Raw genomic sequence first — 56,839 nt, forward strand, 5'->3', positions numbered from 1 at the left:
ATTTCAGCCAGGGGGATGGTTCCATCAGGAGTATTGGGCACAGTGCGCATCACAACTCCACCCAGAGCAGAAGCCCCGCCAACTTCATACCAGAAGATGTGGGACTGGCTGCCGAGGATTATCTCCTCCCCGCGCTGGGTATGAGTGAGTACCGAAAGGAGGTTGCTCATTATTCCGCTCGTGGTATAAAGAGCCGCTTCTTTGCCGAGCATGTCTGCCCCAAGCTTTTCCAGGCGGTTAACGGTAGGGTCTTCTCCATCTACGTCATCCCCAAGTTCGGCTTCGTACATGGCTTGGCGCATTTCATCGGTAGGGAGGGTCTTGGTATCGCTTCTCAAATCTATCGTTTTCATAGACGGCTTTAACCCCCGGTAATTATTAGGTTGACGAACTTGGTTCTGGTGCTCTGAAGAACTCCAGGGTATTATTGGGGCATACTTCAATGCAGTCTCCGCAGAATGTGCACTTATCGGCAATAAACTCCGGTTCTGCCTTTTCCTTGTTCCAGGTGATTGCTTCATATTTACAAGCATTAAAACACTTGCGGCAGTGGATGCACCCGGTCTCACAGCGCTCCCTGCCTGCAATCTGCTTAAGTTCGCTATAGTTACAGCGAAAGGCGATTTTGGTTTTACCTGGGACTAGTTTAATAAGATCCTGCGGGCATTCTTTTATGCATAGGCTGCAGCCGGTGCATTTTACATAATCAATAACCGCTATGCCTCTGGTTTTATCAATCGATATTGCATCGTACTTGCAGGCTCGCATACAGTCACCCAGACCAAGGCACGCATACGGGCAGTGCTTGAATCCACCTGCCTGAAGAGCAGCTGCCTTGCAGGTTTGGGTGCCAGAATAATCAAAGATAACTTCGGAATTCCCCCCGCAGTGTATCATTGTCTTCTTGCTTAAGGAATCAGTATCTATGGTAACTCCCAGTGCGGTTTCCAGGGCTTTGATGGCTTCTTTATCTCCAGCGAGCATTGGGCAGGATACTTCTCCGGCTTTTTCGGGATTGTTAACCAGTTCACTGGCAAGGGCAAAACAGCCAGCGTAACCGCAGGCTCCGCAGTTCATTCCTGGCAAGAGGGAGTTGATTTCGTCGATTCTTCCTAATCCGGGGACTTTATGCGGCACCCGGATATATACAATGTAGATTGCTGCACCGCACAACAGGCCTATCAAGCCAATGAGAACAACAGTTAGAAATAACTGCATGCTATACCATCCCCGCAAAACCGGAAAATGCCAGGCCTAAAAGTGCAGCCACCATAAAAGCAACCGGAAGCCCTTTCATAGATTTGGGGACACGCGCATTATCCAGCCTTTCGCGGATGCCGGACATTATTACCAGCACCAGGGCAAAACCGATACCACCACCCAGCGCTGACAGCACGCTTTCGATGAAATTATAGCCTTCGCTGGTGTTTACCAGCGTTACACCAAGAACAGCACAATTGGTGGTAATAAGGGCCAGATATATACCAAATGCACTATACAGGGCATAGTTGGTACGCATGATAACCAACTCCAGGATCTGAACCAGGGTAGCGATAACCAGGATGTAAACCACCGTGCTTAAATACTCTGCGTGGAGGTTGACTAAGATGTAGTTATATATTGGCCAAATCACTGCCGAGGCTGCTACCATAACAAATGTTACTGCCAGCCCCATGCTTAATGCGTTGGATAATTTTTTAGATACTCCAAAGAACGGGCAAAGTCCTAAAAATTTTACCAGCACAAAGTTGTTGATGAGTGCCATGCTGAGGAATATTGTCAATGGATTAGTCATTCTTTATTAACCCCACTCTTCTGAACAAAGCCAACAGCAGGCCAATCACCAGAAATGCTCCCGCCGGTAACAGAAATAGCGAAATTGGTTGTTCGCTTAAAACCGGGAGGGAAAACAGAGTATTACCGAATATGGTTAGCTTGCCGGTTCCCAGGGTCTCTCGTAATGTAGCGATAATGCATATAGCCAATAAAAACCCTGAGCCCATTCCAAGCGCGTCAGCTACTGCCAGGCTCAACCGGTTTTTGGAGGCAAAGGCTTCTGCCCTGCCCAGGATAATGCAGTTAACTACTATCAGGGGCAAATATATACCGAGGGATTCATACAGCGCAGGCACATAAGCCTGGAAAATCAAACTAATTATAGTAACAAAGGTGGCGATAATTACAATAAAGGTTGGTATACGCACAATGCCAGCTACCCATGTACGCAGTATCGAAACCAGTATATTTGAGCAGAGTAGTACGAAAATTACTGCTGCACCCATCCCGATAGCATTATCAAGCGAATTGGTTACTGCCAGGGAAGGGCATAGACCCAAAGCCATTACGAATATTGGGTTGGATACCACCAGCCCCTTGCCGAATTCTTTTAACCAGCTAACCATATATACTCCGCATCTTAATCCAGCAGTGCTACCTTTTCCATTGCCATTTTGCTGACGGCTTCGATAACCGCTTTCGAGCTGATAGTTGCTCCGGTCAGCGTATCTATTTCTGAACTCACCAGGTCTATTGCCATTCCCTCAAACTGGCTTATGAATGGCGGTTCTGTAATTCGGGTACCAATACCCGGAGTTTCGGTATGGGATATTATCACAATTCCCTTGATTGTTTCTTTATTGGCCAGACCGACCATGATTTTTATTTCCCCGCTATACCCCGGGGTACTGGCGAAAAACGCATACCCCTCCAGATCTCCATTGTCATAAAGGGTATAAATGTCGTTCTCGAATTCGAAATCATCCATATCAGGAAATATTTTAGTAAGATGGGCAAGAAATTGCTCATGCTCCTGCCGTTTTATCTGCTCCTCGGTCAGATTATAGGTGAGGCCAAGCAGGCTGACAGAAACCATTACGATAAACGTAAGGAATATAACGGCATAATACTTTTTAAGATCGCTAAGCTGCATTCCTCTTGACCTTTTTCATCCCCATAGGTATCGGTTTCACATACCTGTCAATAAGTGGAGTAACGGCGTTCATGATTAAAATAGCATAGGTAAAACCATCAGCAGCGCTGCCAAGCTGGCGAACAAGTACTGTAAAAACACCTGCGCCGATGGCAAATATAAGCCTTCCCTTCCAGTACAGTGGTGTTGTTACCGGGTCGCAAGCAAAATAAAAGGCAGTTAGCATTACCCCGCCAGCCAGTAGGTGGAAGATTGGGTCCGCGCCAAAAGCCAGGCTGGTCAAGGCAACAGCGCCGAGGTAGCTAAGGGGAGTTCTAATATCAATCGTACCGATTAAAAGTAGCAGCAAGCCGCCAACAATTACAAAAATGGCACCACTGCCGATGAAGCCGGCTGTATTTCCAAATAACAAGCTCTGGTACAGTTCGCCCTTGGTGATTTCTGCACCTATTTCACCAACCAATGGATTTATCCCGGAAATCAGATCTCCCCCGAAACCAGTAGGTTCAATCCAGTGGCTCATCGGGCTTGAAAAACTTGCCAGCAGAAAGGCCTGAGCTCCTAGTGCAGGGTTAAATATATTTTGGCCAGTACCGCCGAAAGCTTCTTTTACAATGCATACAGCAAAGATGGCTCCAATAGCTGCCATCCACAATGGCAGCGCAGGGGGAAGAACCAGCGCCAGGAGCAGCCCGGTGATTACAGTACCGGCATCGAATTTGATAGCTTGCCCTCTCAGTTTTTGGCATATCATTCCGGCGATAATTGCGGTTATTACGGTAACCGCAATAACACCTAAGGCGTTGTACCCATACCGCATTATTCCGCCAACAGCTGGAATCAACAACGATACCAGAGTTATCTTCATCATTTTGCCGGTATCAAACATCCCTCGCATATGAGGGGCGGGTGATAACCGGCTTTTCTGGCTGACTTGTTCTGCCACTTTAGCTATTGCTTCCTCTCAATTTAATCTCGCGCTTGGCGATCTTGATGTATTGCATTAAGGGAATGCCTGAAGGGCAAGAGAATGCGCAATTGCCGCATTCAAAGCAGATATCGATTCCGTATTTACTGCATTCTTCGTATTTACTAATGCGCGCGTTGTAATAAAAATCAACTGGAGAAAGACTAACCGGGCAGACATCAATACATTTACCGCAACGGATGCATTCACTTTCATGCATTTCGGTCTCTGTGAGGGCTAATACAGCAAAAACAGGAGGCGTGATAGGTATCTCCAGGTTATGAGCAAGGCGCCCTGTCATTGGACCACCAAGAATTATCTTATTATTATTGCTTCGGATTCCTCCGCAGTAATTAATAATATCCGAAAGAGGGGTGCCGATCCGCACCTTAAGATTTGCCCGTTTTACCAGGTTGCCACTTGCGGTAATTGTTCTGTCGGCGGGAGGAAGCCCACTCGTCATTACATCGTTTACGCTTTTGACTGTAGCAATACTATGGATGCTGGCTCCGATATCCTGTGGCAGCCTGCCGGGTGGTACTTCCCGTTTCAGTATAGTTTTTACCAGTAATTCTTCAGCGCCTGAAGGATAAACTGATTTAAAGGGGCTGATTAGTATCTTTCCCCCCATCTCCATGTCTGCTGCTGCATTCTCAAGGCTGGCAATTGCGGCTGGATAACGATCATTTACAGCGATGATGGTTTGCTGGGGAGACAGTATTTTTTGAAAAACACGGGTGCCGGAAATAATGTCATGGGCGTTTTCAATCATCAACCGGTAATCGGAGGTAAGATACGGTTCGCACTCCATTCCATTGATTACCAGAGTGTTTACCTTGGCGTTTAAGGCGGAGAGCAACTTGATATAGAGCGGGAAACCGCCGCCGCCCAACCCATATATACCGGTTTTTTCAATTAACTTTAGCAGAGTACGGCCGGAGGCATTTTCCCGGGGGGATTTTTCTGGTTCTATCCATTTATCCTGTCCATCGGAGGTGATGGCCACTGCTGAAATTAAAGAACCATAGAAAGGATCAGCGTATTTGATGATTCCGGTTACCTCTCCTGATATGGTGGATACAATTGGCGGCATAACTGGGTTATCACTTGTGCCGATCCCTTCACCGGCAACAATTGCCTGTCCCTTGTTGACAGTAGGAGCATATTCATTGCCGTAACACAACAGGGGGATAATTACTTTTTCTGGAAGAGGTATCGTCTCAATTGGGCACGAGGCAGTGAACTTGTAACCGGGCAAATCGATACTGTTGAAGGGGATGTTATTTATTTTCACCCTGAACCTCGTATTTACTCAATCCATCAGAACGATGTATCTCCCGATCGTTATCGATTATCATGCATTCAACCCCTTCGAGGTTGTCGACGAATCTTATTCCTTCTACTGGCCCCATTACAAATACTGCAGTTGCCAGTGCATCTGCCAGTTCTGCCTGGCGGGTGATGATAGTAACCGAAATGCACTCACTGACTGAATAACCGGTACGTGGATTAAGGATATGGCTAACCTTTTTAGCAGGGTCAAAATACCTGGCGTAATTACCCGAGGTGGCAATAGACTCGCCCTCTAAAGCAAAGGAAACAATTGATTCATTGGTATTATCAGGATTTACCAAGGTTGCTTTCCAGGCGGTGCCATCGGGCTTGTCTCCCAGGGTAGCACTATCCCCGCCAGCGTTGACAACGGCATGTTTAATCCCCAGGTTTTCCAGGACTTTTAAAGCCTCACCAGCAGCAAACCCCTTGGCAATTCCTCCCAGGGTTATTTCCATCCCCTCAGACATGGTAATAGAATTTGCACCCGGTACAATTTTATTGTACCCGACGAGCTTCATTGCCTCGTTTACCCGTTCTTGTTGAACCTGGGGAGTTTCTGACCAGAGGCCGCCTTCCCAAAGTTCAAGAACTGGCTGAACGGTAATATCAAAAAAACCGTTGGTGAGCTCGCCGTATTCAATAGAGAGTTCAACCAGCTTCTTTAGATCCGCACTGGGGGAATCAATGAATCCTTGTTCATTAAGACGATAGGCTTCGGCAGTTTCGCTGTAAATCGAAGCTGCTTGTTCTATTTCCTGCATGCGCTCAAAAGCCGCTTCAATTGCCGCTGAGGCGGTATCTTCGTCTGTAGCGTAAAGGGTTATAGACACAAAGGTCCCCATCAGCATGCGTGTTTCATCGAAGCTCGTCAGGGTTGGGGCAGAACATGCTCCAGTGACCAGGGTAGAAGCCATAATAATCAGGGAGCATATTGCTCCCAAAATCTGCTTGCGGCAAGAAATCATTTAGCGCCTCAATATAACATTATAGACTATCACGAACTGGTTTAGCATGAGAAACGGGTCTACACACAGAAAATAAAAGGGTATTAAGCTTATCACAGAAACAGGTGGATGTTCCAGTTGCGCTGTATTTGTGCCTTTAATGTATAATGGATTCCAATATGGGTGAGTGGATGCAATCATTATTGCTGACCTTTGTTCCATTGTTTATCGTGATGGATGCTTTTGGTGTATTGCCGTTTATCATCATCATGAGCGAGGGATCTACTGCTATGGAACGGAGCAAGATGGTGAAGGTTGCAATAATAACTGCAGCAATAGTCGGTTTGGTTTTCTTGTTCATCGGGCGGCTGATTCTGAATGCTATGGGTATTTCAGTAGGGGCGTTTGCCATTGCCGGGGGTATTATCCTGCTGGTGCTGTCCGTTAACTATATGACCAAAGGGCACATGATGGATGCAAGCAAAGAAGAAATGGTAGCGGTTGTGCCAATAGGAACGCCGCTTCTGGCTGGCCCGGCTACTATCACTACACTATTACTGCTTGAATCTCAATTTCCTTTTTATATTGTGCTGATATCCCTCACCTTAAACCTGCTGCTTACGCTTGTAGTGTTTTCATTTAGTAATCAGATAGTTCGCTTTATGGGCCCGGGTGGGATCAAGGCAGTATCGCGCGTGTTTACGCTGTTGCTTTCAGCTATTGCGGTAAACATGATGTTACAGGGTCTTGAGATGCTTGAGCTGATTACGCTGCCCATCTAGTAGAAGGCTAAAATATATTCTGGGAGTAATATAGATGAGCGACGGTGCTTTAGATAAGTTAAGAGATGCAATTCAGGCAGAATTACGTTATGCCGGTTTTTCTGAAAAAGCACTACTGCATGCCACGCGCCCCGCTAATACCGGTGAGTTAGCAGGGCATAATGCTTTTGGTATATCGTTTGGGGAAAATGGCGAAACTTTGGCTATCTGGTTAAAAGTTAAAGACGAAGTGATAACCGGGGCCAGTTTTACATCCGATGGGGATGATGCCCTGACTGCTTGCGGCAGTATGATTACCGAATTGATAAAGGGCAAAACGCTGGAACAAGCGGGCTTGCTCACTTCTGGTGATCTGGTGCGTGCCCTGGGAGGCTTACCGCAAGGATGCTCAGTGGCAGCTGACCTTACTATTGAAGTTCTGGGTAATGCGCTGTTAGACGCTCCCGGGAGTTAAACGGATTTTTATTTCTTTGCCCTTTTTAAATGCCGGAGCAATTGAATCCCCAAAGCTGAGGTATTCCTGCCTGTGGCCAGATGAATACAGAAACGGCCGTATTTTATTTACATCCGGCTTACCTTCGGTCAGGCAATCTGCCGTAATATAAGTTTCTAAAATTTCTCCGATTACCAGTACATGACTGCCAAGATCGGGCATTTGTGAAAGTCGGCATTCAAGGCTGATCGGGCATTGTTCAATCATAGGTGCGTTTCCTGAATCTCCGTAAAAGACATTAAAACCGCAAGCGGCAACTTTATCATAGCGCTTACCGCTGGCTATTCCGCAGAAATCTGTTTCGGTTACCTGCTCTACTGAAGGAATGCAGACTGAGAATGAGCCGGTTTCTTTAATCCCTTTGAGGGTAAAACGCTTATGATTAATAGCAATCGAAATCATTGGTGGTTCCCCACAAGCGATTCCGCCCCACGCTGCGGTGAGAAAGTTGGGTTTGCCATTTACGTTGGATCCAACTAAAAAGGCTGGCATTGGGTAAGCCAGGGTAGTTGGCCCGAGGCGTACTTTTTCCATGAGATACCTCTCTTATATACCGGGATTTTTATCCCATAATATAGCGTTATAGTCAAACACCGGCCCATCGTGGCAGATCTTTTTCATGCCGGACGTAGTTTTTATTGAACAACCATAGCACGCTCCAAAGCCGCAGCCCATGCGGGCTTCTAGGGAGACTTGAAAAGGTTTGACTCTCAAGAGCTGCTTGTTATGGGCGGCAATCGGATGATACATAGCGTTTGGACCGCAAGCCATAATCTGGTCTGCCCATCCTATATAGTCATGTAATATTCCGGTTACCAGGCAGTGGGCACCGCAGGAACCATCTTCAGTGGCTATATAACACCTTACCTGCTCTGGCAAGTTATTGGCTGGATAGACACAAGAGGCTGTGCTTGCTCCCTGGAGCAGCGTCACCGATTTACCAGCTTCATGTGCTGCCTGCGCTACGAAGCGTAAAGGCGCAATGCCTAAACCACCAGCAATCAGCAGAATGTTCTGTACTCCAGAGGCAAACGAGAACCCATTACCAAGCGGGCCGAGTGCGTTTACTTCAATGCCTGGTTTTTGCTTGGAGAGCCAGGCTGTTCCCTTGCCGACTACAGCAAAAAGAACTGCGAAACTATCCTTGGTGTAATCTACCTGATGCACTGCAAGAGGCCGCCTCAAGGGGTAGCCATCGCAACTTAACATAACAAATTGGCCTGGTTTGGCTGTTTGGGATATTTGAGGGCAATTCAACCATGCCAGGAAGACTCCCTGATAGAGCTCTTCTATACTTTGTAACGACGCTGTCAATGGTTGTATTTTACTGTTCATTTCTCCTCAGTAATGGTTCTGTATTGAAGCATCGAAAGTGAATTGTACAGCTGATGCCCGTGTTTGATAGCTTCAACCGCAGCGCGGGCAGTATCTAGCGAAGTGAAGCAAGGGAGGCGCTGTTCGACAGTTGCCCGGCGGATATGAAAACCATCTCTTAGTGCCGTTCCTCCTCCGGTGATTGTGTTAATAACCCCGGCAACGATACCGTTGCGTATTATATCTATAATATTCGGGTGGCCTTCACCCAGCTTCTTGCTAATCATTTTTACCTTAAGCCCGTCTGCCTCTATCATGGCAGCAGTGCCTTCTGTTGCGTATAAGCGATAACCCTGCTTGTCCAGATCGCGGATTATTGGCAGTGCCTCTGGTTTATCGCGATCGGCGATGCTGAGAAGAATTGAGCCAGTCTCGGGTAACATCATGCCGGAGGCAATCAGTGCTTTGGCAAGAGCTGCATCAAAAGTGAGGTCAATACCCATAACTTCTCCGGTGCTTTTCATCTCCGGCCCAAGGTATGTATCCACACCGGCAAGCTTGGACATGGAAAATACCGGAGCTTTAATGGCGAAAAGTTTCTTTGGGGGAACCAATCCTCCACAGTAACCCTGTTGCCTAAGGCTTTTGCCCAGCATTACCTGTGTAGCCAGGTCGACCATTGGTATACTGGTTACTTTGGAAATGAACGGTATGGTCCGGCTGGCGCGAGGATTGACTTCCAGGATATAGATACCGTTTTCTCCCGTGCTTTTAGAACGGCATACAACAAATTGAATGTTCATCAGGCCTTTGATTTTAAGTGCCTTGCCCACTGTTGTAGAGTAATCTACTATAGAATCAATATCTGATTGGGAAAGATTGATGCTGGGGTATACTGCCATTGAATCTCCACTGTGGACTCCAGCCCTTTCGATATGTTCCATTATCCCAGGGATGAGTACATCTTCGCCATCACAGACTGCATCTATTTCTACCTCTTTGCCAAGCAGGTATTTATCTATCAGTACCGGATGGCCGGTTTGCAGGTCAACCGCCATTTTCATATAACGTACCAGTTCGCTCGCGTTATGGACAATCTCCATAGCGCGCCCACCAAGAACATAGCTGGGGCGTACCAGTACCGGATAGCCGATCAGCTCCGCCACTTTAAGGGCTTCTTCTATTGTATAGATTGCCGATCCGGGCGCCTGAGGTATTCCCAGGTTGGAAAGAAAACTCTCAAAGCGCTTGCGGTCTTCAGCAAGATCTATGGCTTCGTAATCAGATCCAAGCAGTTTAAGGCCGTTACGGGTTAACGGTTCTGCCAGGTTGATGGCAGTTTGACCGCCGAATTGTACAATCACACCCGGGGTAGATTCTTCGCTTGCAGTTGTAGTTTCATTATCAATAATATCTCTTACGCTTTCCTCATCCAGGGCTTCAAAGTAAAGCCGGTCGGATGTATCGAAATCGGTAGAAACAGTTTCCGGGTTGGAGTTTACCATTATGCTCTGGTAGCCAGCAGCCTGGAGAGCCCATGCTGAGTGTACACTGCAATAGTCAAATTCAATTCCCTGGCCGATGCGGATAGGTCCGCTGCCGATAACAATCGCCTTTTTTCTGTCTTCCGGGATAGCCTCGTTTTCCATTTCGTAGGTACTGTAAAAGTATGGGGTAGAAGCATCGAATTCACCGGCGCAGGTATCTACCATTTTAAATACCGGTCGTATATTCCATTCATGACGGAGTGCGCGTACTTGTTCCGGCAGCCTGTCCGCAAGGGTAGCGATTTGCTCATCGCTGAAGCCCATGCGTTTTGCTTCGGTTAATAATTCTGGTTTAAGCGGCTCCGATAGTAGCTTTTTTTCCATGTTGATGATATTGGATAGTTTTTCTAAAAACCAAACATCTATGCCAGTAACAGCGTGAATGCTATTTAAGCTGATATTTCTGCGAATAGCAGCCATCAAAGCCCATATACGCAGATCGTTGGGATACAACGGGTAGGCATCTATCCCTTTATCTTTATCCCATTCACTATCTTCCCACAACATGGTTTTCTTGCCGAATTCAAGGCAGCGCACAGCTTTTTGAAAAGCGGCTTCAAATGTTCGATCGATAGCCATCACTTCCCCGGTTGCCTTCATCTGGGTGCCAATGATGCGGTCGCCACTGGCGAATTTATCAAATGGCCATCGGGGGATTTTTACCACTATATAGTCAAGCGACGGTTCGAAAGAAGCCATGGTCTTACCGGTTACAGCGTTGGAAATCTCATCCAGGCGTTTTCCTACAGCTATTTTGGCTGCAACACGAGCAATTGGATAACCGGTAGCTTTACTTGCCAGTGCGGATGAGCGGCTCAGGCGTGGGTTGACTTCGATTACATAATACTGGTCGCTTTTTGGGTCGAGTGCCATCTGAATGTTACAGCCGCCCTCAACGCCCAGCGCGCGAACGATTTTTAAACTGGCGGTGCGGAGCATCTGGTGTTCTTTGTTGGTAAGTGTCTGGGAAGGAGCCACCACGATGCTATCTCCGGTGTGCACTCCCATAGGATCGACGTTTTCCATATTGCAAATGGCAATGCAGTTGTTGGCTCCGTCCCGCATTACCTCATATTCAATTTCCTTCCAGCCTTTTACTGAAGCTTCCACCAGCACCTGGTGAATAGGGCTAGCCGCCAGGCCTGACATGGCAACCTTCTCAAGTTCTTCCCAGTTTTGGGCAAAACCGCCTCCGGTACCTCCAAGGGTATATGCTGGGCGGATGACTACCGGAAAACCGATTTCTTCTACAGTGCGCCTTACCTGTTCAATACCGGTAACTATGGCAGAGGGCGGTACCGGTTCCCCGATTTCCGTCAGCATTTTTTTAAATAGTTCGCGATCTTCACCTTTGCGGATGGCACTTATAGGAGTGCCCAGCACCTTGACGTTATACTTTTCCAGAATGCCCTGGTCGGCAAGCTCCATGGCAAGGTTAAGCCCGGTTTGACCGCCAAGAGTGGGGAGCAGCCCATCCGGCCGCTCCTTTTCTATTATTCTGGCAATCATTTCTACAGTCAGCGGTTCTATATAGACAATATCGGCGATATCTTCATCTGTCATGATAGTAGCCGGATTGGAGTTAATCAGCACCGAAGTAATACCTTCTTCGCGCATTGCTTTGCACGCCTGCGTTCCCGCGTAATCAAACTCCGCTGCCTGGCCGATGACGATCGGGCCAGATCCAAGTATCAGCACCTTTCTTGGTTTTTCAGGCATTTAGTTTTGTTTCCTTTGCTAATTTATATAACATAATTATTAATGTTGATCATTTTGTATTGAGCTTGTCTAATACGAAACGTCTAGTTCGCTCCCTTTATGCCGATCATATTTACAAACTTTTTAAAGAGGTACATACTGTCGAGCGGGCCGGGGGAAGCTTCAGAGTGGTACTGGATGGAAAAGATGGGCAGTGTTTTATGCTTGAGCCCTTCCACCGTTCCATCGTTTACATTTATAAAACTAACCTCAAGCCCTTCTTTCAAGGTGTCCGGGTCTACCGCGAAGCCATGATTTTGAGCAGTAATATGCACATGGCCATTTTCGAGCTCTAACACCGGCTGGTTTCCTCCACGGTGGCCGAATTTCATCTTGTAAGTTTTTGCGCCAAAGGCTCTGGCAATCAGCTGGTTTCCAAGGCAAATCCCCATCATAGGTATTTTATCTGCCAGTTCCCTGACGGTATCTACAATGTTATCTACCAATTCGGGGTTACCCGGCCCGGGGGAAAGAATTATACCGTCCGGTTTCAAGCTCAGGATCTGGCGAGGGCTCAGGCTGGGAGGAACCACACTTACATTGGTACCCAGGCCAGACATTATTCGTAATATCGAATATTTCATACCGCAGTCCAGCACCAGGATACGAAGTGCTGATTCGTCAACTGGATTTCCCGGCCAGGAATAGGGTAGCCGGGTACTGACTCGGGAGATAAAATCTTGCTGTTCGTACCGTGGAGAAGATTTAAGTTTTTCAAACGCATGATCTGCATCCAGGCTGGATGTGATGATGCCCATCATTACCCCGTTTGAGCGCAACTTGCGTGTGATTGCCCTGGTATCGAGCCCGAACACCCCAGGTACATCATATGATAAAAGATATTCGTCCAATGTGTTGGTGCAGCGGTAATGACTTGGCTGAATGCAGCATTCGCGTACCACCAGACCACTAAGTTGAACCCGGTTAGATTCAACATCTTCCTGGTTGGTTCCGTAGTTTCCGATAAGTGGATAAGTCGGAATCACTATCTGCCCTGCATAGGATGGATCTGTGAGTATTTCCTGGTAACCAGTCATACTGGTACTGAAGACAACCTCGCCGATGGCATCTTGCGTTGATCCGAACCCGGTTCCTTCGTAAGATGAGCCGTCTTCAAGAACCAACAGTGTTTTATTATTCATTATGATTTCCCCAGTTGTTATAGCGTTTGACTGTTTTTAGTTCCATTAAATATTATCTGCCCGGAAACAATTGTAAAGGCGACTTTTCCTTTGAGTTCCATTCTGTTGTAAGGAGTGTTCTTGCCCTTGGATAGAAAAGCATTTGAGTCCACTACCCATCTTTGGCCAGGATCGATTATGGTGATATCTGCAATCGAGCCATTATCAAGAGAGCCAAGTTTCAGGCCTGCACCTACCAGTATTGCAGCGGGAGCAATAGTCATTTTAGAAACAACTTCTGCCATTGTGAGCCTGCCGTCATGGACAAGTTTCATAACTACTCCCAGCGCAGTTTCAAATCCGCTTATCCCCGCTGGAGCCAGGCTAAATTCCTGGTTTTTATCACTTGAAGTGTGGGGAGCATGGTCGGTGGCGATGATATCGATTGTGCTATCTTTGAGACCTTCGATTAGTGCTTCGATATCTTCTTGGGTCCGCAGGGGTGGATTCACCCGGGCGTTGGTATCGTAATTCATTACTGCCTCTTCGGTGAGGCTGAGGTGGTGAGGCGTTGCTTCGGCAGTGACCCGCACGCCGCGCCGTTTTGCCTCCCTCACTATTTCTACCCCGCCAGCGGTTGATATATGTGCAATGTGTACCCACGCTCCGGTATATTCAGCCAGTCTTACATCACGGGCAATCATAACTTCCTCGCTGATTGCCGGGCTACTCGGGATACCGAGGAGTGTGGATATTTTTCCTTCGTTCATTTGCCCATTTGCTACCAGTGCCGGATCTTCGCAGTGGTTTATGATGGGCAGCCCTAACGGTTTTGAATATTCAAGTGCCCTGAGCATTATCCAGGAGTCAGCTATTGGCGAACCGTCATCGCTGAAACCAACTGCGCCAGCTTCGGCTAGCTCTATCATAGGAGCAAGGGTTTTGCCAGCTCGGTCAACAGTGACACAAGCTATTGGTAGTACTCGCACCCGTGAATCTCTGGCTGCTGTCTCTCTAATGTAACTTAATGTTGACGTACTATCTGCTGAGGGTTGTGTATTTGGCATACAGCAAATTGTGGTAAACCCTCCGGCAGCGGCAGCCAGCGAGCCGGTTTTAATGGTTTCTTTATCCTCAAATCCCGGTTCTCTCAAGTGGCAATGAAAATCGATAAAACCGGGGGCAACTATCATTCCCTTGGCTTCAATAACCTCAGCATTTTGGTTAAATGATGATGCTGCGCCGGGACCACTCTGGATTATCTTGCCATCTTCTACAACAAGGTCTCCTTTGACTTCAAGTGACCTGGCCGGGTCGATTATTAGACCATCTTTGATAATCAGTCTAGATTTCATCTTTTTTACCACCGATAACCAGATATAGCAGTGCCATTCTGACGGCGATTCCGTTGGTAACCTGCTGATCTATAACCGAGGCAGGGCAACGAATCAATTCTGGTTCAATTTCAATATTCTCATTAACCGGCCCAGGATGCATAAGCATTGCATCTGGTTTGGCAAGCGCAAACCTTTGCCGGTTCAATTGATAATAGCGTATATATTCACGCACATCCGGCATCAAGCCGGCATTTTGCCTTTCCTTTTGCAGCCGGAGCACCATTACCACATCAGCTCCTTCCAGGGCTTTTTGAATATCGGTTTCTATTTCAACCCCCTGATAAGGGTGATATCTGTAATTCATCCCCGGGGGTAATAGAGTTAATGGGGCGCACAGAGTAACTTTTGCTCCAACTCCACTGAATCCCCAGATGTTGGATCTGGCTACCCGACTATGACGGCTGTCTCCAAGTATTACTACCTTAAGGTCTTTCAGATGTTTCTTTTGTTCGAATACCGTATACATATCCAGTAGTGCCTGGGTAGGATGAGCGTGCCAGCCATCACCAGCATTTATTATCGATGCCTGGGCATGTTTTGCTGCCAGGTAAGGAGCTCCTGCCATTGAATGACGTATTACAATTCCGTTGACGCCCATTGCCTGGAGTGTGTGAAGGGTATCAATCAGGCTCTCCCCCTTGACGATACTGCTGGAGGCTGATGCCAGATTAATTACATCGGCGCTCAAATTCTTGGCAGCCAATTCAAATGATCCCCTGGTGCGGGTACTGGGTTCGTAAAACAGCGTAGCAATAGTCTTTCCTCTGAGTGCGGGAACTTTTTTAATTGGCCGGGAGAGGATTTCCTTCATCGCACTGGCGGTCTTGAGTACAAGGTCATACTCGGCTACAGTAAAGCTGTCTATATCGAGCAGGTGTTTTCTTGTCCAGTTAAGGTTTTGTGGCTCATCTTCGAGCAATTCGGTTTGTTCTTTTGCCATTACTATTCCTCTTGGGTTTCTCCCAGGTTGAAAATAGAGACTTCATCTGTATCATCTGTTTCAGAAAGTTTGACTCTGACATCTTCATTCCGAGAGCTAGGGATGTTTTTCCCTACGTAATCTGCGCGTATCGGCAACTCCCGATGCCCGCGGTCTATCATAACTGCCAGCTTTATCGAGCTTGGCCTGCCCATATCAATCAGCGCGTCCATGGCTGCCCGTGCGCTGCGGCCGGTGTAGAGCACGTCATCAACCAGGATGACAATTTTTTCATCAATACTTACCGGTATCGAAGTGCTCTCAACCACAGGTTGGAGGTTTCTGTGGGCAAGGTCATCGCGATACAGGCTGAAGTCAAGCACTCCAACGGGGATAGTGGTTCCTTCGTATTTTTTTATATTTTCTGCCAGCCTATGGGCAATGGGTACGCCCCGAGTGCGCATTCCAACCATAACAATATTACTTAAATCCCGGTTGTGTTCTATTATTTCATGGGCCATGCGCCCCAAGGTTCGCCGGATGTCTTCTGCCGTCAGTACTGTTTTATTTGTCATAAAAAAACCTCTCGCCGGCTGGCAAGAGGTTAAACACCGCTATGTACAGGTATCTGCTTAACTTCCTTACCAGCCTCACTGGACTGGTTTAAAGGGCACCTTATTACAGGTGAATATTTTTTTATTTCGGTGAAGTATAGCACTTGTTATTGCTCCGATACAAGTTTTTTTCCCGTTATATGAAGAATTGATTGCATTTTTATACTGTATGACCTGAAGGCTTGTAGAATGTTATAATTATGCCATGACGAAAACCGACCTCCTCTCAAATCTCAACCCCCCTCAGCAAAAAGCAGTTGAAACAGTAGAAGGCCCAGTTTTGATACTTGCTGGGCCAGGCTCCGGTAAAACCAGAGTCATTACACACCGCATTGCCTACCTGGTAAGGGTACTTGGAGTGCGTCCCTATCACATTATGGCAGTGACTTTTACCAATAAAGCTGCCAGGGAGATGTCCTCCCGGTTAGAAGTTCTTGCCGGTAGCGCAGTAAAAGATATGACTTTGGGCACTTTCCACGCTATTTGTGTAAAGATTCTCCGACGTGAAGGGCGTGAATTGGGCATTGATCCGAACTTTACAATTTACGATGGAGACGATCAATTAAAATTGGTGAAAGAATCCATTCAGCAAGCTGGTTTTGATCCGAAAAACTATACACCCGGAGCGGTATTGTCTGCTATTAGCGCTGCCAAGAGCGAACTTCTGAGCCCAGAAGAGTTTTCTCAGCGTGCAGGTGGGCATTTTGATGAAGTAGTGGCGCGCGTTTATGAGAATTATCGCGGGCTTTTGTCTAAAAACAACGCCCTGGATTTTGATGATCTACTCATGAAAACTGTAAAAGGCCTGGCAGCTAAAGAACATATTCTAAAGCGCTATCAGGAGAAATACAGGCATATCCTGGTTGATGAATTTCAGGATACGAACCTGGTGCAGTATGAGTTGGTAAAACTGCTTTCGGCCAAGCATCGCAACATTTGTGTTGTCGGTGATCCTGATCAATCTATATATTCCTGGCGGTCAGCTGACATTCGCAATATATTAAACTTTGAAAAAGACTATCCAGATGTAAAAACTATCTTTCTGGAGCAGAATTACCGTTCTACGCGCAATATAATCAGCGCGGCTCAGGCGGTGATAGACTCCAACAAGTCCCGCAAGCAGAAGAAACTCTGGACCGAAAACGAAGAAGGTTCCAGATTAACTCTAATAGAAGCCTATGACCAGCAGGAAGAAGCCCGGCTGGTCATCAATGAAATATCCAAACTCACCGATAATGGTGGAATGAAAGCAGGTGATATTGCGGTGCTCTTCCGCACCAACGCCCAATCACGCGCGCTGGAAGAGGCATTTGTACGCTACGGTATCCCATATCGGCTGGCAGTTGGCACCAAGTTCTACGAACGACGCGAAATCCGGGATATGCTTGCCTACTTGAAACTTATATATAATCCGGCGGACTCTGTCAGCTTGATGAGAATTATTAATGTGCCCGCCAGGGGTATTGGCCGCCAAACGTTGGAGGAGCTTGCTCATTTTGCGGTTGCCAAGGGTGTGCAGGAAGCAAGCGCGCTAAAGCTGCTGTTGACAACTGGCGAAGCAGAGCTGCTGGAGTATTTTTCACCAAGGTCAATCAGGATATTGCAAGCGTTTGCCGTGTTTATTGCTGAAATACAGAAAATGGCAAACGAGATGAGAACTTTGGACATGTTTGATCAGCTCGTCAACCGGATTGAGTTTAAAAACTATTTACAGAGTCAGCCAGATGGCGAAGACCGCTGGCAGAACGTACTTGAATTGAGAAGTGTAGCCCAGCAGTACAATGAACTTGCTCCTGAAGAGGGGCTGGCAGCGCTTTTGGAATCGATTGCTCTGGTAGCAGATACTGACTCCCTGGGGGAGGTGGCTGATTCAGTAAACCTGATAACTCTTCACCAGGCTAAAGGGTTAGAATTCCCGGTGGTGTTCATTGTGGGAATGGAGGAAGGCGTCCTGCCTCATTATCGTTCAATGGATGATCCTGCTCAAATGGAAGAGGAGCGGAGGTTATGCTATGTTGGTATTACGCGGGCAAAAAGCCGGATTTACCTATGTCGTGCTTACCGACGCATGTTGATGGGTAATACTCAGGCCAATTCGCCATCCAGATTTATTGCCGATATTCCGGGAGAATTGTTTTCCCGTAAAGAAGAGGCGAAACCACCACGAAGTTCTCAAAGTTTTTCGCTATTCTACCGAAGTGACAGTAGCACTGGAGCCGAATTTTCGCTTCCAGCAAAAGAAAGGCGAGTGGTAATCCCAGAAAAAGCGCCTCCGGTGGATGTTCCTCACCTCAAATCAGGCAACCGGGTACGCCATCCGCAATTTGGAGATGGAATTGTAGTGTCGGTTAAGCCGTCTGGGGCTGATCAGGAAGTTGTAGTTGCTTTTGATGACGAAGCGGTAAAGTTGAAACGGCTGCTGCTCAGCTTGGCACGGTTGGAAAAAATCTCCCCAGATTAGTACACCGGGTAGTCTGGCTGGGTATCTTCCAGTTGCGGGGCAGGTTCGTTACCAGGCCGTTCCAGTAGCTCCCACCGAACCATGCCATCTTCAACGAGTTTTTGAATTTTACGTTCAACAGGTGTCAACTGTGCACTGGGGCCATTTTTGATTTCCATGATTACAATTTCTGATGGTGCTCCCTGGCTTAAACCAGGAAAAACCAGCATATCTATTGGACTGCCTATAAAGCGAGCTTCAGTAGGATCGTATTTGAATTCTGGCAAGTAAGGTGCCATTTGTTCATAAAAACGCCCTCCGAGCACTGCCCGGCTCTGGTTAATTGCTTGTTTGCGAATTGAAGTTTTTTCAAGCTCCAGTATTTCCCTCTCCTGTTGCTGCCAGAGCAGGAAACGGCGCTCAAAGCGCCTCCTTATAAGATAAAACATAATAAAAAGGAACGCGATGGAAACAAGGATAGAGATGGCAATAATTAGAGCTGGTTCCATTACTTAACCACCTTTCTAACTAAAGCGGCCGTCACACTTTTTGTTTATTGCTTCATTGGATATTGGTGCCAGCCACCCTTCTTTTTCAGTTTTATAAACATCAAAAGCAGTGACATAGGGCTTGATATCTAGGAGTGGTGTTCCATCCAGGATATCCACATTTTCGATGTCAAGAATATTGTCCCTGATGCCGAGAAGCCTCACAACCGATAAGCCGATATGGTTTGGCCGGCCTGGCATGCGGACGGAAAAAATCCCCCTCGATTTATCTTCCATATAAGGAGTTACTATCATAGGCCCATCATCGGCCAGGTGGAAATAATATAAAAGAATAATGTGGCTAAAACCATCGAGGTCTTTTAGACCTGGGACATATTCCGGAGAAAGCTCAACGGTACCTTTAACTCCCTGAGCTCCGATAGGCTGGATTGGGGTTCCCTTGGGATGAATAAATGGAGAGTGAACAGTCCCAATAGCCTTGACTGTAAATAGCTGCAATCCTAAACCTCGCTGCTGCCCGGTTTGACCAGCGGAACACCTTGTTCGCACAGGGGGCATTTATCCGATCGGTAGGTGATTGTTTCAGATCGTATACAACTGTACACCGGAATGTCAATACCCAATGGTTTTTCCGAGCGATCAACCAAAACCCCAATGCCAACAAGCTTGCCACGTGAGCGGTTGATTACATCTACCACTTCCATTATAGATTTGCCGGTGGTAAAAACATCATCAACCAGTAGCACTCTTTCCCCAGGCTTGATTTCAAACCCACGTTTAAGCGCGCGGGATCCATTGGCAATTTTTTCTGCAAAAATCCCTCGGGTACCCAGATAGCGAGCAACTTCGTAAGATAAAATAATTCCGCCGGTAGTCGGCCCGATTACTACTTCCACCTCATCATTAGAGAAGTTGGTGGCAATCATCTGGCACAGTTGAGAAGTGTATTCAGGGTACTGCAGAATACGGAATTTTTCCCAATATACAGGGGAATGCAAGCCGGATGTCAACTGGAAATGTCCGTTTAATATGGCGCCCGAACTGATGAAAAGATTTTCAGCATAGTTATTGTTTGGCATAATTTATTCCGGCAATGAATAATGCGGAACTCCTCCGAACTCGCTGAATGGCCAGTAGGTAAACCAGGCCTTTCCAGTAATGTTTTTAAGTGGTACTGTCCAGCCGCCCCTTGAGTCACTGCTGTTGTTGCGGTTGTCTCCCATAACGAAATAGTGCCCTTCGGGGATGATACTGCCCTGGTAATCGAACATGGCGAGCTCGGCAGTATATGGTTCATCCAGAGTAAAAGAATGTCCTCCTGCCTTGGTAATATGAACCACACCATCTATGACGCTTACTCTTTCCCCCGGCAGACCGATTACTCTTTTAATGTAATCACTGGTAGCGCCAATTTGAGAAGGAGGAGTAAAGATGATGATATCGCCCCTGTCCGGCTCGGAAAATTTGTAGGCCATCTTGTTAATCATGATTTGTTGGCCTTTATACAGATTTGGCTCCATGCTTTCTCCAATTACTTCAGCTTTAATAAAAGCCATTTGTAACAGGAAGAAAATGCCAAGTGATGCAGCCAGAATTATACCAATTTCACGTAGCCAGTATTTTACTGATGAATTCATAACTTTACAATTATACTCCAAAAGCTCAACCATCCAAAAAAAGACTTATTATAAAGCTGTAACGACGACTTGGCAGGCTAAAAGCTGGTGTATGTTCTGATAATTGCCGAGAGCATTAAAAATATTTTAAATAATTTTTATGATTTGTGGCTTACTATTGTTTTCAGCAGTCGTTTTATCTATCAAAGGTCTTACAGACGGGGAGGAAAATATGATAACTATACAAAGAAGTACAGTTCTCGCAATCCTGGTGGTAGTTGCATTAGCTGCAGCGGTGGGTTTCGGTGTGAATGCTCTCACTTCAAACCCAGCTGCCGCTGAGAGTAACACCAACTACATGAACTTTTCGACCCAGAATGTCGGTATTTGGGTCAACGGACAAGGGAAGGTTACTGTTATACCGGATATTGCTGTTATCAGCATGGGAGTGGAAGCCCAGGCAACAACTATAGAGGAAGCTCAGAACCAGGCGGCTGAATCGATGGATGCTTTAATGCGTGTGCTTAAAGATGCTGGGGTAGCCGACAAAGACATTACCACGCAATATTTCAATGTAAATGCGATTTATAACTGGGATGAAATCACAAGAGCTTCAGTCATCACGGGGTATCGTGTTGCCAATACCGTAAGTGTTAAGATTCGCAATATCCAGGATGCTGGTGGTGTGATTGATGATGTAGTAGCAGCAGCTGGAAAAAACGCTCGGATTAATAGTATTTATTTTACGGTAGAAAATCCGGAACAATATTATGATCTTGCCAGGGAAAACGCAATGAATGATGCCAAGCACAAGGCAGAACAGATGGCCTCTCTTGGTGGGGCACAGCTTGGTAAGCCAACCTATATTTATGAGGGGAATTCTTACTATCCACCGGTAATAAGATACGATAAGGCTTATGCCGAAAGTGATACCGGTACTCCAGCCACTCAGATTTCTCCCGGTGAAACGGACATCATAATAAATGTTCAGGTAGTATATTCAATACAGTAGTCCCGATTCGGGAAAAAATCAGCCCGGAGATCTTTCTCCCGGCTGATCCGGTTTTCATCTGAGCTGAAGTATTTGCAGGTACTAGAAACGTGATGATAGAATCTAACTGTGAAGTACATGCAAGAAGCCCTTTCTTTAGCTAGGCTTGCGCTTGGCAGCGTTAGCCCTAATCCGGCTGTGGGCGCTATACTCGTTCAGGACGACATAGTTGTGGGGAGGGGTTATACCCAGCCCCCCGGCCAGGCTCACGCTGAGGTGGTTGCCTTGCAACAAGCAGGCGAAGCTGCAAAAGGATCGAGCTTATACGTAACGCTGGAACCGTGTTGTCACTATGGTAAAACCCCTCCATGCACCGAAGCTATAATACGCGCCGGTGTATCTGAGGTACACGCTGCTATGATTGACCCGAATCCGGTGGTTAACGGTAAGGGCTTGGCTGCTCTCCAGCAAGCGGGCATCAAGACAGTACTTGGTGAGAGTAAAGAAGAAGCCCAAGAAATTGTAGAAGCTTACATAAAATATATTACTACCGGTATACCTTTCGTAACTGCCAAATTTGCAATGAGTCTTGATGGTAAGATTGCAACCGGCAGCGGGGATTCCAAATGGATATCCAGCGAATCCTCCCGGAGTTATTCACACAGCTTACGAAATCAGCATGATTCTATCATGGCTGGTATCAATACAGTGCTAAAGGATGATCCTCGTCTTACAGTAAGAAGTGGAAGCGGGAAGGGTGGGACGGCACATAGACAACCGGTTAGAGTAATTGTAGACAGTTATGCCAGGACACCCTTAAATGCCCAGATTCTTGCCGAAACAGGAAGGACGATTATTGCAGTTGGCGAAGAAGTTTCCGAACAGAGAAAGCAACAACTTATAGAAAAAGGTGCGGAAATTATAGAACTGCCTGTAATCAACGGATTTATCGACCTGAAGCAGCTGATAAGCGAACTGGGCAAGAAAGATATAACCAGTGTTATGGTTGAAGGGGGAGGCTCTGTCCTGGGGTCTCTGTTTGATCAGCAGGTGGTAGATAAAGTTGTCGCCTTTATTGCTCCGATAATAATTGGGGGCGATCTTGCCAGGTCTCCGGTGGGTGGGCAGGGGGTTGATAAGGTAACGGAAGCATTCAAGTTGACGAATGTTAAGTATGCAAATTTTGAAAACGATATCATGGTAATCGGTTATTTGAGATAAAAGATGTTTACCGGCATAGTAGAAGAAATGGGAGTGCTCTATTCCAGGCAGGAAAACCGTTTGACTTTTAAAGCCAAAAAAATACTCGACGAGTTGGAGATCGGCGACAGTATTGCGGTAAATGGTATCTGCCTTACAGTAATATCTTTTAACCATGAAGGCTTTACTGTAGAAGTAATGCCGGAAACCTTAAAACGCTCCAACCTTGGTATGGTGGAAACCGGTGGCAAGGTAAATTTGGAAAGAGCGCTTACTCTGGCTCGGCCGCTTGGCGGGCATTTTGTTCAGGGGCATGTGGATGGTATCGGGAGGGTTAAAACAGTTACCAAAATCCCTGGAGCAACTATAATCAAGTTGGTTGCACCTGCCAATATAATACGTTACATTGTAGATAAAGGCTTTATCGCAGTTGACGGAATAAGCCTTACGGTCGTAGAACAAATTGGCGATGAGATTACTCTTTCAATTGTCGGTCACAGTTTGTCCAATACCACTTTAGGCAGCCTCAAAGCTGGAGACGTTGTAAATCTGGAAGCTGATATTTTAGCAAAATACGTGGAAAAATTTACTGTTCGGCGAGATGGTGGAATTAGTATGGAATTTTTGGCCGAACATGGTTTTACAGCAGAATAATAAGGGGTTGAATTATGGCACTGGCCACTATAGAAGAAGCACTCGAGGATATTAAAGAAGGCAAACTCATTATCGTTGTCGATGATGAAAATCGCGAAAATGAAGGAGATCTTTTAATTGCAGCGGAAAAGGTCACACCTGAAGCTATCAATTTCATGATAAAACATGCCCGCGGACTGGTTTGCATGCCTTTGACCGGCCTGAGGCTGGATGAGCTTGATATACCTATGATGGTGAACCAGAATACTTCTGCCCATTGTACTGCCTTTACCGTTTCCATAGAAGCAAAGCATGGGGTTACCACCGGCATTTCTGCCCATGATCGAGCTCATACGATACAAACGGTAATAGATCCAAAAACCAGGCCAGAAGACATTGCACGGCCTGGACATATCTTTCCTTTGAGGGCTAAAGATGGTGGAGTATTAATCAGAGCCGGGCATACCGAAGCGGCTGTCGATCTGGTAAGGCTTGCTGGTCTTTACCCTGCCGGTGTAATTTGCGAGATTTTAAACGCTGATGGCACGATGGCTAGAGTGCCGCAGCTGGAAAAGATTGCAGAAGAGTATAACCTTAAAATTGTGAGTATTGCTGATCTTATTGCTTACCGCATGCATCATGAAAAATTGATTAGAGTGGTTACAAAAACCAAACTCCCCACTCAATATGGTGAATTCCAGGCTATAGCATACGCCAGCCAGACTGACGAAGGCGAACATTTGGCTCTGGTGTATGGAAATATTCATACGGATGAACCTGTGCTGGTACGGGTACATAGCGAATGCCTCACCGGTGATGTTTTAGGCTCAAAGAGATGTGATTGCGGTGAACAACTGGATGAGGCAATGAGGCGGATAGTGGAAGAGGGTAGGGGAGTTCTGCTTTATATGCGCCAGGAAGGCAGGGGCATAGGGTTTCATAATAAGCTAAAAGCTTACGCCTTGCAGGATGAAGGGATGGATACCGTAGAAGCCAATATTTGCCTTGGATTTAAAGATGATCTGCGAGATTATGGAACTGGTGCGCAGATTCTTGCCGATTTAGGTTTACATAAAATTGTATTACTCACCAATAATCCCCGCAAGGTTGTCGGATTGGAGGGTTATGGTTTGACGGTGGTTGAAACCATGCCTATAATAATCCCGCCCAACGAATACAATCGGCGGTATCTGGAAACCAAACAAAACAAGATGGGGCATTTGTTAAAAATTGATAAAGATACGCAGTAGTACTGGTATCGCTAAAAAGGAGAAGGGAATATGGGCAAGAGTTTTGAAGGCAATCTTGATGGAAGTGGGCTAAAGATAGCTGTTGTGATATCGCGGTTTAATGAGTTTATCACCTCCAAATTGCTGGACGGCGCAGTCGATGGTTTGGTTCGCCACAACGTCAGTAAAGAAAACATCGATGTTGCCTGGACTCCTGGCGCTCTTGAAATACCTCTGGCTGCCCAGAACTTGGCTCGCAAGGGCGGATATGATGCAATAATTTGCCTGGGGGCAGTTATCCGAGGAGGTACTCCTCATTTTGACTATGTGGCTACCGAACTAAGCAAGGGAGTAGCTAAGGTATCACTGGACAACGGGATTCCGGTTATCAATGGGGTAATCACCAGTGATAACCTGGAGCAAGCCATAGAACGAGCTGGCTCAAAGATGGGGAATAAAGGTTTTGCTGCTGCTTCCAGTGCCATAGAAATGGCTAATCTAATAAAGACGTTGTCTTAAAATTAGCCGGTGATTTTGTAAACCTTATCCCCTTTGCGGACTCTATCCGGCACCTTGATTCCCACGGATTGCCCGGAATGGGCTTTCTCTACGCTGGCATGTTCAATTTGCATTTCGTGTATGTGGATTTCAATATCTGTCGTGTGGCCAAGGATGCGGATTATATCACCCTTTTTCAGTTCACCGGTAAGCTCAACTCCGGCGACCATGGGGTGTGCGAAATAGTCCGATATGTAACCAATTTCTACTTCAGCCACTTTTCTGCACCTCCCTTCTCGCAATATCTCAAAGTATAATCCCCACTATAGTCCAAATCAATAACCTCAGACTTAAAATATCCGGCAAAAATTGCCATAATTCTTATTGCATTATAGTTATTTATATACTATAATGCATAGCTAAATCGAGTATGATAGTCATAGATGATCATAAATAATAACCGGCGTGCATTATCAGTAAACAACAATCAATCAGTGGCGGTTCATCCAAAAGCCGTTTCTGATATTTCTAATATGCCGTGTACGTTCTTAAAATAAAACGGGAGGGAAACATGAAAAAAAGCGTACTAATAACCATCATCGCCGTAAGTCTGGTAATTATCGCATGTGTGATAAGTGCTTGCGCGCAGGAGAAAGAGACTGTTACAGTCACCAACCTAAAAACCACAACAGTGTCCCAGGGAACTACAGTTTTCAAGACAACTACTGTAGCTTCAACTGAGCGGGTAACCGTGACAGTATCTGTGGAACCTCCAATGACTGGCACTCCTCCGGGAACCCCTCATTCTCTGGAAGTAAACTATGGCAACTGCTTTAACTGTCATCTGATTCCAGCTGGGCATTCCGGCCGAGCTATGATAGAGAACCTGTGTTGGGAATGCCATGCTGAACTTCCGGTTGAACAGTGGGCAAACGTAACCTAGAATACAGCAAGCATAATTAGATTTTAACATCAGGTTTGGTTAACACGGTTAATAGATAAACCAGATTAGAAAAAGCAGAATATCGGGGCACCTGTGAAACAAGGTAAAAAATGCCTTCTTTCGTAGGTGCCCTGTGTATTTATCACAATAATAAGCCTATGCTTTAATACTCGATCCAGTAGGCACACATCAAAAAACCACTAAAAAACCCTTATTTTTGTTAACTTGACAATGCGATGTATCTGTAGTAACCTAACGTCTGTTTTAACATTCGATATATTATAAATAACATAACGTTCTGCGCGGGACTATATAACATAATTTACATAAGGAGGAATGGAAGCTTGAAATATAGACAGATACTCGCAATAGTTACGTTTGGTGTTTTTTGCCTTACATCTATACTCGGGATGGCCGCCTGTAAATCCGATGGTTTAACCAAAACCATCAACCAGACAACCACTCTCACCAAAACTCTTACAACCACAGTTCCTGGCCCAATTGTTACAGTGACACAAGAACCGGTTCAACCTACCAATACTATTCCAGCTGGCACAAAAAAAACTATCACTGACATGTTTGGTCGGGAAGTAGTGGTGCCCTCTGTTGTAAATAAAGTATTGACTTGCGGTCCGGTGGAAATGGAACTTGTTTATATGCTGGCACCGGATAAGGTAGACGGTTTAAATTTTACGTTTAATGGAAATCCCCCTTTTGCACACGGTAAATACACCTCGCTGCCTGTAGTTGGCGGCTGGTTTGGCACCCAAACTGGCAATTATGAAACATTTATAGCTGCCATGCCGGATATTATTATCGATGGCAACCAAGTGGGCATTGAAGAAAGACAGTCTAAATTTGGTGAGATTCCGGTAGTGGGTGTTGACACAGGAGATCTGATGTTTGATTACAAAGAAGCCGCTCGCTTCCTTGGTGAACTGCTAGGTGTGGAAGAAAAGGCCAATGCGCTAATCGATTACTACGAAGAAGCCATGCTGTATGTTTATGGTGTAGTTTCGGATATACCAGAGAACGAACGAGTCCGAGTGTACTATGCCGGGGGCAAGGAGGGCTTTAACACTGACCCACTAGGTTCACAACATACCATGCTGATGGATTTCTGTGGTGGTATAAATGTAGCCGATGTAACACTATTGCCAGGTTACGGCATGGCTGAAGCCTCTATGGAGCAGATTTTGCTGTGGGATCCGGATTTGATAATCATTGGAAGAGGTTCCCAGGCAAATCTTTATCAATCGATCATGAACGATCAACGTTGGGCTGGATTAAAAGCAGTGCAAGATGAGAAGGTCTTTCTGCGGCCAGATAACCCCTTTTCCTGGTTTGATGGACCGCCCGGTCCGTGCCAAATTTTGGGTATGTACTGGATGGTTAACCTTCTTTATCCAGACCAAACTCAAGATCTGGATTTAAATACTAAAGTTAAGGAGTTTTATTCGGATTATTTACACTACGATCTGACATCCGCAGAGATTGAGTCACTTCTGCCTTATCAAAACTAGCTATGGATACAACCTCTGAATGCAATGTAACAAAACATAAACGCTGGAAGGCGTTCAGAACCTCGAACTTGAGCGGGGTATCTGCCGGTTTGATTCTGGTAATAGTATTAATTGTTCTTTTTATCTTTTCTTTTGTTATCGGCAGGTATCCCGTATCCCCAATCGATGTTGTTAAAACACTTTGGGCGGCTATTTTTAATTTGGAAATTACCCTGCCGCCCAATGTGGAGAATGTCGTAATCAATTTGCGTCTGCCGCGTATTATAGCCGCCATACTGGTAGGGGCTAGTCTTTCTGTAGCCGGTACGTCCTTCCAGGGCTTGTTCCGAAATCCGTTGGTTTCGCCAGATATACTTGGGGTTGCCTCCGGAGCCGGTTTTGGTGCAGCGCTGGGGATTATAATTTCTGGCCACGGTTTAGCTATCCAGGCGCTGTCGTTTGTTGGTGCCCTGGTAGCGGTAGGTTTATCCCATTTCATCAGCCGGGTAGTAAAAGGAAACCAGACATTAGGTTTGATATTAGCTGGCATTGCCATTGGATCGTTGTTTAATGCATTTCTATCCCTTATGAAATATGCCGCTGATACCACAAATCAGTTACCGGCTATTACATATTGGTTAATGGGTAGCCTGAATGCGGTGGGCAAACAGGACATATTGATGACCGGATTGCCAATGCTGATCGGCATTACTATTCTCATACTTATGCGTTGGAGGCTGAATGTCTTGGCTATGGGCGAAGAAGAAGCTATGGCCCTCGGAGTCAATACCGATCTGTTACGCGGTGTAGTGGTTGTATGTTGCACTGTTATCACAGCTTCAGCGGTTTGCATCAGCGGTATTATCGGTTGGGTCGGCCTGGTCATACCACACATTGGGCGCATGCTGGTAGGCCCTTGCCATCGTAAACTTTTACCAGTAAGTGCTTTGCTGGGGGCAATATTTTTACTATTTATTGATAACCTTTGCCGGGTGATTGCTCAGGTAGAAATCCCTATTGGCATATTGACTGCAATTATTGGTGTACCGTTTTTCCTCTACCTGCTCGCTAAAGGGCGAAGGGGATGGGCTTGATGCTGGTAGTAAAGAACGCTTGTTTCCACTACGATGCGGGGGAAAATAGTGGTTTTGAAGAAGTAAATTTTTCCCTTAAAACAGGGCAGGTGATGTGTGTACTAGGCCCCAACGGATGCGGTAAAACCACTATGTTGAAATGCCTGTTAGGCTTGTTGCGGCTGCAAGGAGGCAGCATACGGCTGGATGGCCAAGAACTCAGCCAGATGTCACGCAGTGCAGTAGCCCGAATTGTAGGATATATCCCCCAGTTGCATCAGCCAGCTTTCCCTTTTTCAGTGCTGGATACGGTATTGGTTGGCAGGGCTCCACATTTAGGATTTTTACAGTCCCCTGGTGAGAAGGATATTGAAATTGCACGCTCTGCACTTGAAGCATTGAGTATAACGCACTTGAGCAACAAACCGTTTACTCAGCTTAGCGGCGGCGAGAAGCAAATGGTTACTTTTGCTCGTGTACTTACCCAACGGCCAGCGTTGCTCTTGATGGATGAGCCAACTTCACATCTTGACTTTGGTAATCAAACCATGGTTTTAAATGTTGTTCAACAACTAGCTGCAACCGGAATGCCAATAATCATGACCTCGCACTTTCCGGATCATGCATTTTTGACTTCGAGCAAGGTGGCCATCATGAAGAAAGGCAGGTTTTTAGATTTTGGCCCGCCAGAAAAGGTCATTACCGAAGATAATATGGAGAAGATCTATGGAGTAAAAGTGAGAGTTATGGATGTTAATGATGTTGTCGGTTATAGAGTTTGTTTGCCCCTGAAAAATCATTTAAATGATTCGAATACACAGAAAATTAACCTGGAGGGATTCTATGCAAAAAAATCTTGACTATTATCTGGAAAAAGCCAAAGTGTTGCATGGTGATATTTGTGCTGGCATAGTTCTGGGGGCGCGCATTACCTTAACCGGAATGAGAGAGCTGGGTATGGACCCAGATGAGCACAACCGCGACTTGATAGTATTCGTGGAGATTGATCGTTGTATGACTGACGCCGCTCAGGCAATTACCGGTACGACGTTAGGCCATCGAACCTTAAAATACGTTAACTATGGCAAATTTGCTGCTACTTTTTATGATCTGGCCAGTGGTAAGGCGGTACGCGTTTCCCGACGTGATAAGGTCAAATATTCAGGCCAGGACATGAAGGAATATTTTAAAACAGCACCAGAAGATGAAATAATTGAAATCGAAAAGGTTGAAATAGAAATGAGTGATTTTGACTTGCCAGGATATCCTCGCAGGACTGAAGAGTGCTGCCACTGTGGTGAACTTATCTTTGATGGCCGTGGTGTTGGTCGTAAAGGCAGCTTGCTCTGCCGGGCGTGTGCTGACGGATCTTATTATAAAAAAGAGAAGGTTAACAATGAAACTGATTGACGATTTGATTGCACATGCAAAGTGTAATAACGCGCCGGTGAAAGATGTGCGGGTGGGAGTGTCATGGACCGGAGTCTGGGGCAAATACTGCGGTCTGGCAAAAACCTATGGCATCCCAGTTGTACACGGTAATTATACTCGCGATATGGGACATCTTACTGAAAGAACTGCCCTGGAGCTGGCTGAGTATTCTCGTTCCTGGAATCTAATTGAAGCTAGTATAGGGGTTGCGGCAATTAGCTCAATGACAAAAGCTGCGAGGAGCGTCGATATCAATGCCCGAGACCTAATCTTAAAAAAAGCCATGGATAAAAAAGTGGCAATATCGGGCTCTTTTCCCTTTACTCCTGAATTAAAGAAGCTGGCTCGAGAAATTTCAATATTCGAGCTTGACCAATCTAAACTGGATCCGGTAAACAACATCATTACTGAAACGGCTGCTGAGCATATTATTCCCGAATGTGAAGTGGTTATCATAACTGGTTCTACGTTGATTAACAAATCAGCAGAACGTTTGCTGGAACTGGCGCGATTAGCCCGGGCATATACTGTGGTACTGGGACCATCTACGCCAATGAGCGAGGTATGGTTTGATTATGGTGTGGACTTGGTAGGCGGGGTTGAAGTTCTTAATCCCCAAGCAGTATTGTTGAAGCTTAGTCAAAGCGGAGGTATGCTGGATACGCGTGTATGTCCTGGGGAAATCATCTTCAAGGCAATTGAACGATGAATCGCACAAAGCTCACTGATACCAATAAGTTCTCAAAGGTAGCCAGATATGCTTTTGCTCCGATATATCCCTTTCTGGCCAATCAGATAAAAGCAAAATTCGGTATTGAAAATGGAACATGTATTGACGTTGGTTCGGGTCCGGGTAATCTGGCCATAGAAATGGCTAAAATTACCAATCTAAAGGTGTTTTCTCTTGATCTTCAACCGCAGATGAGTGATATCGCTCTAGAAAATATCAAACAAGCTGGCCTGAGTAATCGTATAACTACCATCACTGCCGATGTTTGTTGCATCCCTTTTCCAGACGATTCGGTGGATTTGGTGATCAGTCGCGGATCGATATTCTTTTGGGAGGACCGCCCGGCGGGTTGCGCAGAGATATATAGAATCTTGAAACCCGGTGGAGTTGCCTATTGCGGAGGCGGCATGGGAACTCCTGAAATACGTGCTCAGGTGATGCAAAGTATCGAAAAGGATGATAGATTTGCACAAGAAAGGGACTTTTGGGTTTATAATATTGGAAAAAACAGAAACCGATTGGAACCAGAAGAGCTTTGCGCAAGGTTGATGCAAATGGGAATCCCTGCTACGGCGGAAAAGGAAAACGATGGTATATGGATTCAGTTTATAAAGTAGATAACATGAACAAACATCCGTTTTCGATGAACAATGAAGTAGTAACCGAACAAGCAGCCAACCTTGCCCGCTGTTGGCAGGATGGTATAAAACATGCTACTTTCAAAGGTTCCAGCCAGGATTTTTGGGATAATTGGGCTAAATCTCTACCAGCAAAAACAGCAGGAAGCAACTATGTGGAAGAAGTATTAGCCAGGATGAAGTTATTGAACACGGATTCTGTCCTGGATGTAGGCGCTGGAACTGGAGCTATGGCTATACCGATAGCAGAAAGAGTACATACATTAACTGCTTTGGATCAATCTCCCTACATGCTTGAGGTGATACGGGAAAAAGCTTCTAAAAGAGGTTTGAAGAATATTGCTACCATTAGTATCAACTGGGCGGAAGTGCAAATTGGCAGGGATATCGAGGCGCATGATGTAGTGCTCGTTTCAAGATCACTTCCATCGCAAGGTGATATTATCTCCAGCCTCCGTTCAATTGATAAGGCTGCTAAACGATCTTGTTACATAACATGGAAAGCGGACAGTCGCGATGCTTTAGAGGAAGAGATTTGCGACAGGCTTGGAATCCAATACCGCCCTTTTCCTGATCATCAATTGCTTTATAACTTACTATGCAGCATGGGTATTCGGGCTGATGTCGACATTTTTAGAATTACCGGTCAAAGCGTTTACCACAGTATTGATGATGCTTTTACCCAAATTATAAGGAGTCACTCTTTTCAAAATGAAGATGAAAAACAAGCGATAAAGAATATGCTGACCGAGAAGTTGGAATACAGCAATGGTCTTTACAGCCAAAAGAAAAATAACCTCTGGGCATTAATTCATTGGAACAAAATATTATAATAGTCAATCAATTATTGGGAGGATAATAGCATATGCCACACACTATTCAGCAAAGAATTGTTGATAACCTTCAGCCTGTATCAGAAGGGCTAAAAATACAAGATGTCCGAATAGGGCTTGGGTACACGAGTGTCAGGCTCAATAATAACAACATAGGGTTAGCCTGGACTGGCAAAGATGAACCTGGTCATTGTACTCACATGGCGGCGGCCGGTACTCTAGCCGGAAGAAGTGCATTTAGCCTGTTAAATATGCTGATAGATCAGGGGCATTCTCTTTCTCGCACTCTTGGATTAGCTACGGCTAATGCATTGGTTGCCGGCCTTCCTCGCCCTGAGTCTGTGCAGAAAGATTTTTTAGATATTATCGACGTTCGGGCGAAGGACAGCGTCGTAATGGTCGGTTATTTCGGCCCAGTGATTCCGCAACTCAAGAAGAGAGGATGTAAACTCGATATACTGGAGCTGAAAACCAACAAACCAGGTGCAATTCCAGTAAGCGAAGGACAAGAACTGATGGCTACATGCAGCGTCGCCATCATCACAGCTACTTCGATAATTACAAATACTTTCGATGGATTGATGGCTCAGTTGAACAAACCAAGAGCGGTGGTTGTGCTTGGTCCCTCTTCTATTATGTATCCAGAGGTGTTTATTAACACCCCAGTAACGCACATTAGCGGTGCTCGTGTGCTTGATGCCCAGGCTGTAGAGAGGATAGTGTCCGAAGGTGGTGGCACCCAGATATTAAAACAATATTTGAGCTTTGAGACGATCCGCGTTTCGCACAGCTAGTGTTGAAAGACGGCTAAAGAACAAAAAGTTGTTTCTTCTTCGTGGCTAAAATGGTAGATTCCAGTGCTTAGTCAGCTCCGTTGTTTCCACCGGAGCCACTGTTTAAATCTGCAGGAATGGACTCATTCATTTTTTCGGCAAAATGGACCAGGGCATCAACAGCACTGTCGGTACCCCATATTTTGGCTGTTTCTTCATCCAGCTTTTCATCTGTCCACATATCCAGCATGTGAGCCATATGCTCGCGTTGAGTAGTATTAAACTTGCATGTCGTATCGAGGCAGTGGGCGCCGGAGGTGCAATGATGATCGTCGATGTCTACGCTTTTTATCATTGTTCGCCTTAAAAAATCTTTACCGATTATCATATGTCGTATTTTACCGCTATAGCTGCAAACAGCCATAGAAAAGTCTTGCCCTGAAGGCAATTTGGAATCAATCCACCTGGTTTCATATTCAGTCATCGGATAGATCTTCTCCTTGGTATATTTATAATAATTTAGTCTGGATTTCTGTGGAAACCACCAATTTTTGTCAGGTCAAACTATTGTGTCTGTTTGTGCCTGCGTTTCTACAACGCACCATTCTTGAACAACTCAACTCTCATATTTACCTGCGTGATAAGCCAGTGCCAACGACAGTAATTCTGACATATCGCAGTTTTTCTTGCTCCCCATCTAGAAAATGCCCCAGTTTACATAAAAGGCTTTTTTATGGTCAAAAGGAGCTTTATTCACAAAACAAGTATATCATAAGTCCTCAAGATCTCCCATAGAAACAGTCTTGATTAAAGAATAAAATTTAGTAGAATATCTGGTTTGTTGCCTTGGATGTTACTGCTACATTTGAATCCAATATTTAATTCTAAAGGAAGAGTTATCCTTTGATTTTGGTTGGACTCCTGGGTTATAATTAATAGTTAAAAAATGAACTATTCATTTATGAACCAACAAGACATCATCGACGAGATAGCCAATGGCTCCTATCATGCGCTACACCTGCTGCATCGCAACCTGTTAAATCTGCCAGGCCAAAAAATCATTCACCACGATTTGGCAATTCTGAGCATGCTTGCCATGAATGGCCCGATGCTGGCATCAGAGCTGGCTGAAAAACTATCGTCGACCAGGCCGCAGATGACCCAGTTCATCGACAGGCTGGAGAAAAAAGGGGCGGTGTTAAGAAAAAGCGATACTAAAGACCGGAGACAGGTCCGGGTGGAAATAACCAACAATGGCAGGTCAACCCTCTCCGGATATCGCGGGATGGTCCGCAGCCATATTACGGAGAAGTTGGAGAAACTGGAACCGGGACAGACTGAACACCTTGCCCAAGCTTTAAGGCAAGTTATCGAGATAACCCAGAAACTGGTATAAGAAGGAGCTATTAATGACTAAACCCACCCCGCACAATAAATGGCTGGTGCTTGGCATTCTTGCTATTGCCTTATTCATGATGAATCTTGACGTCACCATTGTGAACATCGCTCTACCTAGTATTATGAATAACCTGGATGCTTCTCTTGCAGATGCGGAATGGGTGGTTAATGTTTACATATTGGTATTTGCGATCAGTTTGATAACTATGGGGCGATTCGGAGATATTTTCGGGCGTAAGCGCATGTTCATTAGCGGCCTGGTGCTGTTCACAATCGCTTCACTGGCCTGTGGCTTGTCTCCCAACATTCAAACATTAGTTGCCAGTCGGGCTTTCCAGGCTTTCGGCGGGGCAGCGATGATGCCGGCTACTCTTTCCATACTGAATGTTGCTTTCAAAGATGGAGGGCGTGGGCAAGCTATGGGCGTTTGGGGTGCAGTTTCTGGGGCTGCCAGCGCTCTGGGGCCTATCATTGGCGGACTGTTGGTCGATAATTTATCCTGGGAATACATATTTCTGGTTAATATTCCTCTGGGTGTACTCGCTGTAATTGCTGGCATCATCATCATTAGTGAGTCTACCGATCCGACAGCTATCAGGCAAATCGACTGGCCGGGAATAGCTAGTGCCACGGCAGGATTATTCGGACTGACCTTTGCACTTATTGAAGGGCAGAGATTCGGCTGGAGTTCGCCGATAATTCTCGGAGCGTTTGGATTGTGCGCTATCGGGCTAGCCCTATTTTACTACATTGAAAAACGCAGCCGTGTTCCCCTGATTCGGCTAAACCTGTTCAAGAGCGTCAATTTTACCGCTGGAAATATCGTGAGCGCGCTCCTGATGTTTGGCTTGATAGGTATACTTTTCCTGCTGGTTCTATATTTCCAAATCGTTCTTGGTTTAAGTGCAGTTAAAACCGGGTTGGTGCTTTTACCAATGTCGGCGGTGGTTGTACTAATCGCTCCCTTTGCGGGCAGGATGGCAGAACGCAATGGCGTGCGATGGATATTGGCCTCTGGCATGTTGATAATATCAGTTGCGATCTTTTTCATGGCTGATTTGTCCGTCGATACTACGTGGCAATCTCTGATTGTACCGCTGATATTAGCAGGTGTAGGCATGGGGCTCGTCATGGCTCCGGTCAATACTGTGATTATGGGGGCAGCCAAAGTCGAACAGTCGGGAGCTGCCAGCGGCATCATGACGACCATGCGGCAAATCGGAAGCCTGCTTGGCATTGCTGTACTCGGCGCTGTTCTGCAGTCACGACTTGCAAGCGGGTTGGTTTCTGCCGTGAATGGCACCGATGGTATACCTCAAGAAATTAAGAAAGCGATAATTAATGCGATCAATGACGGGGCTATGAACTTTGGAGATATGAGCGGCATGAATACCGGAGGCATGCCGGAAATGGCCCAGACAGCTATGACGCACATGTTTACTACTGAGTTTGCCAGCAGTCTTAACATGGCGATGATGGTAGCGGCGATATTCTGCCTTATCGGGGCAGTAGCAGCATTATTCATCAAGAATCCCAGCCAAATAACAAGATAATAGCTGTGAGGTTCTTTGATTTGTTCTTTACCTTATAATTAATTCTATTAATCTTCTAGACTCGATACGTAGCTTCACTGCATGAAAATGTTGATGATGGGTATACTTTTGTAACCTGTCACATACAGTAACACTTTTGTAGGTTGTGCTTTCAAATAGCGCGGTGCTATCAGTTTCATATACTTTCTTCGCTCATCAACACTCATCTTTTCCTCACTAGGCATGCTTCACCTCGGTAACATTCTTACTTGAGTGAATCATACCCCCTTCGGTAACATTTTAGGTGAGTGAATACGAGGGGTTGAATTATATCAAATAAGGTGTATAATAGGACTGTTTTTCCTGGTTTTGTACTTTCACAAGTAAATATTCTCTGATTTGTGTTGCCTAATCTTAAAAGTATGGCATGCAAACAATGCCCCGAATAAATCGGGGCTGAGGGTTCAGGCGGAAACACTTGAGCCTCCCATATTTGGAAAAGAGAAAATGATTGGTTAATGCTGTTCAAAAAGCGTCTCTTTCCGGAGGCGCTTTTTTGTGCCGTTAGACAGTTAGGCCATAACGAATGTGAACCGGGATAACTACAAAGTAAATATAAAAGAAGGTACATATGACCGATTACCACAAGTTCCTGCCCGAGCTTAAAAGCATGACATTATTTCAAAACATTGGGGATAAAGACCTGATAGCCCTGCTGGAAGTTATGAAACCTGAAATAGTGCAGAAAAAAGCCGATGACCGGGGAATGCCACCAATCGACCTTGAACAAGGAATGTTCTGTGTTGTACTTAAAGGGAAGCCCCTCTCTCAGCTAGAATCCCGCCTCGATACCTATAACATGCCGAAATTCGGCGAGCCCGGCATGATGATGGGGGAAATCCCCTGTCTTTCAGAAACGCTTAAAAGCCGCGCACCCAAAATGCGGTTTAAGGGTGCTCCACCCCCTCGTCCTAAAAAAGAGACTTTTGACCTGTATATGCTTCGCATGAGCGGAGAAATGCTTACCAGATTTTACGGTAAGCAATACGCTGATGCCCAGGGAACCATGCTTCGCAACTTTCTGGGAATTCTGGCGCAAAAAGTAACTGATGTACGTAAGGAAAAGGCTGAAGCTGTTGCCAAACTGGAGGCTGAGCTTGCCCCGCACCGTCTGCATATATTCTGCGCAGGTGTTTCCATGAAACTTGTAAAGAGGGTAGCAGAAGAGTGGAACAAACTGCACCCGGATCTGCCGGCAAACGTTGTGCCGGGCGGGTCTGTAGCCCTTATCAAGGACTGTATATCCGGCGAACCGTGTGATGTTTTTATATCTGCCGACGATTCAATTATCCAGACCATGATGATGCCCAAATATGCTGAAGGGTACCGCATCTGGGCAGGCAACAAAATGGTAGTAACCGGAGATGATATTAACAGTAGTAACTGGGAAGAAAAGCTCCTGGCAGAGGATGCAACCTTCAAGCACATGAATCCGTATGGCGATCCCGGCGGTTATCGTGCCGCCATGGGATTCTGGAAAATTCCCTGGTAAGCCGCGCCGGCAGCTGCCAGAGAGCAACCGATAAGGCATGCTAACAGTATTCTTGGCAGGCGGACGTTGAAAAGAATTTTTTCCATCTGGTCCGTCCATGTTTGGTCAATTGGGAATATCTGCGAGAAAACAATTTCGAAGAGTTCACCCGGGCTGATAGGATAACGCCCGAGAAAAAAAGAAATAACAATTACAAGAAAAAGAATGACAGCCAGTCCCGTTACAATTACAGGATAGGGTATTTTCTTTTTTTCTTCTTCCATTCCTGTATCAGTTACCTTTCATATAACGATTTTTTATAGGAAACTGTAATATCCACCCTCGGCACATGTACGGCAGAGCTTTTTTCCATTTTTAACCACATGACGGGAATCGATGACGTTCTCTCCACAGTTTTCACAGTAGATAGCTTCAACCGGCGGCCCTGCCAGGTCGCAGGGTTTTAATTCTATTTTTACGTTTCGGTAGGAAAGCAACTCCTCGAACGGCAGATTTTTATAAAAGGCGATCATGTCTTCGCCGTCTTCAGGATATATGCGCTTTTTGTGATAGATGCGAACCGCTTTATCGGTATTCATATCGAGAAAACTGGCAGCGACTATGCCATAGTCATAGAAACTATAACTACGCCTGCCGATTCGGCATCCGGTGACTATGCCGATGGAATCAGCCGGGCAGCGGTCGCATTCCACGAAGACTTTCATTTTAGTCTGTTCGGATTCGTTATCCAGCTCCAGCAGCTTCATAGCATAGTGCGCCATTTTTACACCGATGCATTGTCCGGAACAGAGGTGCCCGTGATAAGCGATAGCCAGTTTCATATCCTCTTCGAAAGTTCTCATTTTTACTCCCTTTGTATATATCAATATATTAATATAGATATTAAGATAATCAGAATACTTGTAACGCTTGTGTGTTGTAAACGTATTATCGGTATATTAACAGAGATATATGGCATAGTCAATATGTGTATATCGTCAGGGAAAATGAGACAGTTTCAATACATTAGGTAAGCGACACCTAAGGGCTTGCTCCATTACTGGCAAAGCAGTAAATTATTAAGCAAAGGAGTAAGCCATGGTACAACAAATTACGGATAAGTGCTGGCAAGTTGAGGCCAGAAGTGAAGAAACCAGACAATTCATCCGGGATATTAAGCGCCAAACACGCCGCAAATTCACCGCTGAAGAAAAAGTTCGTATTGTATTGGAAGGCTTTCGCCGGGATACTCCTTATAGACCGTCAGGGTTAAGGATGGCAATGCCGAGAGAACCAGGCTTGAACCTCATCCCGAGCAGGCAACGGTGGTTGAGATGGTATTTAATGGTGTATTAAGCGGCAAGGTGCTTATCGAAATAACCAGAGGTCTTAATGAAAGGCTGGTACCGGGACCATCAAACAAGAAATGGGTTAAAACCAGCCTGCATGGCATTCTTACCAACGAGGTCTATACCGGTACTGCAGTATGGGGTAAGTCCAGCAAGCAGGGGTTACCACCGGTAAGGGTTGAGGATGCTTATCCGGCTATTGTCAGCTGGGAGGTGTTTGACCGGGTAAGAACGATGCTGGGGGAGCGGGCACCGGCTAAGGTTAATCCCAGGCGGATTGCCAGCCGTTTCCTGTTAAGCGGCCTTGTCCGCTGTAGCTACTGCGGCAAAGGTTTATGCAGCCGGGATGCCAAGGGTGGGAAGTTTTCCTACTATGCCTGTACCACCAAGGATAAGCAGGGCCCATCTGCCTGCCCGAGTGTGTACTATAACAGCCGTAAGCTGGAAGGGCTTATTGTTGATAGGATCAGAGGCCTGATACTGACTGAAGAAAACCTGCCACAGCTCATATCGCTGGTCAAGGAGCAGGTGAATGCTGACACAATCGAGTACCAGGAATAACTCGGTCTGATCAGCCAGGAGCAGGACAGGGTATCTGGCAGGCTTGACCGGCTGTATGATGCGCTTGAAACCGGTAGTGTCAGCCTAGCCGACCTTGCTCCCCGGATAAAGGAGTTAAGAAACCGGCAGGAAGAACTGGCTAACCGGAAACTTGAGATTGAATCATCAATGTCTGAGCATTGGATAAGTGGAATAGATCCCAACAGGATCAAATACTATATCGACAACCTCAAAGCCCTGCTTGACCACGGTGAGCTATTTGAGAGAAAGGCATTTATCAGAAGTTTTGTACAGGAAATCATTGTTTCCAAACACGATGTGAAGCTGATCTATGCGATGCCTATGATCCCGAGCGTATCAGAATCGTTTGAGGAAGAAGTTCTACATTCTGTACGGTATGGTGGGCGGTAGAGGACTCGAACCACTGACCTCTGCGATGTCAACGCAGCGCTCTAACCAGCTGAGCTAACCGCCCGGGTAGTAAATATACTATATATTTGAGATAAAATAGTCAATAAATTTAGGCTGAATAATCTTGTTTGGGTACTACTGCAAAAGCAATAAGCCCGGTTACAAGCGCCTTAATGATATCTACAACTATAAACGGAGCTACTCCGAGAGCTAAAATACTTGAGAAGCTTGTTGCTACCCCAGTGTTATTTAACCATAGTGCAAGCCAGGCTGTACCAGGGATATAGTAAAGAAGAGTGGCAGCCAGCATTAATCCCATCAAAGGAACCAGTCTTCTAGATTCGACGTATTTATCTACGAAATGCCCCAGGAATAAGGCAGCTGGGATAAAACCCAGGATATAACCACCTGTAGCTCCAAGACCGGAAGAAAAACCATTAAACCACGGCAATCCAGCAATTCCTGCTGTTGCGTACAGTGCCATGCTGGCACTGCCCCACCATTTGCCAAGCAGCACGCCTGCCATTAGTACTGCCAGAACCTGCCCAGTAACAGGGACTGGCGTGAAGGGTAGCGGAATTCTTACCTGCGCAAGCAAGCCAGTTAAGCCGGCCATGGCGATAACCATCATCAGTTTTGCTGGTATGCTTAATGCCGCTCTTTTCTTAAACAGGCCATATTTAATAGTGTTGATACTTGAAATAGTCTGCATAATTGTTCTCCGAATAAAAAACTGAAGAAGCCTAGACTGTAGGTTTCTTGTTACCTATCATAGATACTTCTATATTGTGGCCACAATGTGGGCATGAAAGAGTAAGGTTAATGGGTTGCACCATCACCCTTTCTATTACTGCCGAAACCATGGTATCTATATCGTCCAATCGGTGATCAAGCATATCCAGCCTACGCTTGATGTCTTCGTCCGGCACGCCTCTGGTTTGTTTACTTTTGTCTTTATCTGCCAAAATAGCCTACAAATTCATATTTGGCTCATTATAGAGAGCGCAGGGAGCAATTGTCAAAAAGGTACGGTGGTTCTAGAGCAATATGTAGCGAGATCTCATACTATGGCATTCTGGAGTACCCTCTCGTAAAAAGGTGTCTCTTGAGCACTTTCTATTACCCTCGAAAGCCACCCCGTGTTACCTGGGGAATATCTGCGTATGTAACAACGGGCAATCATAAACAAGTGTCACCCTTAAGCGCAGCGAAGGGTGACACACGAGTTTTACTCGTCTATACGGAAACACTGCCATGTTACAACGAGTAACTATTACGGGGAAGATCCTTCGTCAGGCTGCTGCCCTCCTCCAGGAAGACACAGCTAATGGGGATGACACAGCAAACCAAACAAGTATAACTAATCACACAAATAGAGCTGTTCTGCTGTAGCAGCAGGCTTGATATATGATATTATAATCCGGAGAAGCTTGTTATGGATTCAAAGAGTTGTCAATTATTGGAATATGACCGCATACTAGAAATAATTGCGGGCTACTCCGGGTTTTCTAGAAGCCATGATCTTGTACTCAACCTTAAGCCATCCATTGATATTGATCAAATCAGGGCGAGGCTTGCGAGATCAGCTGAAGCCAGAACACTTCTTGAAACCGAGCCTGGTTTTAGCCTTGACGGAATAAAGGATGTCACCGCTCTTGCTGTAGCTGCGGGAAGAGGTAAAATGTTGGATCCGCTTCAGCTTCTGGACATAGCTCAGACGGTGAACATTTGTACCCGGCTACAAGCTGTAATAGGGAGCAGGGGGAAAGATTTGCCGCTTCTTTCGAGCCTTGCTGGAAGGATCGCGGATCTTAAGCCTGTGGAAAAAGAGATAATAAGAACGATTACCCCGGGAGGGGAGGTTCAGTCATCATCGTCACCCAGGCTTGCTCAGATAAGAAATGAGCTTAAATCGGTCCGGGAAAAGCTTCTCCGCGAGCTGGAAACCATTATTAAATCTGAAGAGGCCGCCAAGTCTCTCCAGGAAGCTATCATCACTCAACGTGAAGGGCGCTATGTAGTACCTGTACGAGTTGAGAACAAGAGAGATATCAAGGGGATAGTTCATGATGTTTCTAATACCGGAGCAACTGTATTTATAGAGCCATGGTCGATCATTGATACTGGAAATGAGCTTAAGCAGCTTGAGCTTGAAGAAATACGAGAAATCGAGAAAATTCTTGCTGGTTTAAGCGCTAAAGTTGGTAGTTATAGTCAAGAAATCTCTTTAACTATTGAGATTGCTGCCCAAATCGATCTCGAACTTGCCAAAGCGCGGTATGCATATTCAGTTACAGCCTTTGAACCGCAAGTTAGCTTACTGGAAAAGGATTCTACGCTTAAGCTTGTTCGAGCGCGTCATCCGCTATTAAAAGGTAAGGCAGTCCCGCTGGATCTGGAAATTGGCCGGGAGTATTCTACATTGGTAATAACCGGTCCTAATACTGGAGGGAAGACAGTTGCTCTTAAGACTATTGGCTTATTGTGCCTGATGGCACAAGCAGGGCTACCGGTACCCGCGGATTCGGCAACACAGCTACCGGTTTTCGATGGTATTTTTGCCGATATTGGTGACGAACAAAGCATTGAACATACTCTTTCTTCATTTAGCTGGCACATGGGGAATATCAGCCGCATACTCAATCTTGCATCTCCAAAAAGCCTTGTGCTGATGGATGAACTAGGCACTAGCACTGATCCAGTTGAAGGATCGGCACTGGCAGCAGCTATCATTAATCATCTGTTTACACAAGGCACCATGACAGTAGCCACCAGCCATTTTAATGAATTGAAAGCTTTGGCGCATACCACTCCCGGTATCAAGAATGCAGCTTTTGAGTTTGATCCAGTAACCCTGCTACCAACATATCGTATTGTGCCAGGGGTGCCGGGCGGCAGTAATGCTCTGATAACTGCTGCTCGGTTGGGAGTGCCAGGTCATATTATTCAATCAGCCAAAGAGCGTCTATCTTCGCAAGACAGGCAACTCGATTCATTACTGTTTGAACTAGCAAACGAAAAAACCCGCGCACGAAATGCTACTTTTGAAGCAGAAACCGCACAGAAAGAAACCGAAAAACTGCGTAACGAACTTGCAAGCGAACTCAAGAAGCTAAAAACAGAAAAAACTAGGATTCTTGATAATGCAAGGGATGAAGTAGTAACGGAGATTGGAGACCTCGCCCGGGAAATTCGTAATATTTCAGCTACGCTAAAAAAACAAAGGTCAAGAGAGCAGTTAGTAATAGCGGAAACTAGCCTGGAAAAGATACGGAAAAAGTTAAGAGAGGCACCAATATTTAATCAAGGTGAACCGGCAGGGACTGCTGAGACTCAAGAAATAAATCCCGGTGACATGGTTTGGTTAAATGACCTGGCGATGGAAGCGCGAGTAGTGGCGTTCAACAATGCCACTGGTCAGGTCACTGCTGAAGCGGGGTCGTTGAGATTAACAGTTGATAGCGCCAATGTCACGCGGGTCAAACCGCAAGGCGCCAATAAAGAAAAAAAATATACCGGCGGCACCAGAGTGATTAGGTCAAATATTTCTATGGAACTTGATCTACGTGGCCGGCGGGCTGATGATGTAGAATTAGAGTTGGAAAGCTATCTTGACGGTGCCATAGGGGCAAATCTTGATACAGTGCGTATTATACACGGGTTTGGTGCTGGAGTAGTGCGCCAAATAGTACGTGACTATCTTTCACGACAAAAACTGGTAAAATCGTTCAGACCGGGAGTAAATGATGAGGGCGGTGACGGAGTTACCGTGGTAAAACTGGTGTGACCAATGAAGAATCAATTAACGAAAAACATATGCACCCGGAGCAAATTCGCCGGAAGCTTAGTTTGCTTGCATCAGCTGAAGGTGACAGTAATTGTTGGTATTCACTGCCCGTAAATAGTGAGATTGGTATTCAAGCGCCTGGAGGATTTTACCTGCCGGAAGCAGTTCAGGAGCAAGCGCAAAAAAGCCTCACAGGATTTGCGGTATTTTGCACCAAACAAAACACGCAATGTGAATATACTTTGGTAATCCCTCCATTTCCTCTTAAAGAGACTCTTATTGGCAGCTACATAGAAACCGCTCCTTTGCTGGAAATTCTGGAACACCCATACGTGATTGGAATAGTGCTTATCCGGTTGGGTAGCTTTGCTTTTGGAGTGAGCAGGGGACAGAATCTTGTTGCTAGCAAAGTTGGCAAAGGATTAGTACATGGGCGTCACCGGCAAGGAGGTTCTTCGGCCAATCGGTTTGCTCGTCACCGGGAAAAACAGATGGAGATATTCTTTACCCGTGCCTGTAGCTACCTGCGGGAGAAGCTCGAGCCTTACCTGAAAGAAATCGATTATATACTATATGGAGGAGCGCGGACCACCATCATGGAGTTTAAAAAACAGTGTCCGTTTACTGGAGTACTTGGCTATCCGGAGTTACCAAGCCAGCTTGACCTGCCTGATCCAAACCAAGCGGTTTTAAATAATGCATTGGAAAGAGCCTGGAGTAGTCGGGTATTTACCTGGTTAAGCCTTGAATAAATAACTACATTTGACGCGTACAAGTGTATATGAGACGATTTATTATTAATGCAGGGGGATTAAAACATGACGGTTAAAATAGTGACTGATAGCACCTCGGATATTCCTGCCAGCTTGGCAGAAAAGATGGGGATAACTGTTGTGCCGGTTCATGTCTTTTTTGGTAAAGAAAGTTATTTAGACGGAGTCAATATTACCCCGTCAATTTTTTACCAAAAACTGGAATCCTCATCTTATCACCCCACGACATCACAGCCTGCATTGGGTGACTTTATTTCAGCTTACAATAATCTGATGACTTCTGGGGCTGACGGCATACTATCTGTGCATATCTCTTCGAAAATAAGTGGTGCCTTTTCTTCGGCACAAAGAGCAGCCGAAATATGCGGAAGAGAAGGGAACATTAAGGTGCTGGATTCTGGCTTTAATTCTATTGGTTTAGGTTTAGTGGCGATTGCTGCAGCAAAAATAGCCCAGGCAGGCGAGAGCTTGCAGGCAGTGGTTGAAGGTGCCCGCAAAGCAATTGCACAAATTGATATGTATGGTATTTTCGATACTTTAAAATATGTTGTTAGGGGCGGCAGGATCAGTAAGACTAAAGCAACAGTGGCCTCAATTATTGGTGTTAAGCCTATGCTTAAATTTAGTGACGGTGCCATACTTCAGGGTGGGCTTGCGCGTACCTACAACAAGGGTATAGAAAAATTGGTTGAGTTTGTAAAAAACAAAACCGGAATAATCAGTCTTGCGATTGCCCATAGTGCAGTACCTGAAGACGCCAAAAGGCTTAAAAAAGTTCTCGGCCGGTATTTTTCAGAGGAAGAAATAATAATAACTGAACTCGGTCCTGCTTTGGGTGCTCATGGCGGTCCGGGTGTGTTACTGGTTGCTGTGCAGAGTCAGTAACAAGGGAGAAAATTGTGGCTCTCGTTCAACTGGCAAGTATTTGTGGCCTAATCATTCTGGTTTATATGAGCCTGCTCTTTATTGTTGCCCTTATTCGCCGAGACAATAGCATTGCGGATATTGGTTGGGGGATAGGATTTATTGTTGTAGCTCTTTCTGTAATACTCATCCAGTCAGATTTTTCTTCCAGGCAAATTCTCCTTACTGTTCTGGTGGCATTGTGGGGTTTTCGTCTGGCAGGGCGAATATTAAAGAGAAATTGGGGTAAGGGTGAAGATTTTCGATACCGCAAGTGGCGGGAAGAGTGGGGTAGGTGGTTTTTGCTTCGTAGCTACCTCCAGGTCTTTCTACTTCAGGGTTTTTTCATGTGGCTCAACAGCCTGCCCGTGATTATTACGGGAGCTCACGCCCAATCGGGATTGGGATGGTTAGACTATGCCGGCCTTGCCGTATGGCTGACTGGTTTCTTTTTTGAAGCAGTGGGGGACTGGCAGCTCGATCGTTTTCTTGCAGATCGTAGTAACCGTGGTAAAATTCTTGATACCGGGCTTTGGCGTTACACGCGCCACCCCAATTATTTTGGAGAGGTGGTAATGTGGTGGGGGATATTTGTTATCAGCTTGTCACAACCGTGGAGCTGGATTGGTATAATCGGACCCGTAACGATAACGGTTCTGATACTATTTATTTCAGGTGTGCCGATGCTTGAGAGATCAATGGCGAGTAATCCAGGGTTTAAAGAATACGCCCGCAAGACTAGTGTCTTTGTACCCCTTCCCCCTCACCGGTAATCATGCCACAGCCCTTGAGGTAAACTGGCTGATAAACTATACTAAATGTAATTATGGCTTTAGATTTACATAAAGTTGCCAATTCTCTGTCTGCTATGGCTGGCGAACTTGCGTACTCCAGAACGGAGCAGGCAGAAAAGCTTGGCAATGCGCTGAAATTATTTAACTCACCAGCAGATATTTGTGCGCTCAAGGGTAAAATTGCTTCCAGTAAAACCAGTTGGCTGGTAGCAGAAATTAATCAAGGGCTGAACGGTAAATATCTACCACTTGATACACCGGAACAATTTAGTGTTTTGGCTACTGATGGTTCTCAAATAGATGTTGATCGGCACCATGGTGTCCGTTGCTGCTTGATAAACATTGGAACTGTAATGCTCAGATACGGCAGGAATCCCGAGGCAATGCTGCAAAACCACCCATTGCTGCTGTCAAGGGAAGAAGACTTGGTTTTGCGTCCGGACGAATACGCTCCTGGACGGGAAATGATGGTCGAAGGTTCGATACTTGGCATGATGCGCACTGTGGAGGAGTTTAACCATCTGGCTGAATTATGCGCTGCCTTGCCCAACGGCGCAAATGCCCTGGCGCTGGTTGATGGTTCCTTGATTATGTGGAGTCTCCTTTCAAAAGAGTATCCAGATTACATAATAGATACAATTTTGGATCAAGGCGTTTTAAAACACATGGAAAGAATAGGGCAGTTGAATCCGGAACGGCGGGTGGCATTGGCTAGTTACATTAGCTTCACTCGCAGTACTGATGTAGTTAATGCTTTACGTGTGCTTACTTGTCCTTACGAAAAAGCAGACTGCGACCGATATTGTGCTGGTGCAGAAGCAGAAGCCCGGCCTTGTGCAATGCTGGATGGCATACATGATCGGGATGTTTTTTGGCAGTGGTTGAAATGTAGTGAACGCTCCGAGGTTTTTGCCAGCCGTTCCAAGATAAACTGCACCCGTTACGGTAAGCAGCGGGTATATTTTTATTATCTTAAAACTTCAGATGAAGTTGCTCGCATCGAAATACCAGAGTGGGTTGCACAGGATGAAGAGTTGCTGAAGCTGTCTCATTCTTTGGTGGTTAGACAATGCAAAAAAGGGCAGGGCTATCCGGTAGCATTATCAGAAGCTCATGAACAAGCGGTAGTAACCGGGGCTGACAGAGAGAATTTTTACAGTTTGATGGAAGAGTATCTTACTGGAAGCAAGTTGCTTGTATCGGTTTCTGCCAAAAGTCTCAGCAAGAAAACACGGTGGGTCTAGCTGCCGACTTGTGTTGAAAATATACTTTGCGGGGGAAGAAATTGGAAGCAAGCGATGAGCGAATTGGAGAGGTGATTGAAGCTAGCACGGGTGGATTTAGTGCCCAGTGCTATCAGCTCTATAAATTACCGGCTCTGGGAGAACTAGTTAAATGCCGCTATCAAGACGTTGATATTCTGGCGGTAACCTGTAACGGTTCAACCAGCAGTCTGGAGCCAGGGCGGCGGCCGATTGCCAGGGGTTATGAAGAGGCAAGTGAAGAGGACTTATATAATAATAATCCGCAATTGAAACAGTTACTCAGGAGTGAATTTAGCACTGTCGTGGTAGGCTTTAAGCGCGGTGAGAGCTTTTACCACTATCTTCCGCCACAACCCGTACGTCTCCACAGTTTTGTTTACCGATGTAGCCCTGATGAAGTAATCAGCTTCGGCGAATCTATGGAGTTCCTGATGCTGCTTTCCGGAGTGCAATGTGAAGTTCCGATTGAAGAATTGATAGCAGCTTGTCTCAGGGTCATGGGTGCGTTTCATAGCCCGGAATCAGATTTTAATATGCGCGCCGGCAGGAAGCTTGCTGAGATTTATAGTGGAGATTACCAGCGTCTGCGGGCGATTCTTGCGAGGTTAAAATAATGGACTCATATGCACATAAAAAACTGGGGATTGTAATCGCAGGTTCATTGAACCAGGGAATCCAGGCACGTTTGGATAATGATGTCAGCGTAGAAGAAATTACAGTTGGAAATCTGGTCACTATCCAGGGTAAATCGCGACGCTTTTTTGGCATGATAAACGACATATCTCTAGCAGTTACCGATGCAGGAATTTTACAGTCTCCATCGACTGCTGATGACCCTTTTATTTCAGGGATTTTATCTGGTACCGCCACCTATGGAACCATGCAGGTGGTGCCTTACCTGACCCTTGGAAGTGATGAAAGCCTGTTGGAAGGTCCTCAACCGGTCAAGTCTATTCCCAGCCACTTTTCCCCGGTGATGCTTGCCAATGAAGCTGATATCGAGCTTGTTTTCGGTAGAGAAAGCAAAGAAAACTTTTCTATCGGAAATCCATTGGATATGGAGGTAAAGCTCTGTCTGGATCTTCCTGAATTTGTAAGACGTTCAAATGGCGTGTTCGGCAAGAGCGGTACCGGAAAAACATTTTTAACTCGTTTGCTGCTTGCTGGAATACTGCAATCCGGGGCGGCGGTGAATCTGGTCTTTGATATGCACAGTGAATATGGCTGGAAAGGCACTCGTGAAAAAGCCGGCCCGGTAAAGGGTTTAAAACAGCTCTTTTCGTCTAAGGTCTCTGTTTTTACTCTGGATGAGCAGAATTCTCTGGACCGGGGAGTAAGTACAGATTTTGTGGTTAATATTGGTTATGATGAAATAAAGCCCGAAGACATCACTCTTCTTCGTCAGACCTTGAACCTGACCGACCAGGCGGTTTCTGCCACTTATCAGTTGCAGAAACGTTACGGCAACAGATGGATCGAAGAAACGATGCAATTAGAGGATGAAGAAGAGAGCAGTGAGGTTTTACGCAGTCTGAATATCCATGAGGCTACATTTGATAATCTAAAACGCGGATTGAGAAATATATGCAATCTCCCTTTCACTAGCCCGCAAGTAAAAGAACGAGCTGTTGATAAAGTGTTGGAATATTTGGAAAACGGAAAGCATGTGGTTCTGGAATTCGGACGCTTCAGGGATATCACTGCCTATATACTGGTGGCTAATCTGTTAACCAGGCGCATATATGAGCGTTATCAATACAAAACCGAGCGAGCCATGGCGGAAGATCGCCCGCAGCCTAAACCACTTGTGATTACGATTGAGGAAGCTCACAAGTTTTTAAATCCGGCTGTTGCCAGCCAGACTATTTTTGGCACCATCGCCAGGGAGATGAGGAAGTACAATGCAACCCTTTTGGTAATTGACCAGCGGCCAAGCGGTATAGATGAAGAAGTGATGAGTCAGCTGGGCACCAAAATTACCTGCCTTCTAGATAGTGAACGGGATATTGACTCCGTACTGGCAGGAATGTCCGGGAAGAGTGCACTTAAATCGGTATTAGCCAAACTGGCTTCCCGTCAACAGGCACTGATATTTGGGCATGCGGTTCCCATGCCGGTAGCATTCCGACCCAGGGACTATGGTACCCCGGAGTCCTACAAAGAATTAAGCTCTCCCCAAATAGATCTTGGTACGGATAATCTTGAGGATCTCTGGTAAGTTGTATTCTCAAAGGGGAAAATAGCACCATGGTAAACAAAAAAATTGGCCTCGCTTTAGGAGGAGGAGCGGCAAGAGGGATTGCTCATATTGGCGTGCTCAGGGCATTGGAAGCTAACCATATTAAAATTGATTGTATTGCCGGGACCAGTGCCGGGGCAGTAGCTGGAGCTGCTTACGCCAGAGGTACCAGCCCGGACGCACTAAAAGAGATGGCAGTTAGCATGGGGGTAAGGGACTGGGCTAGTCTGGCAGATGTTCGTATTCCCCATGGCGGATTTATTGCCGGAAATCGTATAGTAAGCCTGCTAAAAGTGATTATTGGAGAAGCGGACTTTAAAGATTTAAAATTGCCGTTTGCCTGTGTAGCCTGTGACCTTTATAGTGGTGAGGAAGTGGTCATCAATCGGGGCTCCGTTCTGGAAGGGGTCAGAGCCAGCATTTCAATACCCCTGGTTTTTTCAGTTGTTGAATACGAAGGGCGCTATCTAGTCGATGGAGGATTGATAAACCAGGTTCCGGTGAATGTGGTGCGGAGCATGGGGGCAGATATTGTTATCGCAGTTAATGTAATCCCTGCGCTTAACAACCGTCAGAAAAAATGGATTACAAAAAAAGCAAAACAGCCCGGGATATTCGATGTCATGATGCAAGTTATTGATATCACTAATGTAAAGACCGTACGCGACAGCCTTGAGGGGGCGGATGTAGTAATTAATCCAGACACTCGAGACTTTAACTCGGCAGATTTCCACCAGGCGAAAGAGCTTATATTACAAGGTGAAATAGCAGGTGAGTTAGCAATTCCCGAGATTGATTTAGCCCTCAGATCTTGATTTTCAGATGTAAATTGCTTGATTGGGCAGTATTTGGATATAATACATAGTCTTGGGGCTGTAGCTCAGTTGGGAGAGCGCCTCCTTTGCAAGGAGGAAGTCAGGGGTTCGAGTCCCCTCAGCTCCATTGACCTCATAATATATTAAAACGATAACGCCATAATCAGCGTTGCTTTTTGTGGCTTCTTAAGGTCTCCCTCTTATATTCCGAGTGTATAACTGGTTTGCTTATATTATTCCGGCAAGCTTGTCTGCCATTATCACGATAAGCCACGTATACCACAGAATAGCAGCCACCACTACGAGAGTAATAAAGATGCCCCTCGCTTTAAATCGGGTATTCAGAAAATAGAAATCAACTGCGCCTTCCGGGCATGCTTCGATGCACCTGCCGCAACGGATGCAATCTACGGTTGGTTTTCTTTTCTTGTCCAAATCATCAGGACTCAGCGCATACATGCGGCATTCCTGTACGCAGTCATAACACTGGACGCACTTATTTTTGTTGATCTGTACACGGAAAATGCTTATTTTATCGACCAGTGAAAATACCGCGCCAATCGGGCAGATATGGCACCACCATCTACGCTTGGTCATAAAGGGTAGTATGATAGAAAAGAACGCAATAAGAGCAATCACTGACCAGAAGACAACATCGGCTGATAACCACAGAACCGGGCAGAATGTGCACACTAGCGGGAAGGCTAAAAATATAGATAGCAGTATCACTGTAATGAGGATTGCGAATTTGGAATCCTTGACCCACTCCTTTAAGCCGGAATAATAAGAACCTTTGGGTGTAACAGTTTTCTTTTTAAGGAAATTTAGTTGCCACCTTTCCTTTTTGCCGGTAACCATGGCTTCGCTCAAGCCCCCAAAAGGGCATATCCAGCCACAGATGCCCCTTCCAAACGCTAAGCCGGTGGCTGCGTATGGAACTAATGAAAGCATGAATGCATTGAACGTTGGAGGAAAGGTGACCTGCCATATGTCAAAGGAAGGAATAAAGGCAGCTTTACCAAGAAGTACTTGGGATACCACGCGCGTGCAAGGGTAAGCCAGGGTTCCTATCGTCTCTCCCGGATGGTAATAAGTTAGCCAGTTTTGATGCTGGCTAGCCCAATAAAGAAAGGATGAAGGTTTAAGAATGTCTACGATAATAAAAAGGGCAGTCAAAGAAAACAAGAAAATCCCGATAAAAAACAGTCGGCGGAAGCGTTCCATTCGCGTGGTAGTCAGAATCAAGTAGATGAACGCACTGCCTAGTATTCCCATAACAATACCCAGCCAGGGAAACGGACTGAAGTACCACCAAACGGTAAAGCCTCCTGCTGCCAGCGCTATTATTAGCGCTTGTATCTTCGAGCTTATCGCTGGTCTCATATCCCGGGCTCCTTTAAATTTTTATTTGATACTCAGTCTCTGGAAAATGAATACATCAACATTGGAGAGTGTAGGTATTTCTGAATAACTACCCTTAAGATCATTATGCTGTAGTTTTTTACCTCCAAGTACTCAGGCGCTGAAAAAGTTTTCATAGTTAAATAGCGAAAATACGCTTTATTGATATACCACCATAATAAGTTTGCTTGTTAGTATATCCATGTGTTTAATGCAAAAGCAATAGATGCGAACCAATATAAAAATATGTTGACAGGCGCTATAGGCGCTGATACTATATTATAAAATGCGTTTATGCGCATATTATTATCTAACCATGATAAATCGAGGTTGTCAATACATTTCTGGAAGAAAGGGATGACAATATGGGATTATTTAGAAAAAAGGCGCTCTATCGAATTGTTTTACTGGTGATTACTGTTTCACCGATTGGTTTTATCGCCTGTTATAATGATGATATAAACACAACCACAGCTACAATATCCCCAACAACTACTTTTATCGCGCCCCCATCCACTGAACCATATTCCGAGACTGTACCTTCCTCTCCAACTATGCCCATGACAACGAATACTGCCAGCAGCGGCCAACCCGTCGAATGTGCCGGGGAAGACCCGGATAGCTGGATCTGGTATCCAGGTACAATCAGAATAGACTATATAACAACTTGCCCCTGTTCGCCCGGTGTGGATACCTGGTATGTTGCCCCGGGTAAGCCGATAGACGTATTTGAATATTATATTAGTACCTACACAGAAGATGAATGGATAGTTTCTCCAGAACCTATTGGGCTTGCTGCATGGATAGACAGTAGTGATGAGTACTTCTTCCTGGAAATCTTTGAAGATAGCCGTTGGGAGGGTTTTCCAACAGCAATACACGTAGCGTGGTTGAATCCTGACCATTACCAACCTTGGCTTACCGGGACAAGTTAGGCGCGTTTACTGGCAGCAACAATTATAGGCAACACCCGGTTATAATAGGTAAACAGAAAGCTTAACTCACACCCTGCTTATTATTGAAAATTAATACTGATAATTATACAATTGCTCGGATGAAGAAAATCTTGGCTTCCATCCTTTTGGTCTTGCCGTTCATGATTGCTTCATGCGGGGGTTCCGTAAAAACGGCGGGATTATCATTGGTAGAATTTTCTACCGAAGATTTTGCCGGGTCCGGTAATTGCGCTGTATGCCATATTGATCTGGAGGACCAGATCGGTAATTACGTTTCAATTGGTACTCACTGGCGCTCCACCATGATGGCAAACGCAGCCAAAGACCCTTTCTGGCAGGCAAAGGTCGCTTCTGAAGTAGCTCGCAATCCCCATTTGAAAGAAGTTATTGAAGAGAAGTGCGCCAGCTGTCATATGCCAATGGCTTACACTCAGGCAGAAGTTAGAAATGGTTCCGCCATGATTTTTGATACCGGGCTTGCCAATACGAGTAATCCGCTCAACCCGGCGGCCATGGATGGGGTTTCGTGCACTCTTTGCCACCAGATAGTAGATCCGGTCCTTGGTAAATATACGGTGGACACAAGTGCCGAACCACCAGATCGGTTGATATACGGCCCATACAAAGATCCTGAGCAAAGCTTGATGATCTCTACTTCTCAATTTACACCGGTATATGGAGAGCATATAACCAATTCGGTTCTTTGTGGCACATGCCACTGAGTGACTACCCCGTGCGTCGATAGTAAGGGCGACGTACTAGGAACCTTTCCGGAGCAGACTCCATGTCTGGAGCATATCAACAGCATTTATCCTGATCGGGGAATTGAATGCCAGACCTGCCATATGCCAGAGGCGGAATCTTCTGTAATAATTTCCAATGTGGGTTCAGGGTATGAAGACCGCGACCCGTTTAGCCAGCATTACTTTGTTGGTTCCAACGAGTTTATGCTTGAACTTCTCAAAGCCAATATCGACACACTCAGGATAACAGCATCTTCCGATAACTTTGATGGTACTATTAGCCGATTGATGAACCTGTTAAATAAGGAAACCGCTGTACTATTATTCTCTAAAACAGAAAGATCTGGCGATCTGCTTATCCTGGATATAGATATCGAACAGCTGGTCGGCCATAAATTCCCAACCGGGTTTCCTTCCCGGCGAGCTTGGCTCCATCTCAAAGTTGCCGATAAAAACGGTAATGTGGTATTTGAATCCGGCAAGCCTCTAAAAGACGGACGCATACAAGGGTGTGACTCTGACCAGGATATTTCCACTTATGAGCCACATTATGACGTAATACACCAGGAAGACCAGGTTCAGGTTTATGAGGCTGTGATGTTAAATAGCGATGGCGAAGTGACCTATACCTTGCTCAGAGCCAACAAGTTTGCCAAGGACAACCGGCTGCTACCCAAAGGTTTCGATATCGTAAATTCCCACGAAAATACCAGAGTTTATGGCGAAGCACTGGATGACAGCAACTTTATGGGCGGATTCGACCGGATTACATATCAGGTAGATACAAACGGTACATCCGGCACCCTGACAGTGGAAGTAGACCTTTTGATGCAGACCGTTTCTTACCCGTACATACAGGATTTTTCTGGTGAAAATACTCCAGAAGCAACCCGGTTCCTGGGCATGTACGAAGAGATGGATAAATCGCCTACGCTGGTTACTTCAATCAGTACGATAGTGCCTTGATGTCCGTGGTTTGTATCTTTTAGCCCAGGCTCTTTCGCCCGATATAGAGACTGTTTTGGGGGATATCTTCGAATATTACAATCACACTTTCGCTGTTTACCCCGGTATTTTCGGTTATGATATCTGTGATACTTTCATCGATTTTCTTTTTGGCCTCGTCATTTCTTCCTGCTGCCCATTCGATTTTGATTACTGGCATAATACACCTCTTTCTTTCCCTGCACCGTATCAGTCTTATACCCATGAAAAGTAAACCTGTTTAGAATATAAATTCATTAATATATATTCTCTACTCTTGCTAACAGACAGCCGTTGTATTCCAAGCGCCAAGTTTGTCTGCATAAATAGGTACTAACTAGAGAATACCAAAATACCTTAATGCACTATGGTTTTAAAATACACACATTATTCAGGCTTTATTTATTATACCTGGTTGCTGATTCTGTTTACATAAATATTGACCTTGGGCAACCCCTATAGGAAAAAAACATAGGGGTGATTTTATATCACCCCTATGTCAATTAGCGCATTACTCTTTGTTTACACAAAATTGAAACGGTAAGTCCAGGTTGCTTTAAAATTACCACTCTTGTCAGTTATAGTTGGATTATCAGGTGCGTGCCATCTGTCATTGTAAAAGTTGTATATTCCCAAAGTTGAAATACCGCTGCGCGAGTATGAATATTTAACCGTCATGACTAGCTGATTGTCTTCCATGGTAATCGTACCGGAGCCGGTCATAGAGTATAAATAATCAAACTCGCTTTTTGCATAGTGTTTTTCCATGCCAGGATCATCCGCGAAAGGCGCCCGTTCAACACCATATGCGTCTACAGTGCAGGAAATATTTACAGTACCCGATTGAGCAGTATTATCCCAAGTCCCTTCCATGGTGAAGTTAGAAGCATTAATAGTCCAGTTTATTTCGTTGGTTTTTGTTGTTGTAGATGCAGATGGCACCTCTGCTGAAAATTTGCCGTCTTTTGAAATTCTTATTGTGCCGGTATTAGCCAGGGCAGCCCTGATACCTTCGCCCGGGGTTGCGGTTGATGTACCGCTGGAATACACAAAACTATTAAGTTCAAGCTCTTCACCAATATCAATTGACACGGTCGGAGGCATGACAATGAATTCAACCTCTTTAACCACTTCATCATCTTCAGGATTTACGATTTCAACCTTGTTGGGAGATCCTGCCATGATATGCCCGAGTACCCTGAAAGGCAGTGAAGCTTTACCCTCATCGCTTATCTCCTTCTGCCACCATTCCTTATCGATAACTTCATCAGCCAGGGGAGCGATGCGGGCTATGTAACCGGCATACAGGGCTTTTTCCGGCTTGGGGTCAGCTTCATCGTAAACAGAATCGTAAATCTGAACAGTTACTATCCTGTTGAGCTATTGAGCGATGGCATCCAGTTCTATTCCAACCTGGTTTTCATGTTCCTGGGCAAGCACTCGCCCAAGCCGTATCAATACCGCATCCAGGGAATCATTTAACAGGTCATTTTTTTGGCGGCCGGATATCTTGTCCATAATACCCTGGTTCAAGCCGCCACCGCCAGTGAAGCCGTTTTTTTGTGCCTGGCTCTGGTAGGCGGCAACTATTGTTTCATCCTCCCAGAATTGCCAGCAGTAGCGATCGATTTCTGCCATGATTTTCTGGTTTAGTTCCTGAGATGACTTGGCCTGTTTTGCCATAGGCTCTAATATTAAATACCAGTCCTTGGGAGTACGCTTCACGCCCGATTCGTGGAGATAATAAAGGCGGTACGCTTCGGTATAAATATTTTCTCTACCACTCCAGGCTTCGGTAGCAAACTCACTCAAAGCATAATCAATGCAATAAACGCCTACCGAGCCCAGTTGAAGTATGGCTGATCCAAACTTGGAAACGCCGTAGTAGGTGAGGTTTTTGATCAGGTTGGTATGCAGCGCCTTGCTATCCCCATTCTGGTAATCGACTGCTGCTTGTGCAATAGCAGAAAGTAGTCCAACATTGCCCATGGCATTGCCTATGCCATCAAGAAACTCTGAAGCATATACAGTGTTGGTCAGGAATGTGATCCCGGCACCGGACATGTTCAGCCAGTCACCCACCACTTTGTTGCCCAGCTCAAGGGCAGATGGGCCAGGGTTCATACCATTATCAATTGCTTCACTTATTATTCCGGCATAATCGGCAGAACTGCTAGCATTGCGTATAGCTACCTTGGGAAGCGTAAAATCAACGTATGCAGCACGCGTGTATTCTCT

Annotated in this window: 62 protein-coding genes, 2 tRNA genes, 1 pseudogene and 1 riboswitch (1 of these 66 cut by a window edge); of the genes and pseudogenes, 35 read left to right on the forward strand and 30 right to left on the reverse strand. The window is 45.6% G+C overall.

The window, feature by feature from the left end; translation table 11 throughout:
• The 8 genes from PHX29_01285 to PHX29_01320 all read right to left on the reverse strand — a co-directional run.
• The coding region (locus tag PHX29_01285; protein MDD5604542.1) for a beta-eliminating lyase-related protein at positions 1 to 353 on the reverse strand (353 nt) is incomplete at its 3' end.
• Positions 354 to 378: 25 nt separating this feature from the next.
• Entirely contained in the window at positions 379 to 1,218 is an 840-nt protein-coding gene (locus PHX29_01290) for a 4Fe-4S binding protein (protein MDD5604543.1), read from the reverse strand.
• Position 1,219: 1 nt separating this feature from the next.
• A complete protein-coding gene (locus tag PHX29_01295) occupies positions 1,220 to 1,795 on the reverse strand; it encodes an RnfABCDGE type electron transport complex subunit A (protein MDD5604544.1) in 576 nt (191 codons plus the stop codon).
• Positions 1,788 to 2,402, reverse strand: coding sequence for an electron transport complex subunit RsxE (rsxE, locus tag PHX29_01300; protein MDD5604545.1), 615 nt, complete (start codon positions 2,400 to 2,402; stop codon positions 1,788 to 1,790). Before rsxE ends, PHX29_01295 begins: the two co-directional genes overlap by 8 nt.
• 14 nt (positions 2,403 to 2,416) lie before the next feature.
• Entirely contained in the window at positions 2,417 to 2,929 is a 513-nt protein-coding gene (locus tag PHX29_01305) for an RnfABCDGE type electron transport complex subunit G (GenBank protein MDD5604546.1), read from the reverse strand.
• Entirely contained in the window at positions 2,919 to 3,875 is a 957-nt protein-coding gene (locus PHX29_01310; GenBank protein MDD5604547.1) for an RnfABCDGE type electron transport complex subunit D, read from the reverse strand. Before PHX29_01310 ends, PHX29_01305 begins: the two co-directional genes overlap by 11 nt.
• Position 3,876: 1 nt before the next feature.
• Positions 3,877 to 5,190, reverse strand: coding sequence for an electron transport complex subunit RsxC (rsxC, locus tag PHX29_01315; GenBank protein MDD5604548.1), 1,314 nt, complete (start codon positions 5,188 to 5,190; stop codon positions 3,877 to 3,879).
• Complete coding sequence (locus tag PHX29_01320) at positions 5,177 to 6,196, reverse strand: FAD:protein FMN transferase (protein ID MDD5604549.1); 1,020 nt, start codon at positions 6,194 to 6,196, stop codon at positions 5,177 to 5,179. The genes rsxC and PHX29_01320 overlap by 14 nt, the downstream gene beginning before the upstream one ends.
• Positions 6,197 to 6,366: 170 nt before the next feature.
• Here PHX29_01320 and PHX29_01325 point away from each other — a divergent pair, with 170 nt between their 5' ends.
• The gene (locus PHX29_01325; GenBank protein ID MDD5604550.1) at positions 6,367 to 6,957 is read left to right on the forward strand and encodes a MarC family protein; all 591 of its coding nucleotides are present in this window, start codon (positions 6,367 to 6,369) and stop codon (positions 6,955 to 6,957) included.
• A gap of 34 nt (positions 6,958 to 6,991) precedes the next feature.
• Positions 6,992 to 7,411 (forward strand): iron-sulfur cluster assembly scaffold protein, encoded by a 420-nt coding sequence (locus PHX29_01330; GenBank protein MDD5604551.1) that lies wholly within the window; start codon positions 6,992 to 6,994, stop codon positions 7,409 to 7,411.
• On the opposite strand, the gene PHX29_01335 is transcribed toward PHX29_01330, so the two are convergent.
• The 7 genes and pseudogenes from PHX29_01335 to pyrR all read right to left on the reverse strand — a co-directional run bounded on the left by PHX29_01335 (position 7,391) and on the right by pyrR (position 16,081).
• Positions 7,391 to 7,984, reverse strand: coding sequence for a flavin reductase family protein (locus PHX29_01335; protein MDD5604552.1), 594 nt, complete (start codon positions 7,982 to 7,984; stop codon positions 7,391 to 7,393). The two genes, PHX29_01330 and PHX29_01335, sit on opposite strands and share 21 nt — an antisense overlap.
• Before the next feature lie 12 nt (positions 7,985 to 7,996).
• Positions 7,997 to 8,785, reverse strand: a complete 789-nt coding sequence (locus tag PHX29_01340) for a dihydroorotate dehydrogenase electron transfer subunit (protein MDD5604553.1) — start codon at positions 8,783 to 8,785, stop codon at positions 7,997 to 7,999.
• Entirely contained in the window at positions 8,782 to 12,030 is a 3,249-nt protein-coding gene (gene carB / locus PHX29_01345) for a carbamoyl-phosphate synthase large subunit (protein MDD5604554.1), read from the reverse strand. The genes PHX29_01340 and carB overlap by 4 nt, the downstream gene beginning before the upstream one ends.
• 83 nt (positions 12,031 to 12,113) lie before the next feature.
• On the reverse strand, positions 12,114 to 13,211 hold the full coding sequence (gene carA, locus PHX29_01350; GenBank protein MDD5604555.1) for a glutamine-hydrolyzing carbamoyl-phosphate synthase small subunit: 1,098 nt from the start codon (positions 13,209 to 13,211) through the stop codon (positions 12,114 to 12,116).
• 17 nt (positions 13,212 to 13,228) lie between these two features.
• Entirely contained in the window at positions 13,229 to 14,545 is a 1,317-nt protein-coding gene (locus PHX29_01355; protein MDD5604556.1) for a dihydroorotase, read from the reverse strand.
• Positions 14,535 to 15,467 (reverse strand): annotated as a pseudogene (locus tag PHX29_01360) (aspartate carbamoyltransferase catalytic subunit). The gene PHX29_01355 and the pseudogene PHX29_01360 overlap by 11 nt, the downstream one beginning before the upstream one ends.
• A gap of 62 nt (positions 15,468 to 15,529) precedes the next feature.
• On the reverse strand, positions 15,530 to 16,081 hold the full coding sequence (gene pyrR / locus PHX29_01365; GenBank protein MDD5604557.1) for a bifunctional pyr operon transcriptional regulator/uracil phosphoribosyltransferase PyrR: 552 nt from the start codon (positions 16,079 to 16,081) through the stop codon (positions 15,530 to 15,532).
• Positions 16,082 to 16,325: 244 nt separating this feature from the next.
• On the opposite strand from pyrR, the gene PHX29_01370 reads away from it, so the two are divergent.
• Positions 16,326 to 18,581, forward strand: coding sequence for a UvrD-helicase domain-containing protein (locus tag PHX29_01370; protein ID MDD5604558.1), 2,256 nt, complete (start codon positions 16,326 to 16,328; stop codon positions 18,579 to 18,581).
• Here PHX29_01370 and PHX29_01375 read toward each other — a convergent pair.
• The 4 genes from PHX29_01375 to lepB are packed head-to-tail and all read right to left on the reverse strand — an operon-like array spanning position 18,578 to position 20,706.
• Complete coding sequence (locus PHX29_01375) at positions 18,578 to 19,069, reverse strand: Holliday junction resolvase-like protein (GenBank protein ID MDD5604559.1); 492 nt, start codon at positions 19,067 to 19,069, stop codon at positions 18,578 to 18,580. The genes PHX29_01370 and PHX29_01375 overlap by 4 nt on opposite strands.
• Before the next feature lie 15 nt (positions 19,070 to 19,084).
• Positions 19,085 to 19,567, reverse strand: coding sequence for a tRNA (N6-threonylcarbamoyladenosine(37)-N6)-methyltransferase TrmO (gene tsaA / locus PHX29_01380; GenBank protein ID MDD5604560.1), 483 nt, complete (start codon positions 19,565 to 19,567; stop codon positions 19,085 to 19,087).
• A 2-nt stretch (positions 19,568 to 19,569) separates the two neighbouring features.
• Complete coding sequence (gene pyrE, locus PHX29_01385; protein MDD5604561.1) at positions 19,570 to 20,148, reverse strand: orotate phosphoribosyltransferase; 579 nt, start codon at positions 20,146 to 20,148, stop codon at positions 19,570 to 19,572.
• Positions 20,149 to 20,151: 3 nt separating this feature from the next.
• The gene (lepB, locus tag PHX29_01390) at positions 20,152 to 20,706 is read right to left on the reverse strand and encodes a signal peptidase I (GenBank protein MDD5604562.1); all 555 of its coding nucleotides are present in this window, start codon (positions 20,704 to 20,706) and stop codon (positions 20,152 to 20,154) included.
• 211 nt (positions 20,707 to 20,917) lie between these two features.
• Here lepB and PHX29_01395 point away from each other — a divergent pair, with 211 nt between their 5' ends.
• The 5 genes from PHX29_01395 to ribE all read left to right on the forward strand — a co-directional run bounded on the left by PHX29_01395 (position 20,918) and on the right by ribE (position 25,257).
• Complete coding sequence (locus PHX29_01395; GenBank protein MDD5604563.1) at positions 20,918 to 21,697, forward strand: SIMPL domain-containing protein; 780 nt, start codon at positions 20,918 to 20,920, stop codon at positions 21,695 to 21,697.
• A 117-nt stretch (positions 21,698 to 21,814) separates the two neighbouring features.
• Positions 21,815 to 22,897: a bifunctional diaminohydroxyphosphoribosylaminopyrimidine deaminase/5-amino-6-(5-phosphoribosylamino)uracil reductase RibD gene (gene ribD / locus PHX29_01400; protein MDD5604564.1), complete on the forward strand. Its 1,083-nt coding sequence runs from the start codon at positions 21,815 to 21,817 to the stop codon at positions 22,895 to 22,897.
• A 3-nt stretch (positions 22,898 to 22,900) separates the two neighbouring features.
• A complete protein-coding gene (locus PHX29_01405) occupies positions 22,901 to 23,530 on the forward strand; it encodes a riboflavin synthase (GenBank protein MDD5604565.1) in 630 nt (209 codons plus the stop codon).
• Between the two features lie 14 nt (positions 23,531 to 23,544).
• A complete protein-coding gene (locus PHX29_01410; protein MDD5604566.1) occupies positions 23,545 to 24,759 on the forward strand; it encodes a bifunctional 3,4-dihydroxy-2-butanone-4-phosphate synthase/GTP cyclohydrolase II in 1,215 nt (404 codons plus the stop codon).
• Between the two features lie 30 nt (positions 24,760 to 24,789).
• A complete protein-coding gene (gene ribE, locus PHX29_01415) occupies positions 24,790 to 25,257 on the forward strand; it encodes a 6,7-dimethyl-8-ribityllumazine synthase (GenBank protein MDD5604567.1) in 468 nt (155 codons plus the stop codon).
• A 2-nt stretch (positions 25,258 to 25,259) separates the two neighbouring features.
• Here the strand turns inward: ribE and PHX29_01420 are convergent, their stop codons facing one another.
• The gene (locus tag PHX29_01420) at positions 25,260 to 25,514 is read right to left on the reverse strand and encodes a translation elongation factor-like protein (GenBank protein ID MDD5604568.1); all 255 of its coding nucleotides are present in this window, start codon (positions 25,512 to 25,514) and stop codon (positions 25,260 to 25,262) included.
• A 293-nt stretch (positions 25,515 to 25,807) separates the two neighbouring features.
• On the opposite strand from PHX29_01420, the gene PHX29_01425 reads away from it, so the two are divergent.
• The 9 genes from PHX29_01425 (at position 25,808) to PHX29_01465 (ending at position 33,180) form a co-directional block, all read left to right on the forward strand.
• The gene (locus PHX29_01425; protein ID MDD5604569.1) at positions 25,808 to 26,179 is read left to right on the forward strand and encodes a hypothetical protein; all 372 of its coding nucleotides are present in this window, start codon (positions 25,808 to 25,810) and stop codon (positions 26,177 to 26,179) included.
• Between the two features lie 344 nt (positions 26,180 to 26,523).
• A complete protein-coding gene (locus PHX29_01430) occupies positions 26,524 to 27,702 on the forward strand; it encodes an ABC transporter substrate-binding protein (GenBank protein MDD5604570.1) in 1,179 nt (392 codons plus the stop codon).
• A gap of 2 nt (positions 27,703 to 27,704) precedes the next feature.
• Entirely contained in the window at positions 27,705 to 28,775 is a 1,071-nt protein-coding gene (locus tag PHX29_01435; GenBank protein ID MDD5604571.1) for an iron ABC transporter permease, read from the forward strand.
• Positions 28,775 to 29,614, forward strand: a complete 840-nt coding sequence (locus tag PHX29_01440; GenBank protein MDD5604572.1) for an ABC transporter ATP-binding protein — start codon at positions 28,775 to 28,777, stop codon at positions 29,612 to 29,614. Before PHX29_01435 ends, PHX29_01440 begins: the two co-directional genes overlap by 1 nt.
• On the forward strand, positions 29,598 to 30,164 hold the full coding sequence (locus PHX29_01445) for an FmdE family protein (GenBank protein ID MDD5604573.1): 567 nt from the start codon (positions 29,598 to 29,600) through the stop codon (positions 30,162 to 30,164). Before PHX29_01440 ends, PHX29_01445 begins: the two co-directional genes overlap by 17 nt.
• Complete coding sequence (locus tag PHX29_01450; GenBank protein MDD5604574.1) at positions 30,151 to 30,894, forward strand: DUF364 domain-containing protein; 744 nt, start codon at positions 30,151 to 30,153, stop codon at positions 30,892 to 30,894. Before PHX29_01445 ends, PHX29_01450 begins: the two co-directional genes overlap by 14 nt.
• Positions 30,891 to 31,532, forward strand: a complete 642-nt coding sequence (locus PHX29_01455) for a class I SAM-dependent methyltransferase (protein MDD5604575.1) — start codon at positions 30,891 to 30,893, stop codon at positions 31,530 to 31,532. Before PHX29_01450 ends, PHX29_01455 begins: the two co-directional genes overlap by 4 nt.
• A complete protein-coding gene (locus PHX29_01460) occupies positions 31,511 to 32,386 on the forward strand; it encodes a class I SAM-dependent methyltransferase (protein MDD5604576.1) in 876 nt (291 codons plus the stop codon). Before PHX29_01455 ends, PHX29_01460 begins: the two co-directional genes overlap by 22 nt.
• Positions 32,387 to 32,418: 32 nt before the next feature.
• Positions 32,419 to 33,180, forward strand: a complete 762-nt coding sequence (locus tag PHX29_01465; protein ID MDD5604577.1) for a DUF364 domain-containing protein — start codon at positions 32,419 to 32,421, stop codon at positions 33,178 to 33,180.
• A 67-nt stretch (positions 33,181 to 33,247) separates the two neighbouring features.
• Here PHX29_01465 and PHX29_01470 read toward each other — a convergent pair whose 3' ends face one another.
• Positions 33,248 to 33,643, reverse strand: a complete 396-nt coding sequence (locus PHX29_01470; protein ID MDD5604578.1) for a hypothetical protein — start codon at positions 33,641 to 33,643, stop codon at positions 33,248 to 33,250.
• A gap of 477 nt (positions 33,644 to 34,120) precedes the next feature.
• Between PHX29_01470 and PHX29_01475 the strand changes: the two genes are divergently transcribed.
• The 3 genes from PHX29_01475 to PHX29_01485 all read left to right on the forward strand — a co-directional run bounded on the left by PHX29_01475 (position 34,121) and on the right by PHX29_01485 (position 37,641).
• Complete coding sequence (locus PHX29_01475) at positions 34,121 to 34,555, forward strand: MarR family transcriptional regulator (protein MDD5604579.1); 435 nt, start codon at positions 34,121 to 34,123, stop codon at positions 34,553 to 34,555.
• 13 nt (positions 34,556 to 34,568) lie between these two features.
• A complete protein-coding gene (locus PHX29_01480) occupies positions 34,569 to 36,110 on the forward strand; it encodes an MFS transporter (protein MDD5604580.1) in 1,542 nt (513 codons plus the stop codon).
• Positions 36,111 to 36,469: 359 nt separating this feature from the next.
• Positions 36,470 to 36,609: riboswitch (molybdenum cofactor riboswitch) on the forward strand.
• Positions 36,610 to 36,720: 111 nt separating this feature from the next.
• Positions 36,721 to 37,641 carry a substrate-binding domain-containing protein gene (locus tag PHX29_01485; protein MDD5604581.1) on the forward strand — a complete coding sequence of 307 codons (921 nt, stop codon included), beginning with the start codon at positions 36,721 to 36,723 and terminating at the stop codon, positions 37,639 to 37,641.
• Here PHX29_01485 and PHX29_01490 read toward each other — a convergent pair.
• Positions 37,602 to 37,904, reverse strand: coding sequence for an iron chelate uptake ABC transporter family permease subunit (locus tag PHX29_01490; GenBank protein MDD5604582.1), 303 nt, complete (start codon positions 37,902 to 37,904; stop codon positions 37,602 to 37,604). The genes PHX29_01485 and PHX29_01490 overlap by 40 nt on opposite strands.
• Before the next feature lie 33 nt (positions 37,905 to 37,937).
• Positions 37,938 to 38,483 (reverse strand): FmdE family protein, encoded by a 546-nt coding sequence (locus tag PHX29_01495; GenBank protein MDD5604583.1) that lies wholly within the window; start codon positions 38,481 to 38,483, stop codon positions 37,938 to 37,940.
• A gap of 235 nt (positions 38,484 to 38,718) precedes the next feature.
• Between PHX29_01495 and PHX29_01500 the strand changes: the two genes are divergently transcribed.
• From PHX29_01500 to PHX29_01510, 3 genes are all read left to right on the forward strand, one after another.
• A complete protein-coding gene (locus PHX29_01500) occupies positions 38,719 to 38,976 on the forward strand; it encodes a hypothetical protein (protein MDD5604584.1) in 258 nt (85 codons plus the stop codon).
• Positions 38,955 to 39,530, forward strand: coding sequence for a recombinase family protein (locus tag PHX29_01505; GenBank protein ID MDD5604585.1), 576 nt, complete (start codon positions 38,955 to 38,957; stop codon positions 39,528 to 39,530). Before PHX29_01500 ends, PHX29_01505 begins: the two co-directional genes overlap by 22 nt.
• 168 nt (positions 39,531 to 39,698) lie before the next feature.
• Positions 39,699 to 39,941 (forward strand): hypothetical protein, encoded by a 243-nt coding sequence (locus PHX29_01510; GenBank protein MDD5604586.1) that lies wholly within the window; start codon positions 39,699 to 39,701, stop codon positions 39,939 to 39,941.
• On the opposite strand, the gene PHX29_01515 is transcribed toward PHX29_01510, so the two are convergent.
• The 3 genes from PHX29_01515 to PHX29_01525 form a co-directional block, all read right to left on the reverse strand.
• Positions 39,929 to 40,005 (reverse strand) — tRNA-Val (locus PHX29_01515). The two genes, PHX29_01510 and PHX29_01515, sit on opposite strands and share 13 nt — an antisense overlap.
• A gap of 45 nt (positions 40,006 to 40,050) precedes the next feature.
• Complete coding sequence (locus PHX29_01520; GenBank protein MDD5604587.1) at positions 40,051 to 40,653, reverse strand: biotin transporter BioY; 603 nt, start codon at positions 40,651 to 40,653, stop codon at positions 40,051 to 40,053.
• 31 nt (positions 40,654 to 40,684) lie between these two features.
• Positions 40,685 to 40,906: a hypothetical protein gene (locus PHX29_01525; protein ID MDD5604588.1), complete on the reverse strand. Its 222-nt coding sequence runs from the start codon at positions 40,904 to 40,906 to the stop codon at positions 40,685 to 40,687.
• A gap of 470 nt (positions 40,907 to 41,376) precedes the next feature.
• Here PHX29_01525 and PHX29_01530 point away from each other — a divergent pair, with 470 nt between their 5' ends.
• The 9 genes from PHX29_01530 (at position 41,377) to PHX29_01570 (ending at position 50,644) form a co-directional block, all read left to right on the forward strand.
• Positions 41,377 to 43,728: an endonuclease MutS2 gene (locus tag PHX29_01530; protein MDD5604589.1), complete on the forward strand. Its 2,352-nt coding sequence runs from the start codon at positions 41,377 to 41,379 to the stop codon at positions 43,726 to 43,728.
• A complete protein-coding gene (locus tag PHX29_01535; GenBank protein MDD5604590.1) occupies positions 43,725 to 44,480 on the forward strand; it encodes a Vms1/Ankzf1 family peptidyl-tRNA hydrolase in 756 nt (251 codons plus the stop codon). The genes PHX29_01530 and PHX29_01535 overlap by 4 nt, the downstream gene beginning before the upstream one ends.
• 66 nt (positions 44,481 to 44,546) lie before the next feature.
• Positions 44,547 to 45,386, forward strand: a complete 840-nt coding sequence (locus tag PHX29_01540; protein ID MDD5604591.1) for a DegV family protein — start codon at positions 44,547 to 44,549, stop codon at positions 45,384 to 45,386.
• Positions 45,387 to 45,400: 14 nt separating this feature from the next.
• A complete protein-coding gene (locus tag PHX29_01545; GenBank protein MDD5604592.1) occupies positions 45,401 to 46,177 on the forward strand; it encodes a DUF1295 domain-containing protein in 777 nt (258 codons plus the stop codon).
• Between the two features lie 53 nt (positions 46,178 to 46,230).
• Positions 46,231 to 47,442 carry a DNA double-strand break repair nuclease NurA gene (locus tag PHX29_01550; protein ID MDD5604593.1) on the forward strand — a complete coding sequence of 404 codons (1,212 nt, stop codon included), beginning with the start codon at positions 46,231 to 46,233 and terminating at the stop codon, positions 47,440 to 47,442.
• Between the two features lie 41 nt (positions 47,443 to 47,483).
• Positions 47,484 to 48,077, forward strand: a complete 594-nt coding sequence (locus PHX29_01555) for a hypothetical protein (protein MDD5604594.1) — start codon at positions 47,484 to 47,486, stop codon at positions 48,075 to 48,077.
• Positions 48,077 to 49,681: an ATP-binding protein gene (locus tag PHX29_01560; protein ID MDD5604595.1), complete on the forward strand. Its 1,605-nt coding sequence runs from the start codon at positions 48,077 to 48,079 to the stop codon at positions 49,679 to 49,681. Before PHX29_01555 ends, PHX29_01560 begins: the two co-directional genes overlap by 1 nt.
• 29 nt (positions 49,682 to 49,710) lie before the next feature.
• A complete protein-coding gene (locus PHX29_01565; GenBank protein ID MDD5604596.1) occupies positions 49,711 to 50,517 on the forward strand; it encodes a patatin-like phospholipase family protein in 807 nt (268 codons plus the stop codon).
• A 54-nt stretch (positions 50,518 to 50,571) separates the two neighbouring features.
• A tRNA-Ala gene (locus tag PHX29_01570) sits at positions 50,572 to 50,644 on the forward strand.
• Between the two features lie 101 nt (positions 50,645 to 50,745).
• On the opposite strand, the gene PHX29_01575 is transcribed toward PHX29_01570, so the two are convergent.
• Positions 50,746 to 51,900, reverse strand: coding sequence for a 4Fe-4S binding protein (locus PHX29_01575; protein ID MDD5604597.1), 1,155 nt, complete (start codon positions 51,898 to 51,900; stop codon positions 50,746 to 50,748).
• A 383-nt stretch (positions 51,901 to 52,283) separates the two neighbouring features.
• Between PHX29_01575 and PHX29_01580 the strand changes: the two genes are divergently transcribed.
• From PHX29_01580 to PHX29_01590, 3 genes are all read left to right on the forward strand, one after another.
• Complete coding sequence (locus PHX29_01580) at positions 52,284 to 52,853, forward strand: hypothetical protein (GenBank protein MDD5604598.1); 570 nt, start codon at positions 52,284 to 52,286, stop codon at positions 52,851 to 52,853.
• Positions 52,854 to 52,972: 119 nt separating this feature from the next.
• Entirely contained in the window at positions 52,973 to 53,596 is a 624-nt protein-coding gene (locus PHX29_01585; GenBank protein ID MDD5604599.1) for a multiheme c-type cytochrome, read from the forward strand.
• On the forward strand, positions 53,597 to 54,583 hold the full coding sequence (locus tag PHX29_01590) for a hypothetical protein (protein ID MDD5604600.1): 987 nt from the start codon (positions 53,597 to 53,599) through the stop codon (positions 54,581 to 54,583).
• 19 nt (positions 54,584 to 54,602) lie between these two features.
• On the opposite strand, the gene PHX29_01595 is transcribed toward PHX29_01590, so the two are convergent.
• From PHX29_01595 to PHX29_01605, 3 genes are all read right to left on the reverse strand, one after another.
• Positions 54,603 to 54,782, reverse strand: coding sequence for a tautomerase family protein (locus tag PHX29_01595; protein MDD5604601.1), 180 nt, complete (start codon positions 54,780 to 54,782; stop codon positions 54,603 to 54,605).
• A 341-nt stretch (positions 54,783 to 55,123) separates the two neighbouring features.
• Positions 55,124 to 55,783 (reverse strand): hypothetical protein, encoded by a 660-nt coding sequence (locus PHX29_01600; GenBank protein ID MDD5604602.1) that lies wholly within the window; start codon positions 55,781 to 55,783, stop codon positions 55,124 to 55,126.
• 198 nt (positions 55,784 to 55,981) lie between these two features.
• Positions 55,982 to 56,839, reverse strand: the 3' portion of a protein-coding gene (locus tag PHX29_01605) for a hypothetical protein (protein ID MDD5604603.1). 627 nt of this gene lie beyond the right edge of the window; the window shows 858 of its 1,485 coding nt (coding positions 628-1,485); its start codon lies beyond the right edge, outside the window — the gene reads right to left on this strand; its stop codon occupies positions 55,982 to 55,984.

Source organism: Dehalococcoidales bacterium, assembly GCA_028717385.1.
In the GTDB taxonomy this organism is placed as follows: domain Bacteria; phylum Chloroflexota; class Dehalococcoidia; order Dehalococcoidales; family CSSed11-197; genus CSSed11-197.

Bases quoted from the DNA above. Each gene is read 5' to 3' on its own strand.
- ribE (MDD5604567.1), top strand. From the start codon at position 24,790: ATGGGCAAGAGTTTTGAAGGCAATCTTGATGGAAGTGGGCTAAAGATA.
- PHX29_01290 (MDD5604543.1), bottom strand. From the start codon at position 1,218: ATGCAGTTATTTCTAACTGTTGTTCTCATTGGCTTGATAGGCCTGTTG.
- PHX29_01305 (MDD5604546.1), bottom strand. From the start codon at position 2,929: ATGCAGCTTAGCGATCTTAAAAAGTATTATGCCGTTATATTCCTTACG.
- PHX29_01495 (MDD5604583.1), bottom strand. From the start codon at position 38,483: ATGAGAACTTTCGAAGAGGATATGAAACTGGCTATCGCTTATCACGGG.
- PHX29_01355 (MDD5604556.1), bottom strand. From the start codon at position 14,545: ATGAAATCTAGACTGATTATCAAAGATGGTCTAATAATCGACCCGGCC.
- PHX29_01410 (MDD5604566.1), top strand. From the start codon at position 23,545: ATGGCACTGGCCACTATAGAAGAAGCACTCGAGGATATTAAAGAAGGC.
- PHX29_01505 (MDD5604585.1), top strand. From the start codon at position 38,955: ATGGTATTTAATGGTGTATTAAGCGGCAAGGTGCTTATCGAAATAACC.
- rsxE (MDD5604545.1), bottom strand. From the start codon at position 2,402: ATGGTTAGCTGGTTAAAAGAATTCGGCAAGGGGCTGGTGGTATCCAAC.
- PHX29_01295 (MDD5604544.1), bottom strand. From the start codon at position 1,795: ATGACTAATCCATTGACAATATTCCTCAGCATGGCACTCATCAACAAC.
- PHX29_01325 (MDD5604550.1), top strand. From the start codon at position 6,367: ATGCAATCATTATTGCTGACCTTTGTTCCATTGTTTATCGTGATGGAT.
- PHX29_01530 (MDD5604589.1), top strand. From the start codon at position 41,377: ATGGATTCAAAGAGTTGTCAATTATTGGAATATGACCGCATACTAGAA.
- PHX29_01595 (MDD5604601.1), bottom strand. From the start codon at position 54,782: ATGCCAGTAATCAAAATCGAATGGGCAGCAGGAAGAAATGACGAGGCC.
- ribD (MDD5604564.1), top strand. From the start codon at position 21,815: ATGCAAGAAGCCCTTTCTTTAGCTAGGCTTGCGCTTGGCAGCGTTAGC.
- PHX29_01520 (MDD5604587.1), bottom strand. From the start codon at position 40,653: ATGCAGACTATTTCAAGTATCAACACTATTAAATATGGCCTGTTTAAG.
- PHX29_01330 (MDD5604551.1), top strand. From the start codon at position 6,992: ATGAGCGACGGTGCTTTAGATAAGTTAAGAGATGCAATTCAGGCAGAA.
- PHX29_01425 (MDD5604569.1), top strand. From the start codon at position 25,808: ATGAAAAAAAGCGTACTAATAACCATCATCGCCGTAAGTCTGGTAATT.
- carB (MDD5604554.1), bottom strand. From the start codon at position 12,030: ATGCCTGAAAAACCAAGAAAGGTGCTGATACTTGGATCTGGCCCGATC.
- PHX29_01560 (MDD5604595.1), top strand. From the start codon at position 48,077: ATGGACTCATATGCACATAAAAAACTGGGGATTGTAATCGCAGGTTCA.
- PHX29_01375 (MDD5604559.1), bottom strand. From the start codon at position 19,069: ATGGAACCAGCTCTAATTATTGCCATCTCTATCCTTGTTTCCATCGCG.
- PHX29_01550 (MDD5604593.1), top strand. From the start codon at position 46,231: ATGGCTTTAGATTTACATAAAGTTGCCAATTCTCTGTCTGCTATGGCT.
- PHX29_01395 (MDD5604563.1), top strand. From the start codon at position 20,918: ATGATAACTATACAAAGAAGTACAGTTCTCGCAATCCTGGTGGTAGTT.
- PHX29_01320 (MDD5604549.1), bottom strand. From the start codon at position 6,196: ATGATTTCTTGCCGCAAGCAGATTTTGGGAGCAATATGCTCCCTGATT.
- PHX29_01340 (MDD5604553.1), bottom strand. From the start codon at position 8,785: ATGAACAGTAAAATACAACCATTGACAGCGTCGTTACAAAGTATAGAA.
- PHX29_01565 (MDD5604596.1), top strand. From the start codon at position 49,711: ATGGTAAACAAAAAAATTGGCCTCGCTTTAGGAGGAGGAGCGGCAAGA.
- PHX29_01500 (MDD5604584.1), top strand. From the start codon at position 38,719: ATGGTACAACAAATTACGGATAAGTGCTGGCAAGTTGAGGCCAGAAGT.
- PHX29_01580 (MDD5604598.1), top strand. From the start codon at position 52,284: ATGGGATTATTTAGAAAAAAGGCGCTCTATCGAATTGTTTTACTGGTG.
- PHX29_01405 (MDD5604565.1), top strand. From the start codon at position 22,901: ATGTTTACCGGCATAGTAGAAGAAATGGGAGTGCTCTATTCCAGGCAG.
- PHX29_01510 (MDD5604586.1), top strand. From the start codon at position 39,699: ATGTCTGAGCATTGGATAAGTGGAATAGATCCCAACAGGATCAAATAC.
- lepB (MDD5604562.1), bottom strand. From the start codon at position 20,706: ATGAATTCATCAGTAAAATACTGGCTACGTGAAATTGGTATAATTCTG.
- PHX29_01475 (MDD5604579.1), top strand. From the start codon at position 34,121: ATGAACCAACAAGACATCATCGACGAGATAGCCAATGGCTCCTATCAT.
- PHX29_01540 (MDD5604591.1), top strand. From the start codon at position 44,547: ATGACGGTTAAAATAGTGACTGATAGCACCTCGGATATTCCTGCCAGC.
- PHX29_01485 (MDD5604581.1), top strand. From the start codon at position 36,721: ATGACCGATTACCACAAGTTCCTGCCCGAGCTTAAAAGCATGACATTA.
- PHX29_01455 (MDD5604575.1), top strand. From the start codon at position 30,891: ATGAATCGCACAAAGCTCACTGATACCAATAAGTTCTCAAAGGTAGCC.
- PHX29_01600 (MDD5604602.1), bottom strand. From the start codon at position 55,783: ATGGCAGGATCTCCCAACAAGGTTGAAATCGTAAATCCTGAAGATGAT.
- carA (MDD5604555.1), bottom strand. From the start codon at position 13,211: ATGAATAATAAAACACTGTTGGTTCTTGAAGACGGCTCATCTTACGAA.
- PHX29_01445 (MDD5604573.1), top strand. From the start codon at position 29,598: ATGCAAAAAAATCTTGACTATTATCTGGAAAAAGCCAAAGTGTTGCAT.
- pyrE (MDD5604561.1), bottom strand. From the start codon at position 20,148: ATGCCAAACAATAACTATGCTGAAAATCTTTTCATCAGTTCGGGCGCC.
- PHX29_01480 (MDD5604580.1), top strand. From the start codon at position 34,569: ATGACTAAACCCACCCCGCACAATAAATGGCTGGTGCTTGGCATTCTT.
- PHX29_01440 (MDD5604572.1), top strand. From the start codon at position 28,775: ATGCTGGTAGTAAAGAACGCTTGTTTCCACTACGATGCGGGGGAAAAT.
- PHX29_01575 (MDD5604597.1), bottom strand. From the start codon at position 51,900: ATGAGACCAGCGATAAGCTCGAAGATACAAGCGCTAATAATAGCGCTG.
- PHX29_01435 (MDD5604571.1), top strand. From the start codon at position 27,705: ATGGATACAACCTCTGAATGCAATGTAACAAAACATAAACGCTGGAAG.
- PHX29_01585 (MDD5604599.1), top strand. From the start codon at position 52,973: ATGAAGAAAATCTTGGCTTCCATCCTTTTGGTCTTGCCGTTCATGATT.
- PHX29_01490 (MDD5604582.1), bottom strand. From the start codon at position 37,904: ATGGAAGAAGAAAAAAAGAAAATACCCTATCCTGTAATTGTAACGGGA.
- PHX29_01450 (MDD5604574.1), top strand. From the start codon at position 30,151: ATGAAACTGATTGACGATTTGATTGCACATGCAAAGTGTAATAACGCG.
- PHX29_01370 (MDD5604558.1), top strand. From the start codon at position 16,326: ATGACGAAAACCGACCTCCTCTCAAATCTCAACCCCCCTCAGCAAAAA.
- PHX29_01335 (MDD5604552.1), bottom strand. From the start codon at position 7,984: ATGGAAAAAGTACGCCTCGGGCCAACTACCCTGGCTTACCCAATGCCA.
- PHX29_01465 (MDD5604577.1), top strand. From the start codon at position 32,419: ATGCCACACACTATTCAGCAAAGAATTGTTGATAACCTTCAGCCTGTA.
- PHX29_01470 (MDD5604578.1), bottom strand. From the start codon at position 33,643: ATGACTGAATATGAAACCAGGTGGATTGATTCCAAATTGCCTTCAGGG.
- PHX29_01460 (MDD5604576.1), top strand. From the start codon at position 31,511: ATGGATTCAGTTTATAAAGTAGATAACATGAACAAACATCCGTTTTCG.
- pyrR (MDD5604557.1), bottom strand. From the start codon at position 16,081: ATGACAAATAAAACAGTACTGACGGCAGAAGACATCCGGCGAACCTTG.